Annotated in this window: 50 protein-coding genes, 1 tRNA gene and 3 pseudogenes (1 of these 54 cut by a window edge); 28 read left to right on the top strand and 26 right to left on the bottom strand. The window is 62.6% G+C overall.

The window, feature by feature from the left end; all coding sequences use genetic code 11:
• Positions 1-759 (top strand): annotated as a pseudogene (locus ABID19_RS25965) (hypothetical protein); the annotation flags it as partial.
• Positions 760-877: 118 nt separating this feature from the next.
• On the opposite strand, the pseudogene ABID19_RS25970 reads toward ABID19_RS25965, so the two are convergent.
• Positions 878-986 (bottom strand): annotated as a pseudogene (locus tag ABID19_RS25970) (enoyl-CoA hydratase/isomerase family protein); the annotation flags it as partial.
• Between the two features lie 64 nt (positions 987-1,050).
• Here ABID19_RS25970 and ABID19_RS25975 point away from each other — a divergent pair.
• From ABID19_RS25975 to ABID19_RS25995, 5 genes are all read left to right on the top strand, one after another.
• Complete coding sequence (locus ABID19_RS25975; protein ID WP_354493775.1) at positions 1,051-1,698, top strand: pyridoxamine 5'-phosphate oxidase family protein; 648 nt, start codon at positions 1,051-1,053, stop codon at positions 1,696-1,698.
• A gap of 92 nt (positions 1,699-1,790) precedes the next feature.
• Positions 1,791-2,822 (top strand): porphobilinogen synthase, encoded by a 1,032-nt coding sequence (hemB, locus tag ABID19_RS25980; protein WP_292674891.1) that lies wholly within the window; start codon positions 1,791-1,793, stop codon positions 2,820-2,822.
• 49 nt (positions 2,823-2,871) lie between these two features.
• A complete protein-coding gene (locus ABID19_RS25985) occupies positions 2,872-3,168 on the top strand; it encodes a nucleotidyltransferase family protein (RefSeq protein WP_126041134.1) in 297 nt (98 codons plus the stop codon).
• A 48-nt stretch (positions 3,169-3,216) separates the two neighbouring features.
• Positions 3,217-3,519, top strand: coding sequence for a HepT-like ribonuclease domain-containing protein (locus ABID19_RS25990; protein ID WP_354493776.1), 303 nt, complete (start codon positions 3,217-3,219; stop codon positions 3,517-3,519).
• Between the two features lie 160 nt (positions 3,520-3,679).
• Positions 3,680-4,324, top strand: coding sequence for a dihydrofolate reductase family protein (locus ABID19_RS25995; RefSeq protein ID WP_354493777.1), 645 nt, complete (start codon positions 3,680-3,682; stop codon positions 4,322-4,324).
• 254 nt (positions 4,325-4,578) lie between these two features.
• Here ABID19_RS25995 and ppk2 read toward each other — a convergent pair whose 3' ends face one another.
• Positions 4,579-5,499, bottom strand: coding sequence for a polyphosphate kinase 2 (gene ppk2, locus ABID19_RS26000; RefSeq protein ID WP_354493778.1), 921 nt, complete (start codon positions 5,497-5,499; stop codon positions 4,579-4,581).
• 277 nt (positions 5,500-5,776) lie between these two features.
• On the opposite strand from ppk2, the gene ABID19_RS26005 reads away from it, so the two are divergent.
• The 4 genes from ABID19_RS26005 (at position 5,777) to ABID19_RS26020 (ending at position 10,045) form a co-directional block, all read left to right on the top strand.
• A complete protein-coding gene (locus ABID19_RS26005; RefSeq protein ID WP_354493779.1) occupies positions 5,777-6,820 on the top strand; it encodes an aldo/keto reductase in 1,044 nt (347 codons plus the stop codon).
• A 139-nt stretch (positions 6,821-6,959) separates the two neighbouring features.
• Complete coding sequence (locus tag ABID19_RS26010; RefSeq protein ID WP_354493780.1) at positions 6,960-7,631, top strand: response regulator transcription factor; 672 nt, start codon at positions 6,960-6,962, stop codon at positions 7,629-7,631.
• The gene (locus ABID19_RS26015; RefSeq protein ID WP_354493781.1) at positions 7,631-8,968 is read left to right on the top strand and encodes a sensor histidine kinase; all 1,338 of its coding nucleotides are present in this window, start codon (positions 7,631-7,633) and stop codon (positions 8,966-8,968) included. Before ABID19_RS26010 ends, ABID19_RS26015 begins: the two co-directional genes overlap by 1 nt.
• A 111-nt stretch (positions 8,969-9,079) precedes the next feature.
• The gene (locus ABID19_RS26020) at positions 9,080-10,045 is read left to right on the top strand and encodes a DUF3313 domain-containing protein (RefSeq protein ID WP_435528774.1); all 966 of its coding nucleotides are present in this window, start codon (positions 9,080-9,082) and stop codon (positions 10,043-10,045) included.
• Positions 10,046-10,073: 28 nt separating this feature from the next.
• On the opposite strand, the gene ABID19_RS26025 is transcribed toward ABID19_RS26020, so the two are convergent.
• The gene (locus ABID19_RS26025) at positions 10,074-11,051 is read right to left on the bottom strand and encodes a glycosyl transferase family 90 (protein WP_354493782.1); all 978 of its coding nucleotides are present in this window, start codon (positions 11,049-11,051) and stop codon (positions 10,074-10,076) included.
• Positions 11,052-11,255: 204 nt separating this feature from the next.
• On the opposite strand from ABID19_RS26025, the gene ABID19_RS26030 reads away from it, so the two are divergent.
• Positions 11,256-11,414 (top strand): hypothetical protein, encoded by a 159-nt coding sequence (locus ABID19_RS26030; protein ID WP_023798419.1) that lies wholly within the window; start codon positions 11,256-11,258, stop codon positions 11,412-11,414.
• 53 nt (positions 11,415-11,467) lie between these two features.
• Here the strand turns inward: ABID19_RS26030 and ABID19_RS26035 are convergent, their stop codons facing one another.
• Positions 11,468-11,701: a DUF982 domain-containing protein gene (locus tag ABID19_RS26035; protein ID WP_435528775.1), complete on the bottom strand. Its 234-nt coding sequence runs from the start codon at positions 11,699-11,701 to the stop codon at positions 11,468-11,470.
• Between the two features lie 85 nt (positions 11,702-11,786).
• Positions 11,787-12,452, bottom strand: coding sequence for a GntR family transcriptional regulator (locus ABID19_RS26040; RefSeq protein ID WP_354493783.1), 666 nt, complete (start codon positions 12,450-12,452; stop codon positions 11,787-11,789).
• A gap of 175 nt (positions 12,453-12,627) precedes the next feature.
• Between ABID19_RS26040 and ABID19_RS26045 the strand changes: the two genes are divergently transcribed.
• Together ABID19_RS26045 and ABID19_RS26050 are read left to right on the top strand one after the other, a co-directional pair.
• The gene (locus ABID19_RS26045) at positions 12,628-13,884 is read left to right on the top strand and encodes a multidrug efflux MFS transporter (RefSeq protein ID WP_354493784.1); all 1,257 of its coding nucleotides are present in this window, start codon (positions 12,628-12,630) and stop codon (positions 13,882-13,884) included.
• A 41-nt stretch (positions 13,885-13,925) separates the two neighbouring features.
• Positions 13,926-14,300, top strand: a complete 375-nt coding sequence (locus tag ABID19_RS26050) for a DUF423 domain-containing protein (RefSeq protein WP_354493785.1) — start codon at positions 13,926-13,928, stop codon at positions 14,298-14,300.
• A gap of 24 nt (positions 14,301-14,324) precedes the next feature.
• Here ABID19_RS26050 and ABID19_RS26055 read toward each other — a convergent pair whose 3' ends face one another.
• Both ABID19_RS26055 and ABID19_RS26060 read right to left on the bottom strand, forming a co-directional pair.
• Complete coding sequence (locus ABID19_RS26055; RefSeq protein WP_354493786.1) at positions 14,325-14,489, bottom strand: hypothetical protein; 165 nt, start codon at positions 14,487-14,489, stop codon at positions 14,325-14,327.
• 58 nt (positions 14,490-14,547) lie between these two features.
• A complete protein-coding gene (locus ABID19_RS26060) occupies positions 14,548-14,691 on the bottom strand; it encodes a hypothetical protein (RefSeq protein ID WP_354493787.1) in 144 nt (47 codons plus the stop codon).
• 144 nt (positions 14,692-14,835) lie between these two features.
• Between ABID19_RS26060 and ABID19_RS26065 the strand changes: the two genes are divergently transcribed.
• On the top strand, positions 14,836-15,918 hold the full coding sequence (locus tag ABID19_RS26065) for a LacI family DNA-binding transcriptional regulator (RefSeq protein WP_354493788.1): 1,083 nt from the start codon (positions 14,836-14,838) through the stop codon (positions 15,916-15,918).
• A 10-nt stretch (positions 15,919-15,928) separates the two neighbouring features.
• Here ABID19_RS26065 and ABID19_RS26070 read toward each other — a convergent pair whose 3' ends face one another.
• Positions 15,929-17,095, bottom strand: coding sequence for an OpgC family protein (locus ABID19_RS26070; RefSeq protein WP_354493789.1), 1,167 nt, complete (start codon positions 17,093-17,095; stop codon positions 15,929-15,931).
• A gap of 276 nt (positions 17,096-17,371) precedes the next feature.
• Here ABID19_RS26070 and ABID19_RS26075 point away from each other — a divergent pair, with 276 nt between their 5' ends.
• Positions 17,372-18,043 carry an alpha/beta hydrolase gene (locus tag ABID19_RS26075; RefSeq protein WP_354493790.1) on the top strand — a complete coding sequence of 224 codons (672 nt, stop codon included), beginning with the start codon at positions 17,372-17,374 and terminating at the stop codon, positions 18,041-18,043.
• 12 nt (positions 18,044-18,055) lie between these two features.
• Here the strand turns inward: ABID19_RS26075 and sthA are convergent, their stop codons facing one another.
• A complete protein-coding gene (gene sthA / locus ABID19_RS26080) occupies positions 18,056-19,444 on the bottom strand; it encodes a Si-specific NAD(P)(+) transhydrogenase (protein ID WP_354493791.1) in 1,389 nt (462 codons plus the stop codon).
• Positions 19,445-19,707: 263 nt separating this feature from the next.
• Here sthA and ABID19_RS26085 point away from each other — a divergent pair, with 263 nt between their 5' ends.
• From ABID19_RS26085 to ABID19_RS26095, 3 genes are all read left to right on the top strand, one after another.
• Positions 19,708-20,178 (top strand): RDD family protein, encoded by a 471-nt coding sequence (locus tag ABID19_RS26085; protein ID WP_354493792.1) that lies wholly within the window; start codon positions 19,708-19,710, stop codon positions 20,176-20,178.
• 138 nt (positions 20,179-20,316) lie between these two features.
• Positions 20,317-21,081, top strand: coding sequence for an arginyltransferase (locus ABID19_RS26090; protein WP_354493793.1), 765 nt, complete (start codon positions 20,317-20,319; stop codon positions 21,079-21,081).
• Between the two features lie 126 nt (positions 21,082-21,207).
• Complete coding sequence (locus ABID19_RS26095) at positions 21,208-22,104, top strand: DMT family transporter (RefSeq protein WP_354493794.1); 897 nt, start codon at positions 21,208-21,210, stop codon at positions 22,102-22,104.
• Here ABID19_RS26095 and ABID19_RS26100 read toward each other — a convergent pair.
• A complete protein-coding gene (locus tag ABID19_RS26100; protein ID WP_354493795.1) occupies positions 22,092-23,312 on the bottom strand; it encodes an AI-2E family transporter in 1,221 nt (406 codons plus the stop codon). The two genes, ABID19_RS26095 and ABID19_RS26100, sit on opposite strands and share 13 nt — an antisense overlap.
• 253 nt (positions 23,313-23,565) lie before the next feature.
• A complete protein-coding gene (gene parC / locus ABID19_RS26105; protein WP_354493796.1) occupies positions 23,566-25,818 on the bottom strand; it encodes a DNA topoisomerase IV subunit A in 2,253 nt (750 codons plus the stop codon).
• A gap of 285 nt (positions 25,819-26,103) precedes the next feature.
• Between parC and ABID19_RS26110 the strand changes: the two genes are divergently transcribed.
• A complete protein-coding gene (locus tag ABID19_RS26110; RefSeq protein WP_354493797.1) occupies positions 26,104-27,294 on the top strand; it encodes a hypothetical protein in 1,191 nt (396 codons plus the stop codon).
• Positions 27,295-27,529: 235 nt separating this feature from the next.
• Here ABID19_RS26110 and aspS read toward each other — a convergent pair whose 3' ends face one another.
• Positions 27,530-29,317, bottom strand: a complete 1,788-nt coding sequence (gene aspS / locus ABID19_RS26115) for an aspartate--tRNA ligase (RefSeq protein ID WP_354493967.1) — start codon at positions 29,315-29,317, stop codon at positions 27,530-27,532.
• A gap of 262 nt (positions 29,318-29,579) precedes the next feature.
• On the opposite strand from aspS, the gene ABID19_RS26120 reads away from it, so the two are divergent.
• From ABID19_RS26120 to rnd, 3 genes are all read left to right on the top strand, one after another.
• Positions 29,580-30,086, top strand: coding sequence for a DUF3280 domain-containing protein (locus ABID19_RS26120; RefSeq protein ID WP_354493798.1), 507 nt, complete (start codon positions 29,580-29,582; stop codon positions 30,084-30,086).
• Positions 30,087-30,249: 163 nt separating this feature from the next.
• Positions 30,250-31,497 (top strand): MFS transporter, encoded by a 1,248-nt coding sequence (locus tag ABID19_RS26125; RefSeq protein WP_354493799.1) that lies wholly within the window; start codon positions 30,250-30,252, stop codon positions 31,495-31,497.
• A 94-nt stretch (positions 31,498-31,591) separates the two neighbouring features.
• A complete protein-coding gene (gene rnd / locus ABID19_RS26130) occupies positions 31,592-32,743 on the top strand; it encodes a ribonuclease D (RefSeq protein WP_354493800.1) in 1,152 nt (383 codons plus the stop codon).
• An 18-nt stretch (positions 32,744-32,761) separates the two neighbouring features.
• On the opposite strand, the gene ABID19_RS26135 is transcribed toward rnd, so the two are convergent.
• Both ABID19_RS26135 and guaB read right to left on the bottom strand, forming a co-directional pair.
• Positions 32,762-33,307, bottom strand: coding sequence for a hypothetical protein (locus ABID19_RS26135; protein ID WP_354493801.1), 546 nt, complete (start codon positions 33,305-33,307; stop codon positions 32,762-32,764).
• Positions 33,308-33,332: 25 nt separating this feature from the next.
• Positions 33,333-34,835: an IMP dehydrogenase gene (gene guaB, locus ABID19_RS26140; protein ID WP_354493802.1), complete on the bottom strand. Its 1,503-nt coding sequence runs from the start codon at positions 34,833-34,835 to the stop codon at positions 33,333-33,335.
• A gap of 483 nt (positions 34,836-35,318) precedes the next feature.
• On the opposite strand from guaB, the gene ABID19_RS26145 reads away from it, so the two are divergent.
• Positions 35,319-36,737: a DHA2 family efflux MFS transporter permease subunit gene (locus tag ABID19_RS26145; RefSeq protein ID WP_354493803.1), complete on the top strand. Its 1,419-nt coding sequence runs from the start codon at positions 35,319-35,321 to the stop codon at positions 36,735-36,737.
• Positions 36,738-36,958: 221 nt separating this feature from the next.
• Here the strand turns inward: ABID19_RS26145 and ABID19_RS26150 are convergent, their stop codons facing one another.
• Positions 36,959-37,669 carry an RlmE family RNA methyltransferase gene (locus ABID19_RS26150; RefSeq protein WP_354493804.1) on the bottom strand — a complete coding sequence of 237 codons (711 nt, stop codon included), beginning with the start codon at positions 37,667-37,669 and terminating at the stop codon, positions 36,959-36,961.
• Positions 37,670-37,727: 58 nt separating this feature from the next.
• Entirely contained in the window at positions 37,728-39,098 is a 1,371-nt protein-coding gene (locus tag ABID19_RS26155; protein ID WP_354493805.1) for a Ppx/GppA phosphatase family protein, read from the bottom strand.
• A 288-nt stretch (positions 39,099-39,386) separates the two neighbouring features.
• On the opposite strand from ABID19_RS26155, the gene ABID19_RS26160 reads away from it, so the two are divergent.
• The 3 genes from ABID19_RS26160 (at position 39,387) to ABID19_RS26170 (ending at position 41,503) form a co-directional block, all read left to right on the top strand.
• Entirely contained in the window at positions 39,387-40,319 is a 933-nt protein-coding gene (locus ABID19_RS26160; RefSeq protein WP_354493806.1) for a lysylphosphatidylglycerol synthase domain-containing protein, read from the top strand.
• Positions 40,320-40,866: 547 nt separating this feature from the next.
• Positions 40,867-40,940, top strand: a tRNA-Gln gene (locus ABID19_RS26165).
• Between the two features lie 206 nt (positions 40,941-41,146).
• A complete protein-coding gene (locus tag ABID19_RS26170) occupies positions 41,147-41,503 on the top strand; it encodes a hypothetical protein (protein ID WP_354493807.1) in 357 nt (118 codons plus the stop codon).
• Between the two features lie 92 nt (positions 41,504-41,595).
• Here the strand turns inward: ABID19_RS26170 and ABID19_RS26175 are convergent.
• The 10 genes and pseudogenes from ABID19_RS26175 to ABID19_RS26220 form a co-directional block, all read right to left on the bottom strand.
• A pseudogene (locus ABID19_RS26175) lies at positions 41,596-41,831 on the bottom strand (vitamin B12 dependent-methionine synthase activation domain-containing protein).
• Positions 41,832-42,370: 539 nt separating this feature from the next.
• Positions 42,371-42,628, bottom strand: a complete 258-nt coding sequence (locus ABID19_RS26180; RefSeq protein WP_354493808.1) for a hypothetical protein — start codon at positions 42,626-42,628, stop codon at positions 42,371-42,373.
• 444 nt (positions 42,629-43,072) lie between these two features.
• Positions 43,073-46,882 (bottom strand): methionine synthase, encoded by a 3,810-nt coding sequence (gene metH, locus ABID19_RS26185; protein ID WP_354493809.1) that lies wholly within the window; start codon positions 46,880-46,882, stop codon positions 43,073-43,075.
• Between the two features lie 113 nt (positions 46,883-46,995).
• Positions 46,996-48,063 (bottom strand): ornithine cyclodeaminase, encoded by a 1,068-nt coding sequence (locus tag ABID19_RS26190; protein ID WP_354493810.1) that lies wholly within the window; start codon positions 48,061-48,063, stop codon positions 46,996-46,998.
• A 29-nt stretch (positions 48,064-48,092) separates the two neighbouring features.
• Positions 48,093-48,722 carry an FMN-binding negative transcriptional regulator gene (locus tag ABID19_RS26195; protein ID WP_354493811.1) on the bottom strand — a complete coding sequence of 210 codons (630 nt, stop codon included), beginning with the start codon at positions 48,720-48,722 and terminating at the stop codon, positions 48,093-48,095.
• 4 nt (positions 48,723-48,726) lie between these two features.
• Positions 48,727-49,608, bottom strand: coding sequence for a branched-chain amino acid ABC transporter permease (locus ABID19_RS26200; RefSeq protein WP_354493812.1), 882 nt, complete (start codon positions 49,606-49,608; stop codon positions 48,727-48,729).
• A gap of 3 nt (positions 49,609-49,611) precedes the next feature.
• Positions 49,612-50,316 (bottom strand): ABC transporter ATP-binding protein, encoded by a 705-nt coding sequence (locus ABID19_RS26205; protein WP_354493813.1) that lies wholly within the window; start codon positions 50,314-50,316, stop codon positions 49,612-49,614.
• A 4-nt stretch (positions 50,317-50,320) separates the two neighbouring features.
• Positions 50,321-51,487 carry an ABC transporter substrate-binding protein gene (locus tag ABID19_RS26210; RefSeq protein WP_354493814.1) on the bottom strand — a complete coding sequence of 389 codons (1,167 nt, stop codon included), beginning with the start codon at positions 51,485-51,487 and terminating at the stop codon, positions 50,321-50,323.
• Positions 51,488-51,528: 41 nt separating this feature from the next.
• A complete protein-coding gene (locus ABID19_RS26215; RefSeq protein WP_354493815.1) occupies positions 51,529-53,406 on the bottom strand; it encodes a branched-chain amino acid ABC transporter ATP-binding protein/permease in 1,878 nt (625 codons plus the stop codon).
• Positions 53,406-54,572 carry an NAD(P)/FAD-dependent oxidoreductase gene (locus tag ABID19_RS26220; protein WP_354493816.1) on the bottom strand — a complete coding sequence of 389 codons (1,167 nt, stop codon included), beginning with the start codon at positions 54,570-54,572 and terminating at the stop codon, positions 53,406-53,408. The genes ABID19_RS26215 and ABID19_RS26220 overlap by 1 nt, the downstream gene beginning before the upstream one ends.
• Positions 54,573-54,717: 145 nt before the next feature.
• On the opposite strand from ABID19_RS26220, the gene ABID19_RS26225 reads away from it, so the two are divergent.
• Positions 54,718-55,686: a MurR/RpiR family transcriptional regulator gene (locus tag ABID19_RS26225; RefSeq protein ID WP_354493817.1), complete on the top strand. Its 969-nt coding sequence runs from the start codon at positions 54,718-54,720 to the stop codon at positions 55,684-55,686.
• Positions 55,683-56,068, top strand: the 5' portion of a protein-coding gene (locus ABID19_RS26230; RefSeq protein WP_354493818.1) for a cysteine hydrolase family protein. It continues 262 nt past the right edge of the window; 386 of the gene's 648 nt are visible here — the first part of the coding sequence; the start codon lies at positions 55,683-55,685; the stop codon falls past the right edge of the window. The genes ABID19_RS26225 and ABID19_RS26230 overlap by 4 nt, the downstream gene beginning before the upstream one ends.

The raw sequence follows: 56,068 nt of genomic DNA on the forward strand, positions 1-56,068 counted from the left end.
GGCGTCAATGAGGACACGATCAAGAACATCGAAAATGTCACTGGCGGCTCCGCCGCTGACGCCCTCAACGGCGACGGCCTGGCCAATACGCTGATCGGCAATGCCGGCAACGACATATTGAAAGGCTTCGCCGGCAACGACACCTTCGTCGGAGGAGCCGGCAACGACACAATGGACGGCGGAACCGGCCTCGACACTGTCGACTACAGTCTGGATGTCAGAGCTGGCGCTACCCATGGGATCACCGCAAACCTTCTCGCCGCCGCCCAGGGCGGTCTTGCGGCCGATACCGTGATCGGCTCTTTTGGCGATACCGACCACGTGCCGAACATACGCAACCTGATCGGCACCCAGTTTGCAGACACCATCCTCGGCGGCGGCAGGGCCAATGTTCTCCAAGGTGGCGCCGGCAACGACGTCATCGATGGCGAAGGCGGCTCGGACACGCTGACCGGCGGCACTGGCAACGATACCTTCGCTTTTCACCTGCAGAGCGGTGGCGGCGGCGGCGGTGGCATCGACACCATTACTGACTTCTCGGTCGCGGACGATACGTTCCGCCTGGAAAACAGCGTCTTCACCGCGTTCACCACGCCGGGGGTAATGTCGGACGCCGACTTCCATGCCCACATCCTCTACAACAGCGCCACCGGCGCGCTGAGCTACGATGCCAATGGCGTGCTTGCGGGCGGCATTAGCCAATTCGCGACGATCGGCCACGGTCTCATCCTGACCCACGACGATTTCCTGATCGCCTGAAACGGTCGGGCGCATGGCGGATGCATATCGTTCCCCGTCTTGAAAGGCGGGGCCCGGCGGAGTAGAACTCCATCCGCATGCACTCGTCCATCGACAGCGTCAGCCCGGCGCTGATCTCGCGCCATGCGATGGGTGACGGCATTGAGCGCCTGCGGCCGCGTCAGCGTGACGATGCCAGCCCGACCCAAATTTTCGAAGCGGATCTCGTCGCCGCCGCCAAAATCCATCGCCAGAGAATCCCTCCCCGCGCCGCCGGACTGAAGTGCTAAAGCGTGGCGCATGGGTGCGTCAATGCCAAGCTCAGTCGGTAGAGGGTCAGTTTGGATTCTGGAGTGGACAGAGCTCATCCTTTGCGTCCGGATCAAATGGGCGCAAATTGTCAGCGACAAATACAGCCGGCCGCTGTGCAGCAGTCAACTCAAAGGCGAACGCATGATCGTTGAACCCAGAGCGTCAGAACATGATTTGACGATGCCGCGAAATTTCGACCCGGACGATGTCCTCAGTCGCCCGCTGATGGCGAATTTGGCGACCGTTACCGCCGACGGCGCGCCGCGCAACGCGCCCGTATGGTTCATCTGGGAAAACGGTGCGATCTGGCTTCTCGGGTCGTCAGATGGGAGCGCGGTGAAGCATCTTGAAAGAGACCCGCGCTGCGCGGTCGAAATTGTCCACTTCGACAACGATGCCGGTATTCTGCTCCACCTCGGGCTGCGCGGCGCCGCCACCATCGAACCGATGTCGCCAGATCGCTTCAAACGGCTGCTTCGAAAATATCTTGGTCCAGAATCTGGCTGGAACCAGTGGTTCATCGACAACGTGGCCCAGATCGAACATCCGGATGGGCGCATGATCCGGCTTGCCCCGGCCAGCATTTTCACCAACAACGTCTCGTTCTTCAGAACGGGTCCCGAGCTTGCATGGCCGCCAAATCCGTAGCTGCCAGCGAGCCACGGACACGCTGGCACAATCGTCGCATTGGTCAGCGGCGGAAGCTCGTGGTAAAAGCCGCCCGATCCGGAGTTTTGGCGATGAACAAATTCACCCCAGCAAAGCCTGCCGGCGCGCGCAGCGTCGACGAGATCACCGGCAGCCGCCGTTTGCGTCGCATGCGCAAGGCCGACTGGTCGCGCCGCCTCGTCCAGGAAAACCGGCTCACGGTCGATGATCTGATCTGGCCGATCTTCGTCGTCGATGGGAAAAATATCCGCGAACCGATCGCCGCCATGCCCGGCGTCTTCCGCCTGTCGCTCGACCTTGCCGTCAAGGAGGCCGAGCGCGCCGCTAAGCTCGGCATTCCGGCGATCGCCACCTTCCCCAATGTCGAACTCGGCCTGCGCGACCAGACCGGCTCGCACATCCTCGATCCGGAAAACGTCATCAACCGCGCCACGCGCGCCATCAAGCACGCGGTGCCCGAGATCGGCATCATCACCGACGCAGCGCTTGATCCCTTCACCTCGCACGGCCACGACGGCATCTTGCGCGACGGCATCATCGTCAACGACCAGACCGTGGAGCAGGTCACGGCGGCTGCCGTCATCCAGGCCGCGGCCGGCGCCGATATCATTGCCCCCTCCGACATGATGGACGGCCGCATCGGCGCCATCCGCGATGCGCTCGACGCCAATGGTTTTCAGGATGTGGCGATCATGTCCTATGCGACGAAGTTCGCCTCCGCCTTCTACGGACCCTATCGCGAGGCGGTCGGCACCGCCGGCCTGCTCAAGGGCGACAAGAAGACCTACTATCTCGACCACGCCAATTCCGACGAGGCCGTGCGCGAGGCCGAGCAGGACCTCGCCGAGGGCGCCGACATGCTGATGGTCAAGCCCGGCCTGCCCTATCTCGACATCATCCGCAGGCTGAAGGACGAATTCCGGATGCCGACCTTCGCCTATCAGGTGTCGGGCGAATATTCGATGATCAAGGCGGCCGGCGCCAATGGCTGGATCGACGGCGACAAGGCGATGCTGGAATCGCTGTTGGCCTTCAAGCGCGCCGGCTGCGACGGCATCCTCACCTATTTCGCGCCCGAAGTGGCGGAAATGCTGAAGGGGTAGATACTCGCAATCATTTTGGGATTTTGATGCAATCCGCTAGAATGGACCCATGAGCAGGAATGAGGTCATCGAACGGTTGCAGAGAAACGCAGATGCCATCAAAGGCATGGGCGCGACTTCGCTTTATCTGTTCGGGTCGGCGGCGCGGGACGATGCACAGCCGGACAGCGATCTTGATCTGTTCATCGACTATGATCCGGCGCGGCGCTTCTCTCTGATCGATCTGGTCGGCATCAAGCAATTTCTGGAAGAGAAGATGTCAGCGGAAATCGACATCACCACACGCGACAGCCTTCACCCTATGTTGAAGGCCGAGATCGAACAATCGGCTGTGCGCGTGTTCTGATGGCAGTCCGCCGGATTTGAGCCGATCCTAGCCGAGATCATAGCGGCCTTGGATGGCATTGGCACTGCCACCGCCGGCAAGACTCTGGACGACTTTCGGGATGACTGGCTGCTTCGTCATGGCGTAGAGCGCGGCATCGAGATTATATCCGAAGCCACCCGGCACATCCCGGACGATTTGATCGCTCTTGCTCCAGAAATTCCCTGGAAGCAGGTTCGTGGAATAGGCGACATTTTGCGTCACGAATATCACAAGACTTCCGACGCTATCGTCTGGACCGTAGTGACAGACAGTCTGCCGTCGCTACGCCTAGCTGTCGAGCGCATCCTCGAAGCATCGCGGCGCAAGTAACCGCCGCTGCAACCGCCGTCTTGGCAGTGGTCCTGACGCGGCTGGCCCAAACCAGCCGCTCATCATTCGGCGGCGATTCAAAATACCACTTGCAAAATGCAATCGGTTTCGTTAGAGCGATACCGCTTGCATTTCACAACTGGTTATCGAGGAGGCTCTCATGTCCAGACTTCGTGTCAACGCTTTCACCCTGTCGATCGATGGCTTCGGCGCCGGTCCCGACCAGGACCTGAAAGAACCGCTGGGCGTCGGCGGGGAAGCCCTGCACAATTGGATGTTCGGCACCCGAACCTTCCGCAACATGTCTGGCGACGATCGCGGGACGACCGACACGGACGACCGGTTCGTGGCGCGCAGCTTCGAAAACGTCGGGGCGTGGATAATGGGCCGCAACATGTTCGGGCCGATCCGCGGCGAGTGGCCGGATGAAAGCTGGAAAGGCTGGTGGGGAGACAATCCGCCCTACCATGTGCCGGTCTTCGTGCTCACCCACCATCCGCGCGATCCTATCGTCATGGAGGGCGGCACGACCTTCCATTTCGTGACTGACGGTATCCACTCGGCGCTGGAAAAGGCGAAGGCAGCTGCCAATGGCAAGGATATCCGGCTCGGCGGTGGCGTCGCCACGGTCCGGCAATATCTCAGGGAAAAGCTCATCGACGACATGCATCTGGCGATCTCGCCGATGCTGCTCGGCTCCGGCGAGAACCTGTTTGCCGGCATCGACATGCTCAAGCTCGGCTACCGCTGCAGCGAGCAGGTCGCGACGCCGAATGCCACGCATTTCATTATTGAGCGCGCTTAGGAGGCGAAACCCTTGGTGCAGGTCCCTTTCTCCCCGTCACTATACGGGGAGAAATGCCCGGCAGGGCAATGAGGGGCGGCGCAAGCGATCGAAGGTTACGCTGCCGGACAATGCAACCGCGGGCAATATGATATCAGAATAAGTTTGATCCACGCAGTGATTTTGGCGGGTTCATTTGTTGAGGTTGGCGCCGCCCCTCATCCGCCTGCCGGCACCTTCTCCCCGTATAGTGACGGGGAGAAGGGATCCCTGCCTCAATACTTCTCCGGCACATACAGCTCGCGCGGCAGCACCTGGCGCTCGTATTCGGGATTGAACACGCGCTCCGGCAGTATGATCTCTTCGTGCGGCACCTCCTCATAAGGCATCTGCTTAAGGAGATGGTCGATGCAGTTCAACCGTGCACGCTTTTTATCGTTGCCCTCGACGATGAACCAAGGCGCTTCGGGAATGTTGGTGCGGGCGAAAGTCTCCTCCTTGGCCTTGGTGTACTGCTCCCAGCGCACGCGCGACTGCAGGTCCATCGGCGACAGCTTCCACTGCTTCATCGGATCATGGATGCGCATCTGGAAGCGCATCTGCTGCTCCTCGTCGGTGATGGAGAACCAATATTTGACCAGTGTGATGCCGGAACGGACAAGCATGCGCTCGAACTCCGGCACGTCGCGGAAGAACTCCTCGACCTGATCCGGCTCGGCAAATCCCATCACCCGCTCGACCCCGGAGCGGTTGTACCAGGAGCGGTCGAACAGCACGATCTCGCCGCCTGCCGGCAGATGCGGGACGTAGCGCTGGAAATACCATTGCGACTTCTCGCGTTCGGTCGGCGCCGGCAAGGCGACGACGCGGCAGATGCGCGGATTGAGCCGCTGGGTGATGCGCTTGATGACGCCGCCCTTGCCGGCCGAGTCGCGGCCCTCGAAAACCACCACCAGCTTCTTCTTGTGGTAAGCTACCCAGGACTGCAGCTTGATCAATTCGGACTGCAGCGTGATCAGGTCGCGAAAATACTGCTGGCGATCCATCGAGGGCGGATGCGCTTTCTTGTAGATCTTGGCGATTTCCAGCGACAGCGCCGGTTCCGACATTTCCAGCTCGTAGTCTTCGTCGAGCGTGTCGGCTAGCTCCGCCTCCAGCCAATCCCTGGCAGGAGAATTCTGTTTAGCTTCGGTCATTTGCGCTGCTCCGCGTGCGAGCCCATGTCGGCTTCTGGCCGGGCGCCTGCCTCCCGGTCAACCGAGCCGGAGACGGAACCCTGAGCCGACTTGATATAGACCCGCAATGACGGTTTTATTGCAGTCGGCCTGTGCGCCGGCCGGCCAAATCCGTGAGATGTGATCGACCCGCCCCCCACGGCATGGGCGACAAGCCTTGCAAGTTGTCCTACAAATACCAGCTCATTTCGGGCTATCTTCGAGCCAGCCCTTCTCAACGCAATTGCGAGGATCTGACATGGAATACCGCACTCTCGGCCATTCCGGGCTGAAGATTTCGACGCTGACCATGGGCACCATGACCTTTGGCGGCGCCGGCGCATTTTCGGCGGTCGGCAAGACCGATCTCGACGAGGCGCGCCGGATGATCGACCTCTGCATCGATTCGGGCATCAATCTCATCGACACCGCCAATGTCTACTCGAATGGGCTTTCGGAAGAGATCATCGGCGAAGCGCTCGGCGGCAAACGCAAGGGCGATGTGCTGATCGCCTCCAAGGCGCGCATGCGGATCGGCAACGGTCCTAACGACGAAGGACTGTCGCGCTACCATCTGATCCGCGAGTGCGAAAAAAGCCTGAAGCGCCTCAGGACCGATGTCATCGACATCTATTTCCTGCACGAATGGGACGGCACGACGCCGCTCGAGGAAACCATCGCCGCGCTCGACACGCTCGTTACTCAGGGCAAGATCCGCTATGTCGGCTGTTCCAACTATTCCGGCTGGCAAGTGATGAAGGCGCTGGGGATCAGCGATCGTCAGCACCAGCCGCGCTTCGTCACCCAGCAGATCCACTACACGCTGGAAGCGCGCGAAGCCGAATATGAACTGCTGCCGATCTCGGTCGACCAGGGGCTCGGCGTGCTGGTGTGGAGCCCGCTCGCCGGTGGATTGCTGTCGGGCAAATACCATCGCGACCAGGCCACCTCCCGCCAGCTCAGCGGCTGGAAGGAACCGCCGATCCGCGACGAGGACCGGCTGTGGCGGATCGTCGACGTGCTTGCCTATGTCGGCAAGAACCATGGCGTGTCGGCCGCGCAGGTGGCGCTTGCGTGGCTGCTCGGCCGGCCCGCGGTCAGCTCGCTGGTCATCGGCGGCCGGACCAAAGCCCAGTTCAAGGACAATATCGCCGCTGCAAGCCTGGCGCTTACCGACGACGACCGCAAACGGCTCGATGCGGTCAGCCGCCCGCCCGTTCTCTACCCCTACTGGCATCAGCAGTTCACCGCAAAAGACCGGTTCGGTCCGGCCGATCTGGTTCTCGACCGGGATGCCATCTGAAGGATCGGAACGATCTCGACACGCCCTAGTCCAGGTTTTCTGCATCTGCAGCAGCATTAGCTGACTGCCCTTCAAGCTCCGCAATGCTGCTGCAATCTTGGTGGTGAAAACACCGGGTGCGGATAAAGCGGTGAGGGTGATGAGAATCCTACTGATAGAGGACGAGAGGGAACTGGCGGACGCGCTGTCGGTGGCACTGAAAAAGCATGGCATCGTCACCGACCATACGATGCATCTCGCCGACGCAATCGAGTTGACGCGCCAGAACGATTACGATGCGATCCTCCTGGACCGGCGTTTGCCCGACGGCGAGGGATTAACCTTTATCCCGGCGTTGCGGCGGACAGGAACCGATACGCCGATCATCGTGCTGACGGCGCGCAACGAGCCATTGGAACGTGTCGAAGGTCTCGACGTCGGCGCCGACGATTATCTGGGCAAGCCGTTTCTCGTCGAAGAGCTGATGGCTCGTTTGCGGGCCGTTCTGCGGCGACCGGCAAGTCTGGCGGAACTTCATATCGCTGTGGGTCGAATGGTGATCGATCCCTTGCATTTGAGCGTGACCGTCGACGCTATCCCGCTCGATCTGCCTAGACGCGAACTTCTCGTTCTGGCCGCGCTGGCCAAGCGGAAGGAAAAAACTGTCCTGCGGTCGACGCTTGAGGCGGCAGTCTACAATTACGAAGAAGAGATCCAGTCGAACGCGCTCGATGCGCATATTTCCAGACTGCGCAAGCGACTGCTGGATGCCGGCGCCGGCGTCGCGGTCCACAACATCCGCGGCGTCGGATATCTCCTGAAGGAAGAATGATGCGCGTAGGCAACAGGCTGAATCCATCACTTTGGTGGAAGCTGAGCTGGCAGCTCAGTCTCGTCATTGTCGCCGTGGTTGCCGCAGTGATCGTCGGGCTTTGCATATGGGCCACTACCGTCATGTCGCCGAATGTTGCCATGGAGCGCAAAATCACCTCCCTGATGGCCGGAGCGGTTGCACGCGACCCGCAAGGAGCGTTTGAAATACGCGATACGCCGGAGCTGATCTCGCTTAGGCAGCAGAACAGCGAACTGTGGTATGTCGCGGCCACGTTAGACGGTGCTTCGGTATCCTACGGCGCCGTACCAGCTCCCTATGCCGAGCTCGCCCATCTGGCGTACCTGTTCCAGGACGCAGATATCAGGGGATCTGTCGGTACCAATGAGATCGCCTCGATCGATAATGTCGAGACCGTGGTGGGTGAGGTCCGGATTCTATTTGGCGGCTTCAATGACAAGGGCTGGCCCGTTCTCGCCCTTCTGGCCGACAGTTATCCGATCTATATCTCTTTGATCGCAATTGCCTTGCCTGCGATCTTCCTTGCCGTCCCCCGTATCGTCGGGCGGGGTTTAGCCGGTGTGAGCGATGTCGCTCGCAAAGCATCGGAAATCGAACCACGCCGGTACGGAGTACGCCTTCCAGTGGACGGAATCCCTGGGGAAGTTGCCCCATTGGTGACTGCGTTCAACGGAACACTCGACCGGCTCGAAAATGAGTTCCGAAAACGCCAGCGCTTCCTGATCGATGCAGCGCATGAGCTCAGAACACCTATCGCCATCATGCAGATACGGATCGACGGGATGCCCGAGGGTCAGGATCGTCTGCGATTGTTGGCTGACGTCGCGCGTTTGGCTGAGATGGCTGAACAGCTCCTCGATTTTGAGCGCAACGATCAGACGACCGATCTCGATGGAACGGTCGATCTCGTCGAAATCGCACGAACCGCCGTTGCCGATCTCGCGCCGCTGGCTATCGCTGCTGGCTACCAGATTTCTTTTGAAAGCGATGTGGAGAACCTGGAACGGCGCGGCAGCCCTTCCGCTTTGCCGAGAGCGATCAGCAATCTGGTTCGCAATGCGATCGACCACGGCGGCAATAGCGGAACGATCACGATCTCTGTCTCGGCCGACGGAGAGATCAATGTGGCCGATGAAGGACCAGGCATACCGGCAGAGCATCGGGAACTGGTGTTTGAGCCTTTTTACCGCGTCACCCCACGAAGCGCCGGCGCAGGTCTCGGTTTGAGCCTGGTGAAGCAGATCGTCGCCAACCATCGGGGCCAGGTCAGCATGACAAGCAGCACGACCGGCACGCAGGTGGCGATCCGGCTCTGATAGCTCCGCAGCAATCGTAGGTCTGCGCCTCGCTCGCTCAGTGACGAGCCCTCGATCTGCCAGCGGGCAGTACGCATCGGCAGTACCCGTCGCTGCTCGAAATGATCTGTAATGTTGCGGCAATCCTACCCCCGCACGGTCGCTTCCAGAACATCCGCGACGGAGAAAAGCGTGCGCAGCAATCCATCACTATCCATTGGATCCCTCTTCCAACTTGTCGGATCCCCACCAACGTCTCCACTGAAATCCTTGTGTCTGGCATTTCTGCTGATTCTGACGGTAGCCGGATGTGCCTCCGTGCCTCTGACAGAAGGCGGCACGCTCACCTCCTACAGCAATCTTGGCGCGCCCAAGGGAAAGTTGTCCAAGAAGCGTATCTTTGTGGATGGACAAGCTCTGGCGGTTGCAAAGACGGCGAGGATCGTTCCGACGACTTTCGTTTTCAGCGCCGCATCCCGGGTGAAATCGGCAGCCGACCGCTCATTGGTGTCGAACGCCCTGGACCGGGCGCTGTGCGTCGCGCTCAGCGACAAGTATCAAATGGTCTCGGCCGGCCAGCCGGCTGATGTGACGATCCGATCCGTCGTCACCGATATTGTTCCGACAAACAAGGCGATGGCGGGGGTCTCGACCGTCGTCACCGTAGGCAGCAGTTTTGTCTTGCCCTCCAGTGTGCCCGTCAGCGTGCCGCGCCTGCCCTTCGGCCTCGGAGGACTTGCCGTCGAGGCCGAGGCCGTCGATAGCGGCGGCGTCCAGCGCGCGGCAATGGTCTGGGCTCGCGGGGCAAACTCGATCCAGGACAACCCCCGCTTTTCGGAGGTCGGCGATGCCTATAGCCTCGCTTCGAAGTTCGGGAGTGACTTCTCGAAAATGCTCATCACCGGCAAGGAGCCGAAACTACTCGACCTCTCCATGCCTTCGAAACAGCGAATCCGATCCTGGTTTGGCGGAAAACCGAAATACGCGGCGTGCGATACATTCGGTCGAATGCCGGGATTGATGGGGGCTGTGGCGGCCAAATACGGTGCGCCGCCGGAATGGACCGACAAGACGCCCAAACCGCTTGCGGCGAATTGAAGAGCCTTTCGCAAGTGCGCGCGTAGAACTAGGCCGAGCCTGAGATAAATCGCCAGACCTCTGGATCAGGCTTGATCTGGCCGCTGAGCACGAAATATTTGTAGAGCACGAGCAAGCAGATCGCCTGCTCGGCCCGCTCGTCGGCGAACTTGCGGCAGTAGGCGTTAGCCGCGGCAACGATGCGTTCGGCTTCGGTCGGATGACGTTCGAGATACTGCACCCGCTCGGCAAGATCCGAAAAATCCGGCGCGAGCGGCACATAGTGCACGTCAGCTACGAGTTCGCTTTCGGCGAACCATGTCTCGTATGTCGGCGGCGGCATCAGGCACAGCGAATTCGAGCTCATGATCCATTTGAGGTTGGTCGCCACATCGTTGCCTTCGAGCGAAATGATGTAGCGGTAGCGTCGCTGCTGATCGATGCTCAGATAAGGCTTGCGGTATTCCGGCGCTGCCGTCGGCCTCGGTGTGCCGACATCGCAAAAGGGCAGATCGCGCGCGGCCTCCAGAAGCAAGGTCCGTATCGGATTGTTGAGCTCGCCGCGCCAGACGGCGACCGGAAGTTTGTCCGCGAAGGCAACATCGTCGGCGGGCATGTAGAAGTGGCGGAACTTGTTGAGCTTGAACAGGACCCCGTTCCTGTTGTCGCCGGCGATCGGCCGATCCTTGACGATCGACGGCATGGCAGGCACTTCGATGACGTCGCCAAATTCGAGGTCGATGCGCAAATCGGGATCGAAGTAGCGGGCAAATTCCTTCAGGTCGTAATAATACATGCTCCGGTCTGTCGGCAGTCGGCTGACCGGCACGGCATCGGCACTCGGCGCGAAGGCGTCCTCTAATTTGTTGTAATAGTTGAGACGCGCGCGAACCGATCCGTCCGAAAGCCTGGCCCGGTCGAGCAGCCCGGCGAGCCTGCGGCGGAACAGCGCCTGCGGCGCAATATCGCGCATGGCATTGCGCGCATAGTAGAAAAGCCTCTGTGCGTTTCTTCGAAGCGTGGCCATCAGTCACTTGGTAAAAAACAGGTGAGCTTGTATCTGTACCCCAGTCTCTCCTACACCATTGTGCCAGCCATCTTGCAAGCCCAGAACCGTGCGCAGTCGGCTTGTCGGCTATCTATGGAGCCGATCGGCCTTTGCGGTGTTGTATTTGCAGCCCAATGCTCCTAGGCAGGGCTAACAGCCTTCAGGATTGCGAAAGGAAGAGATATGGCGCGAGCACCCAATTACGGCCAGGAACGCAAGGAACGCGACCGGCAGAAGGCCGCGAAGAAGGCGGAAAAGCAGGCGGCCAAGGTTGCAGCCAAGGAACGTTCGAAGCCCGAAGACGAGACCACCTCCGAGACCGAAACGGAAACCGCAGAGTAAACGCATCCGGCCCGCGAGGCGGATCGGATTTGGCTAGGAATCCCGCTGCGTCTTCAGACCGGAGCCTTGTCGCTGACGAAAACATTCACTTCGCGGGCGGCGGCTATGAAGGCGCGCCTTGCGATCATGGCCGGCTTGTCGCCGGCCAGCGCATCATGGCAGGCCTGTAGCGCTTCGCGATGTTTTGGACTGCGCTTGCCGGGCCAGTTGTTGAGGAGGTAATCGGAAGCCTCCCGGACGGTCCGCAAGAGCTGAGTAGTTCCCGCCGCGCCCGACTTGACGGTCACGGGTGTTTCAAATCGATTGTTTTCCATCGCCGCTCTTACGCCATCGGCGCTCGCGAAGCGAGGGCGAAAGTGATTGCCTCCGCAGTCAGGCCGCGACGACGGCAAATCCCCTGGCCCGCAGGCCACGCCGGTCATTGTGCAGCGATGTCACCAGCCGGTCGCGGCTGCCGACGATATGGGCCGAAAGCCGCCGTGCCGCCTCACCGGCATCGCCGGCCCGCACCGCTGCCAGGATAGCGTGGTGCTCGGCCCAGGCACGGCCGAGCGCCGCCTCGTCGCGCACCTCCAGCCAGCGGGCGCGCGACAAGCGCGTCATCGCATCGCGGACCGCCCTGTACAGGAACTCGTTGCCGGGCAGCCGTGCCAGCTCGATGTGAAAATCCATGCCAACGCGGTGCCATTCCTCGCGCGGGGTGCCGGCGTCGCAGGAGTCCAGCATCGCCTCGAGGATTTCGACGGCGCTCCTGTCCTCCAAGGCACAAGTCAGCTTGACCGCCGCGACCTCGACCGCCTCGCGGTACACGGCGATCTGCTCGATCTCGGCAAGGTTGATGGGAGACACGGTCCAGCCGCGCCCGTCGCGGCAGACCAGGCCTTCCGTTTCGAGCCGCAGCAATGCTGCCCTTACCGGCGTGCGCGAGGCCCCGAAGCGGCTTTCGATCCAGCGTTCCGTCAGCCGCTCGCCCGGGCCAACTTCGAGGCCGAGGATCATTTCCCGAAGCCCAATTTCGACATTCCGCATCTGTGACATTGTGGCTTCCGATTTCTGGCCGTTCGCTGTCGATCGACTTGCACCACAATGGTTGGCCGATCACGTTTCGGAGCGCCGCATTGACAGTGGCCAAGCTTGCGTCCATCAGAGGTACCAATTTGGTATCCCAAAACGGTACCCTCAGCAAGCTGGTACGTGCCGGACAGGACAGGACATGCAAGACGCCTCTTCCGCCGCGCAAGCCACGCACAACATCCACTGGCGCCGCAATCTTGCCGTGTGCTTCGCAGGCTCGTTCAGCACGCTCGTCGCCATGACGCTGCTGCTGCCCTTCCTGCCGCTCTATGTCGAGCAGCTGGGCGCCGAGGGCCACGCGGCTATCGTACAGTGGTCCGGCATCGCCTACGGCGCCACTTTCTTCGCCGCCGCGCTGGTGGCGCCGCTGTGGGGACGGCTGGGCGACCGCTACGGCCGCAAACTGATGCTGGTGCGCGCCAGTTTCGGCATGGCCATCTGCATGTCGCTGACCGGCATGGTGGAGACTGTCTGGCAATTGGTGCTGCTGCGCCTGCTGATCGGTTTCGCCGGCGGCTATTCCTCAGGCTCGACCATTCTCGTCGCCATGCAGACGCCGAAGGACCGGTCCGGCTGGGCGCTCGGCGTGCTGTCGGCCGGCATCACCGCCGGCGCTCTCGTCGGTCCCCTGCTCGGCGGCGCGCTGCCGCCCCTGATCGGCATCCGCGCCACCTTCCTGCTCGCCGGCGGCGTCATTTTCCTGGCGTTCCTGGCAACGACCTTTCTCATCAAGGAGAACCCTCGCCCGGCAGCCGACAAGGCTGCTTCGACTGAGAAGCCGCAAGGCGGCTGGTCGCAAATCGAGGACAAGCGCCCCATAATCGCCATGCTGGCGACCGGCATGCTGCTGAGCTTCGCCACCATGTCGATCGAGCCGATCATCACGGTCTATGTCCAGCAGCTCATAGAGGATCAAAGCCTGTTAACCCTGACCTCCGGTGTCGTCATGTCCGCGACGGCACTCGGCGCCATCCTGTCGGCCTCGCGTCTCGGCAAGCTCGCCGACCGCGTCGGCCATTGGAACGTCGTCATCGGGGCGCTTGCCGTCTCGGCCCTGCTTTTGATCCCGCAAGCTTTCGTCACCGAGGGCTGGCAGCTCGTCGGCCTGCGTTTCCTGATGGGGCTGGCGCTTGGCGGTCTCTTGCCCTGCATCACCAGTGTCATCCGCCACAATGTACCGGACGGCGTCGGCGGCAATGTGCTCGGCCTATCGATCTCGGCGCAATATGTCGGACAGGTCGCCGGGCCGCTGCTCGGCGGCTTCGTCGGCGGTCATTTCGGCATGCGCGCGGTGTTTCTCGGCACGTCCGTGCTGCTGGCGGGCGGAGCTGCGTATAACTGGCTGGTCCAGTCGCGCCGCGCGCGCGACATGCTGGTGCAAGCCGGAAAGGCATGACACCGTTTGCGGGCCATCATTACTTCACGGAGACCAGAGACATGAGCACGGCCGAGCAATCAGCAAGCGGCAGCGGCCGCATCCTCGTTTTCGCCGGCGGCCTGTGCGGCGCGGCCGGCGTGGCGCTGTCCGCCGCGGCGGCGCATCTGGGCGGCGCTTTCGTCGGCACGGTCGCGTCCTTCCTGCTCATGCACGCAGCGGTGTTTCTTGCAATCGGCCTCGCCGGCGCAACCCGGATCCTGCGAATCGCCAGCGTTATTCTTCTTGTCGGGCTTGTGTTGTTCTGCGGTGATCTCCTCGCTCGCGACTTCCTCGGCGGGCGGCTTTTCCCGATGTCGGCGCCTATCGGCGGCACCTTGCTCATCGCCGGCTGGCTGGCGATTGCCGCCTCGGCGCTGGTGCGCCCGCGCCTATAAGACGGCCGGGTCGGCCAACGACGGTCAGTCAGACGATGGCCTATCCTGCCGGCGTTCGGGCCGGACCGGCAGGTCGCGATTGCGTGCGGCCGGCTTGGTCAGGCGGCGGCGCTCCGGCCTATCGGTGGCCGGCGAGATGCCCCAATAGTTGCGATAGATGTCTTCGAACAGATGATGGATCGGGTGCATGGCTAGGCTCCTTCAGCTTGAATCGATTCAATCGACAGGCCCAAAAATGCCGTGCCGATCAGCTCCTCTTGCGTTCCACGAGAAAACGCAGGTCGCGAATCCACGGACCGGTGTTGCCGCGACGTCTCCGAGTCGCCGCGTTCGAGGCGATGCTCCAGTCGTTGCGATAGATGTCTTCGAACAGATAGTTGACGGGGTGCATGGCTGTCTCCTTCCTGAATCGATCCAATCGGCAGTTGACGCCAAACTTGGATCGATTCAAAAATATACCCACCCCACCAAATGTCAAGCAAAAATTTGAATCGATCCAACAAAGGTGCTAGATAGCTGTCCGGAGGCAGAAAAAATGGCGTCATCCACCGAAGGCAATGCAAGACCCATCCGGCTGGCCGACATCGCTAGGGCGGCCGGGGTTTCGCACGGCACCGCTTCCAACGTGTTCAGCCGTCCCGAGATCGTGCGCGAGGAAGTCCGCGAACGGGTCAAGGCAGCGGCCGAGGCGATGGGCTATGCCGGTCCGGACCCGAAGGGCCGGCTGCTGCGCGCCGGCAAGGTCAACGCGATTGGCGTCGCCACGACCGAGCCGCTGTCCTATTTCTTCGACGATCCCTTTGCCCGCGCGATGATGGCCGGGATCTCCGAGGCATGCGACGCCACCGGGGCTGGCATCGCGCTGGTATCGGCCGGCAATGAGGAGAAGCTTGCCTGGAACATCCAGAGCGCGCTGGTCGACGGTTTTATCCTGTTCTGCATTGAGGGAGGTCCGCGCCTCGTCGAGCTGACGCGCGAACGAAAGCTCCCCTTCGTCGCGCTCGAACTCGGCTCGGAAGATGACACCGTCTCGGCGATCGGCGTCGACAATGTCGCCGGCGCCCGCCTGGCGGCGCAGCATCTTGCCGAGCTCGGGCACCGGCGCTTCGCCGTTCTGGCGCTGCCTTTCGCCGACGACAGCACCGGTCTTGTCACGCCGAGCCAGGTCCGGACGGCCGCCTATACTGGCACGCGCGATCGCGTCGTCGGCTATTTCGAGGCGCTCTCCCGGTTCGGCGTCGATACCGCCAGGATTCCGGTCTACGAGACCGAAAACGACGAAGCCAGCACAAGAGCCGGTCTCGAAACGATCTTCGCCTCGGCAGAACCGCCGACGGCTATCCTGGCGATGTCGGATCGGATGGCCATGGTCGCGATCGAGTGGTTGACGGCGCGGGGCATCGCGGTTCCCGGCGACGTTTCCATCGTCGGCTTCGACGGCGTGCCTGAAGCCGCACTTTGCGATCCTGCGCTCACCACGATCGCCCAGCCGATCGCCGAGATCGGCCGCCGGGCGGCACGAATGATCCTCGATTTCGACGGCACGGTGCGGCGCGAGACGCTCGGCGTCGAACTCGTCGTCAGGGCATCTTCCGGGCCGCCGCCCAAAACAGCTTGAGCCCGGACGCTTACCGGTTGATGCCTGCCGCCATGGCTCCGAAGGACGTATGGACAGGCGGCGCCTCGCTACGGGCTGGCTTGCTCCTTCCGGATTGTCCAATACCCGACAGCCATTCAAGGTAATAAGCGAGCGCGAATTGCATGGCGATGCCGGCGGCGATCAGCAAGCTGTCATAGGCAACCCCGCCCGGGTTGATCAGCTTCATCACCTGCGCCGCCATGGCGGTCACCGTGCCGGCGATGAAAACCGGCAGCGACCGTTTGCCCAATATGGCGAGCGGATGGTCGCGGCTGGTGCGGAACAGGTTCGAGAAAGAAGGAAACGCCACGATCAGGTAGCTTACCGCCAGGATGTGCAACAGCCTGGGCAGCGACAGGAATGTCTTGTCGAAGCCGGTCAGCACCACGGGCAGGTTCAGCCACGACACGTGCCCCCATAGCGGACTGTGCACCCAGACCAACGCCGCCGCGACATAGGCCGCCGCCGCGCCGACCAACCAGCGATTGACCGGAATGGTGCCGCCGCGCCTGACATGCAGCATGCCTGCCAGGCCGATGTTGAAGAGGAACTGCCACGACAGCGGATTGAGGAACCAGAAGCCGGGCTCCGGATAGTTCGGCGGGGCGATCTGGTAAATCCCGGCGACCAGCCACAGAGTACCCGACAGGGCGAGTGCCGCCACGGGCCTGTAGCTGATGAACAGCAGGAATGTCGGCGCCATCAGCAGCAGCACCGCGTAGACCGGCAAGATGTTGTTATAGCCGAGTTGATGGCCAAGCGTGGCGATGCCGATCAGCGCTTGCGGCGGGTTCCTGATCAATGGCTCGATGTTGATCAGCGTCAGCATGTCCGGCCGCTTCTCGAACACCGCCGCCGCGCAGAAGATGGCCACCACCGCCATCGTCGTGACGATGTGGGCGACATAGAGCACACCGGCGCGGCGCCACAATTTCAGTGTCGCCATGAGCCGGCTTCCCGGTTGGAATTTTGAGCCGTAGGCAAGCGCGACTGACATGCCGGAAATCAGCACGAAGGCCTCCGCCGCATCCGAAAAGCCGAAATTCTTGTAGGTCAGAGTCTCGAAAACCGTGCCCGGGACATGGTCGACGAATATGATCAGCAGTGCGAGCGCACGGAACACGTCGATACGCGTGTCGCGATTCGGGATACGCATATCGCGATCCGGGATACGCATATCGCGATCCGGGATACGCGTATCCCGATCCGATGAAATTGACAGGGTCATCGATAAAAGGCCTCAAAGCTGGTTGTTCATGCCGGCATTCGATGCGGCCGCCCGGCGCACCAACTCGATTCCTCCCGCAGGAGCATATCGGCGAAGAAACGGACTGAAATGCGCCCGGTTCAATCAACTTTGAAGCAGCCCGAAAATATTCCGTTTTGAAGCCGGCAAATGAACAAAAACGGTGCGAAATCAAAAGGATGCACTATGGTGAAAAAACCACCGGAAGATGGCTTTTTGCGGCGCGACCTGGCCTTTTGCTACCGTCTCTATCGACCTGTGGAGTCCAGCGGGGAATGCCTTTTTCTGCTGCATGGATCCGGTGTCGATGAGACGACGCTCGTGGCACTGGCGCGGCAAATCGCACCGCGCGCCGTGCTGGTGGCGGTCCGTGGCCGAATCGCCCAGGAGGACGGTTTCCGCTGGTTCGCGCGGATCACGCCAACGCGCTTCGAACAGCAGAGCATCCGCACGGAGGCGGACGCTTTCGCCGGCTTCATCAGCGAGGCCGCGAAGCGCCACGGTCTCGATCTCTCCCGAACGATTTTTCTCGGCTATTCGAACGGCGCCAACCTGGTTTCGAGCGTGATGCTGCTGCATCCGGGCCTCATCGAACGGGCAGCATTGCTGCGCCCGATGCCGGTGCTCGACGAGGTGCCCCCGGCCGACTTGTCCAAAGCGCACGTGCTGATCATCGCCGGCGCCGCCGACATCACCTATGCCCCCTTCGCGCCGGCGTTGATTGCAGCGCTCGAAGCACATGGCCCCGAGATCGAGGCCCGCACCATCGCCTCCGGCCATGAGATCGGCGATCAGGATGCTGAAATCGTCAGGCAATGGCTGGCCGACCCGGCGATCGCCATCGCGCAGGCGAATTGATGAGCCGAGGTTTTACGCTCGCCCCATCCGGTTCCAGGCATCCAACCCGGCGATCTTGTAGGCTTCGGCCAGCGTCGGATAGTTGAAGGTGTTGTTGACGAAGAAATCGACGGTGCCGCCGAGATTGATCACCGCCTGGCCGATGTGAATGAGTTCGGTCGCGCCCTCGCCGACGATATGCGCGCCGAGCAGCCGGCGCGTTTCGATCGAGAACAGAAGCTTCAGGAAACCCGTGTCGACGCCCATAATATGGCCGCGCGAGGTTTCGCGGAAACGTGCCACGCCGACCTCATACGCGCCGCCGTTCTCGCGCACCTGCTCCTCGGATTGGCCGACGGTCGAGATTTCCGGCACGGCGTAGATGCCGTAGGGAAAAGTTTCCGGCGGCGGCGGCAAGGGCACGCCGAAGGCATGGCAGGCGGCCACCCTGCCCTGCTCCATCGAGGTGGATGCGAGGCTCGGAAAGCCGATGACGTCGCCGGCGGCATAAATGTTCGGCGCACTGGTCCGGAAGGTCTGCGGATCGACCTTGATGCGGCCCCGGGAATCGGCCTCGATGCCGACCACGTCAAGCCCGAGCGCACCGACATTGCCGGTGCGCCCCGCGGCATAAAGCACCATCTCCGAGCGTATGGTGCGGCCGTCGGCAAGCGTCACCTCGGCATGATCGGGTTTCGAGGCGATCTCCTTGACCGCGCTGCCGAGCCGGATCGTCATGCCGCGGTCGCGCATCTGATGGATGAAATCATCGACGATCTCACGATCGACGAAATCGAGAATGGTGTTGCGCGGCTCGACCAGCGTCACCGGAACGTCGAGCGCCGAAAAGATCGTCGCGTACTCGACGCCGATGACGCCGCCGCCGATCACCGTCAATGTCCGCGGCAGACGCTCGAGCTCCAGCATCTCGTCGCTGTCGAAGACACGGGTCTTGTCGAAGGGCACGTCGCGCGGCCGATGCGGGCGGGTGCCGACCGCGATCAGCGCGTTGGCAAAACCCACCTCGCTATAGTCGCCATTGTCCGCCGTCAGGCTGACCTTGTTGAGACCGATAAATTTGACTGCGGCGCGCGCACTCTTGACCATGTTGCGCATGAACTGGTGTTGCAGCACCTCGACCTCGTGATCGAGGGTCTTATGCAGGCGCTGGATCAGATCGCCGACCGAAATGTCCTGCTTGACCCGGTAGCCGCGACCGTAGAAGCCGCGCTCGCGCCAGCCGGAGAGGTTGAGCACGGTTTCCCGCAACGTCTTCGACGGGATGGTGCCGGTATGCACGGAAACGCCGCCGAGACGCCGGCCCCGGTCGACCACCAGCACGGATTTTCCGAGCTTGGCCGACTGCACCGCGGCACGGCGCCCGGAAGGTCCGCTGCCGATGACCAGCATGTCGTAGTCCATGTCGCCCGCCCCGCCCCTCGTCGTTCAAAATGCCAGAGCGCCCCTTGCGTGTCCAAAGGGACATGCCGGCGCTCCAGGCACACTATGTTGCACCGCAGCAAGCTAACGCCATCCGCGTTGCAAATTCAACCGATCCCCGGCGGCGCCGGCGCTGCTTCCAGTCACCTGCCGAAAACGGTTCGATCTTGATTCTGTCGCAAGACTTCACCATTTCAACACCAGGCGGCCCGCACACTATTCCGGGCCTGATTACGAGGAATGACATGAACGCGCGCGTTCTCGACGGCGAAATCATCAGCTCCAGGCTCGACGACGTCAGGGCCTATGACGGCGTGCGCACGCGGCGTGTCCTCGCCTTCATCATCGACTATTGCATCGTTGCGCTGCTCACCATCCCGTTTGCGATCCTGGTGTTCTTCCTCGGGATTTTGACGCTCGGCCTCGGGTGGATGCTGTTTTCCGTCCTCGTGCCGGCCGTCGCCATCCTCTACATCTGGAATACGCTCGGCAGCGCCGACCAGGCAACGACAGGCATGAAGATGATGGGCATCCGGCTCGACCGCCTGGACGGCACTCGCATCGACGGGCTGACGGCCGTGGTGCATTCGGTGCTGTTCTGGGCCGGCAACGTCATCCTGACGCCGCTGGTCCTTCTGGTATCGCTGTTTGCCGACCGCAAGCGCACGCTGCACGACCTGCTGCTTGGCACCGTGGTCAGCCGCAGTGACCGCTGAGACGACGTTTCACGAGCTCCCGCGAGCATTTATCTGCGAAGTGAAGGCGTCCGATCGTCGGTGCCTTCACAATCCTGTTGAATTTTTCGCCGTGCGCGCCAAAGGTAGAGCGATTCGCAGGAGTGTTTCCAAGGTTCGATGACGCAGCATCCGACCCAGTCGCCGCAGTTCTTTCTGACCGCGCCGTCGCCGTGCCCGTATCTTGAGGGCCAGTTCGAGCGCAAGGTGTTCACGCATCTGGTCGGCGACAAGGCGCCGGAGATGAACGACCTCTTGACGCAAGGCGGTTTCCGACGGTCGCAGAACATCGCCTACAGGCCGGCCTGCGAGACCTGCCGCGCCTGCGTTTCGGTACGCATCCTGGCCCAGGAGTTCACCGCCAGCCGCAACATGAGGCGGGTGATACAGCACAATTCAGACCTCATCGGCGCCATGCACGACGCGCAACCGTCTACGGAACAGTATTCGCTGTTCCGCAGCTATCTCGATGCCCGCCACCGCCGCGGCGGCATGTCCGACATGACGGTGCTCGACTACGCCATGATGGTCGAGGACACCCATGTCGACACCAAGGTCATCGAATACCGGCGCCGCGGCCCCGACAGCTTCATCACCGGCAAGGGTCAGGGCGAGCTGATCGCCGTGGCGCTCACCGACAAGATGGCCGACGGCCTGTCGATGGTCTATTCCTACTTCAATCCGGACTTCGAAGACCGCTCGCTTGGCACCTTCATGATCCTCGACCACATCGCCCGCGCCAGGGCTATGGGGCTGCCCCATGTCTATTTGGGCTACTGGGTCAACGGGTCGCGCAAGATGAACTATAAGATGCGCTTCATGCCTCAGGAGCATCTCGGCCCGAAGGGTTGGGAACGCTACGACCACGAAGCGGTTTCGCGCTGATCCACTCTTTCGCCAATCACCCTTAAGACTTTCAGGGAGGATGCTGCTGGTTTTCGGCCGCTTGGCTGGAAGCACAGACGCTTGGCCAATTTTGCGCCGCCTCCACATCATTGCGAGAATTGCCGCATGTCGTCCCACAACGATCACCAGAAGGGCCTTCTTATCACCGCCATCGGCGGGCTGACCCTGACCATCGACATCCCACTGATCCGCCTCGCCGACGGCGGCGCATGGACGATCCTCCTGCTGCGCACCGGCACTACCTTGGTCGCGGCGCTGATCATCTGGGCAGTCTGGCGCTCGCTGAGCCGGAACGCGCCGCAGCTCATCCCCGGCTGGTCGGGGCTCATTGTCGCCATATGCTACGGACTGACTTCGGTCACCTTCGTCACCAGCATCTATTACACCACGACCGCCAATCTGGTCTTCATCCTGGCCTTCAACACCGTGTTCGCGGCACTGCTGTCCTGGGTGTTCCTGAAGGAACGGCCGCGACTGGTCACCGTGGCCGCGATGCTGGTCATGATCCTCGGCGTTGCGATCATCGTCGGCGATTCGATCGGCACCGGGCACCTGTTTGGCGATCTGATGGCGCTGTGCTCGGCTTTCTTCATCGCTCTGGCTATTACCATCTCGCGCGCCAGCGGCAAGGACATGGGGTTCACATCGCTGATCGGCGTCGTCCTGCCCCTGGCCGTCGCGGTGTTCATGGTCTCAGGCGAAGGCCTTCAGGTGAACGCGCCGTGGTGGATCATCTTCAACGGCGCCGTCATCATGCCGATCTCGTTCTTCTGTCTCGCCAATGGACCGAAATATATTTCGGGACCGGAAGTGGCGATGTTCTATCTGCTCGAAACCATACTGGCGCCGGTCTGGATGTGGATGATCTTTGCCGAAACGCCGTCACGCAACAGCCTGATCGGCGGCGCGATCCTCACCGTCACGCTGGTCGCCCATTCGCTATGGCAGCTGCATAAGGGGCGCAAGCGCCGCGCCACCCTTGCGGTCAGTCACCCGGCCTGACTCTTCCTCGCGGCAGGGTGCTCAGCGACGATGTCGATCTGCGCCGGAGCACCTTCCATGTCCGCCGGTGCTGCTGGAGCAAGCTCGTCGGCCAACTCCACCTCGCGCAGCCATTCGCGCCAGATCGCGACCAGCAATGCCATCAGCACCGGGCCGATGAACAGGCCGAGAAAGCCCATCGTCTTGACGCCGCCGATCAGGCCGAAGAAGGTCGGCAGGAACGGCAGCTTTATCGGACCGCCGACCAGTTTCGGGCGCAATGTCTTGTCAACGATGAAGAGCTCCACCGAGCCCCAGATGAACAGCGCCAGCCCCGCCATCAGCGAGCCACTGGCGGCGAGATAGATCGAGACGAGCGTGAACGACAGCGGGGCGCCGCCGGGGATCAGCGCCATGATGCCGGTCAGCGCGCCGAGCGTCACCGGCGACGGCACGCCGGCCAGCCAGTAGGCGACGCCCAGCACCACCCCCTCGCCGATGGCGATAATGGTCATGCCGGTCACCGTCGAGGAAATCGTTGCCGGCACGACGCGTGAAATCCGCTCCCACCTTGCCGGCAGGATGCGCTCGCCGAGACGGTCGACCTGTCCGGCGAAATGCTCGCCGTCGCGATAGGCAAAGAACAGCGCTATCATCATGAACAGCAGCGCCAGCAGAAGGCCGAAGGCGCTGCCGCCGGCGGCCAGCACGCCGCGATAAATGCTGCCGATGTTGGCGCCACTGATCAGCTGGATCAGTTCGCCGATGCCACCGGGATGGCCGAGGTTGCGCGTCCACTGCTCGTTCAGCCACTCGCCCACCACGGGCAGCGTGGCGATCCAGTGCGGCGTTACCGCGCCTTCGCGGTTGGTCTCGATCGCCCAGCCGACCCATTCGCGGACTTCGTTGGTGGCGTAGGCGCCGGCGAAAGCGATCGGCACCACCAGGAACGTAAGGATGAACAGGATCGCCAACGTCGCTGCGATGGTGCGGTTGCCGCCAACGGCAGCGAGCAACCGCCGATAGAGCGGCCAGCTGGCAAAGGCGATGACGAGCGCGGCCAGCACGGGAACCAGAAAACCATGAAAGAAATATACGCCTGCGGCGACGATCAGCACCAAAAGCCAGCGCGCCGCCGACAACGGCGGAATGACGGCGGATCTGAGCGGCGTCGACAAGCCAAACAGGCGTTGCTGCCTTTCCGGTTTGTGAATCCCAGCTTCCTTCAAATGCCCATTTCTCCCAAACGGCTTATGTAGCGATACTTATGCACTGATATAGTGCAGCAATCGTGACGATAGTCCAAATGTCTAGGTATCTCCCTCCTTGAGGGGGAGATGGCCGGCAGGCCAGAGGGGGTAGCCGCGCGTGAAGCGCCGGCGTCCTCAGTCCACAATAAAAGGTCGAAGAGGTCGCGTCAGGTCGTGCCGACCCCTCTGTCGCCTTCGGCGACATCTCCCCCTCGAGGGCGGAGATTAGCGGCTACCCGAATTTCCCGGTCCTCGGGAATCCCTTCGGCACCATGCGGCCGGCCGAGGCTCGGGCGCCGGTCCATTCGATCAGCTCTTCACGCGACTTGACGAAGGTGCGGTCGGCCGAATCCTGCCAGGAGAGACCGCTTTCGAGCGTGAAGGTCTTGAGGTCGAGGACGCCGCCATCCTTGTATTTCTGCAGGCGAACCCCTTTGCCGCGACCCATCTCAGGGATCTCGACAAGCGGGAAGACCAGCATCTTGCGATTCTCGCCGACGATGGCGAGATGATCGCCGGCGACCGGCACGCAGCGCTGAGCCTCGTCCGGTGCCTTGACGTTCATCACCTGCTTGCCCTTGCGGGTGTTGGCGACGACCTCTTCTTCCGGCACGATGAACCCATTGGCGTCATGCGACACCAAGAGCAGCTTGCGCTTGGGATCGTGGACAAAGGCGGTGACGATGTCCTGGTCGTTGTCCATGTCGACAATGATGCGGATCGGTTCGCCATGGCCTCGCCCGCCGGGCAGCCGGTCGGCGCCGATCGTGTAGAACTTGCCGCCGGTGGTGAAGACCAGGACCTTGTCGGTGGTCTGGGCGTGGAAGGCGAGCTTGAGGCTGTCACCCTCCTTGAAAGTCAGCAACGAATGATCGGTCAGGTGACCTTTCATCGCCCTGAGCCAGCCCTTTTCCGAAACGACCACGGTGACCGGCTCGCGCTCGATCATGGCATGGGCAATGTCGGTCAGGTCATGTTCGGGCGCGTCGGCGAACTGGGTCCGGCGCTTGCCTAGTTCGGTTTCCGGTCCGAATTTCTCGCGGATGCTGGAGACTTCCCACTTGATCGTCGACCATTGTTTGGCATCGGACGCAAGCAGCGCCTCGATCTGCTTTTTCTCGGTGGTGAGGCCGTCGAATTCCTTGCGGATCTCGAATTCCTCAAGCTTGCGCAGGGCCCTGAGCCGCATGTTGAGGATGGCTTCGGCCTGGTTGTCGGTGAGCGACCAGCGCGCCATCATCACTTGCTTGGGCTCGTCCTCCTCGCGGATGATCCTGATCACCTCGTCGATGTTGAGATAGGCGATCAGATAGCCGGCGAGGATCTCCAGCCGCCTTTCGATCTCGCCGAGCCGATGCTTCGAGCGGCGGATGAGCACCTCGCGGCGGTGCTCCAGCCATTCCTTGAGCACGCCTTTCAGCGACAGCACGTTGGGTATCTTGCCGCGCGACAGGACGTTCATGTTGAGCGGAAAGCGGCTTTCGAGCTCGGTCAGCTTGAACAGCGATTCCATCAGGATGCCGGGGTCGACCGAACGGCTCTTCGGCACCAGCACGACGCGAACGTCTTCGGCACTCTCGTCGCGGATGTCCTCAAGCAGCGGCAATTTGCGCGCCATCAGAAGCTCGGCGATCTTTTCGATCAACCGCGCCTTCTGGACGCCGTAGGGGATCTCGGTGACCACAATGCTCCAGGTGCCCCTGCCCTGGTCCTCCTGGCTCCATTTCGCCCTGACGCGGAAACCGCCGCGGCCTGTTTCGTAGGCTTCGAGGATCGAGGCGCGGCTGTCGACAATGATGCCGCCGGTCGGGAAGTCGGGACCCTGGACAAAGTCCATCAGCTTGGCCACCGGCGCGTCCGGATGCTCGATCAGGTGCAGCGCGGCGTCGCAAAGCTCGGCGGCATTGTGCGGTGGGATCGAAGTCGCCATGCCGACGGCAATGCCGGACGAGCCGTTGGCGAGCAGGTTCGGGAAGGCGCCGGGCAGCACCACCGGCTCCTCGTCCTCCTCATTGTAGGTCGGCCGGTAGTCGACCGCATCTTCGGTGATGCCGGACAGCAGTTCGGTCGCCACATCGGTCATGCGCGCTTCGGTGTAACGCATGGCGGCAGCGTTATCGCCGTCGATATTGCCGAAATTGCCCTGGCCGTCGACCAGGGGGTAGCGCATCGAAAAATCCTGCGCCAGCCGCACCAGCGCATCGTAGATCGACTGGTCGCCATGCGGATGGAACTTGCCCATCACCTCGCCGACGATGCGGGCGCATTTGGCGAAGCCCTGGTCGGGGTTCAGTCTCAGCAGCCGCATGGCATGCATGATGCGGCGATGGACCGGCTTCAGCCCGTCGCGCACGTCCGGCAGCGCCCGGTGCATGATGGTCGACAGCGCATAGGCGAGATAGCGCTCTTCCAGCGCTTTCTTCAGATCGACCGGCTCGATGTTGTCGCCGCCACCATCTCCAGGCGGCAAAAGCCTTTTTCCCATGGGCTGGAACTAGCCGAGCGGATGATTCGCGGCAAGAGGCGCTTGAATGCGAGGCGCCTCCTGCAACACGAACTGGACGTACTGCAGCATCGGCCAACATCAATCGGTTACATCCCGCTTCTATGGCAAGCGCGACAGATCGGGGCCGCAATGGATGGGATTTGCCTTTCGCTCTGGTTTTCGACCATTGTGCGGGAGAACGCCTTTTTCCCGTCCAGTTCGTCACGGAAGGGTGACGGCGCAAAGAATTGACAATAATCTTCAGGACACGCTCAGGGAACCGCGATGACGATCAGACGCTCGACACTCAACAAGCTCGCTTTTTCGACCTTCCTGCTGACGCTGCCGCTGAACGCGGCGTTCGCGCAGGATGCTGCGGTCGCCGACCGGCTGAAGGCGGCTCTCGCCGCCCAGGGCGTCGACATCTCATGGACCGGGGTGACGGGCGATGCCTCCAGCATGGTGCTGCAAGGCGTCGCGCTCAAACCGGCGGCCGAAAAGGAAGCGCTCAAGCTCGGCGACGTCACACTCGAAGGGGTGACCGAAGCCAATGGCGGTTATGAAATCGAAACGGTCTCGACTGCGGCGTTCCAGCACAGCGAGGACGGCGTCACGCTCAACCTCAGCCCCTTCATCATTCACGACATGACGGTTCCGGCCGACGGCGCCACAGGGCCGCTGGGTTCGCTGATGATGTACAAATCGGCAGAGCTCGACAAGATGACGGTCAAGGTTGCCGACAAGACCGCCTTCTCGATGGACGGGCTTGCCATCGAAATCACGCCGCCAGCCGACGGCAAGGCAATGGCGTTTTCCGGCACCACGGAAAAGTTCAATGCCGACCTGACACTGATCGAGGATCCCAAGTCCAAGGACGCGATCAACGCGCTCGGTTACCAAAACATATCAGGGAACCTTGAAATGGCGGGCACCTGGCAGCCTGCGGACGGCAAGATGGAGCTATCGAAATACGACATCTCCGTCGACAATGCCGGAACGCTCGGTATGACCTTCGGTCTCGGCGGCTACACGCTTGACGTCATGAAGTCGCTGCAGGAGATGCAGAAGAAGTTGGCGGCCCAGCCCGAAGGGGCCGACAATTCGGCGCAAGGCATGGCCATGCTCGGCGTCCTGCAGCAGCTTTCCTTCAACAGCGCTTCGATCCGCTTCGAAGACGATTCGCTGACCAACAAGGTGCTGGACTATGTCGGCAAGCAGCAAGGCATGTCCGGCAAGGATATCGCCAACCAGGCCAAGGCGATCGTGCCCTTCGGCATGGCGCAGCTCAACAATCCCGAATTGACGGCGCAGGTATCGGCTGCGGTCGGCAAATTTCTCGACGATCCAAAGAGCCTCGAGATCTTGGCCAAGCCGCCGGCAGCGGTGCCGTTCGCGCTGATCATGGCGGGCGCCATGTCCAACCCGGTGGACCTGACGAAGACGCTTGGCGTGACAGTCAAGGCGAACGAGGACTGAGCGGAGTTAGTTCCCTTCTCCCCGTCACTATACGGGGAGAAGGTGCCGGCAGGCGGATGAGGGGCAGCGCCGACGCCTGCAAATTGCATTTCAATGCCCGAACCGATTGCCTGTCAGAAGGCGTCAGTTGCTAGGGCCGTTCGCCAATCGCCTGCATCCGCGCTGCCCCTCATTGTCCTGCCGGACATTTCTCCCCGTATAGAGATGGGGAGAAAGGGCCGTTGCAACGCTGCCGTCAGTCTTTCTTGGTCACCACGACGCGCAGCGACAATTCGCGAAGCTGTTGCGGGCTGGCTTCCGACGGCGCGCTCATCAACAGATCATAGGCCTGCTGGTTCATCGGGAACATCGTCACCTCGCGCAGGTTTTTGGCGCCGACCAGCAGCATGACGACGCGGTCGATGCCGGCCGCCATGCCGCCATGCGGCGGCGCGCCATACTGGAAAGCCCGGTAGAGGCCACCGAAGCGCTCCTCGACCGTTTCGCGATCCAGCCCGACAGTCTCAAATGCCTTGACCATGGTCTCGGGCAAATGGTTGCGGATGCCGCCGGAAGCGATCTCGAAGCCGTTGCAGACCATGTCGTACTGGAATGCCTTGATGCCGAGCAGATCATCGCCCTTGAGCGCCTCGATGCCGCCTTGCGGCATCGAAAACGGGTTGTGGGCGAAATCGATCTTCTTCTCGTCCTCGTTCCATTCGAAGAAGGGGAAGTCGACGATCCAGCACAGTTCGAAGCGCTCGCGGTCGACAAGGTTCAGCTCCTCGCCGGCGCGGGTGCGTGCCGCACCCGCGAAGGACACGAATTTCTTCGGGTCGCCGGCGACGAAGAAGGCAGCATCGCCATCGACAAGACCGAGTTGCAGACGGATCGCTTCGGTGCGCTCCTCGCCAATGTTCTTGGCCAGCGGCCCCGCCCCTTCGAGCTTCTCGCCTTCCTTGCGCCAGAAGATGTAGCCGAGACCGGGCTGGCCCTCGCCTTGCGCCCAGGAATTCATACGGTCGCAGAAAGCACGGCTGCCGCCGGTTTTTGCCGGAATGGCCCAGACCTCAGCCTTCGGGTCGTTGGCAAGAATGTTGGCGAACACCTTGAAGCCCGAATCGCGGAAATGATCGGAGACGGCCTGCATCTCGATCGGGTTGCGCAGGTCCGGCTTGTCGGTGCCGTATTTGCGCATGGCGACGTCGTAGGCGATGCGCGGAAATTCCTGCGTCACCGGTTTGCCGTTGGCGAACGTCTCGAACACCCCGCGCATGACCGGTTCCATCGTCGACAGGACATCGTCCTGCTCGACGAAGCTCATTTCCAGGTCGAGCTGATAGAACTCGCCCGGCAGACGGTCGGCGCGCGGGTCCTCGTCGCGGAAGCAGGGCGCGATCTGGAAGTAACGATCGAAGCCCGACACCATGATCAGCTGCTTGTATTGCTGCGGCGCCTGCGGCAGCGCGTAGAAGGTGCCGGGATGGATACGCGACGGCACCAGGAAGTCGCGTGCGCCCTCAGGCGACGAGGCGGTCAGGATCGGCGTCGAGAATTCGGTGAAGCCGACCTCGCCCATGCGCTTGCGCATCTCGGCGATGATTTTCGTGCGTGCCACGATGTTCTTGTGCAGCGTGTCGCGGCGCAGATCGAGGAAGCGGTATTTGAGGCGGATATCCTCGGGATAATCCGGTTCGCCAAACACCGGCAGCGGCAGTTCCTTGGCCACCGACAGCACTTCGATCTCGCGTGCGAAAACCTCGATCTCGCCGGTCGGCAAATTGGCGTTGGCGGTCTCAGCCAAGCGCGCCTTGACCTCGCCGTCGACGCGGATGACCCATTCGCCGCGCACCGTCTCGGCAACCTTGAAGGCCGGCGAATCCGGATCGGCGACGATCTGTGTCAAGCCATAGTGGTCGCGCAAATCGATAAAGAGCAGGCCGCCATGGTCGCGAACGCGATGAACCCAGCCCGACAGGCGAACCGAAGAGCCGACGTCGCTCTTCCTCAATTGGGCACAGGTATGGCTGCGGTAACGATGCATTGTCATTGGTAAGTCCGGATGTTGATTGCGGCCAAGGCATGATGGCCTGGCCCGAAAATTTGCGCGAAAAGCACATGAGAGGCCGCCTTTGTCAAGGCGGACGGCGCTAGGGCAGGCATCTCTGGTTGGACTTCGGCTTTCGAGCGAGGCTGCATGAAAAGTCCACGTAACAGCCAAAGCGTAGCATTTCTTCTGCTTTGTTCGTGATTAGCGTGGTCAAGCCGTGTACAGTGACAGCCGTCACATTGATGGGAGGACTACCATGCGCATTCGCACATTGACTGTCCTGATGACGCTGCTTGTCGGCACCTGCACATTTGCCCACGCCCAGCAGACAAAGCCGGCATCAATCGAGGTATTTCCTTTCGAATTGGAGGACAAGAGCGCTGGGGCGGGGATAATTCCTCCTGACGAACACGATAAGCGCTATCTGTCCGAGTCGGCACAGATGGCGAAGGACATGCTCTCCAAGTCCGGGCGTTTCACAATCGTCGATGTGCCAGCGAAGGGCGAGCAGCCGGGTGCGCCGCACGGATTGCGCAACTGCGGAGGCTGTGAAGGCAAAATTGCCAAGGAGCACGGCGCGTCTCTTGCCTTGCTCGGCGTCGTAACGCGCGTCAATCGAACAGAGCACACCATGTTCATTCGCATTCTTGACGCCGAAACCGGGAAACCTGTTTTGCAAGGCTTTACCGATCTTCGCATGGGTCCGAACTACGCGTGGCCCCGCTCGGTGAAATGGCTGATGACAAACAGAATTCTGCGGTAGGGGACATCCACCCAGTGCGCCCTCGGGAGTGCGAAAGACCGCTCCCAAGCCAAAACTCAAGCTGAGAAACTGATTGCCGGTGCTGGCCCGCTAATCGCCGGGAATTGCCGCTGGCATTGGCGCGGACGATGGTTCAAGAAGGATCAACGACAGGCCTTCCTTCATGTCATCCATGCGCCCGCTGATCCCGCTTCTTATTGCCGCCGGCATCCTGCTCGGCGGCAATGGGTTACAAAGCACCTTGATCGCACTGCGCGGCGCCCAGGAAGGGTTTTCGGCCTCGACCATCGGCCTGATGGGCACGTTCTATTTCGCCGGCTTCCTGCTCGGCTGCCTCGCCGTCACCCGTATCATGAAGGCGGTCGGCCACGTGCGCGCCTTTTCCGCGCTGGCGGCGATCGCTTCGGCGGGAACATTGCTTCTGGTGCTGGTCGTCGATCCGGTCATGTGGTGCGCGGTGCGCTTTGCCGGCGGATTCTGCTTCGCCGGCCTGTTCACGATCATGGAAGCCTGGCTCAATTCCGGGGTCGCCAACAAGGACCGCGCACGGGTGCTGGCCATCTACCGGATGGTCGACATCGGTTCGGTCACAGGCGCACAGTTCCTGATCCCGATCTTCGGCGCCGGCGGTTTCGCGATCTTCGCCATCATGTCGATCATGATCACGCTCTCGCTGGTGCCGGTGTCGCTCGGCGACCGCTCCAACCCGACCCCACCGGAAGACGTCAAGCTCGACCTGGCCCGCGTCTGGCGGATTTCGCCGCTCGGCTGCTTCGGCTGCATCGCCGTCGGCGTCACCAACAGCGCCTTCCGCACATTGTCGCCGGTCTATGCCGAACAGATCGGCATGTCGGTCACCGACGTCGTCACCTTCGTCAGCGTCGGCATCTTCGGCGGCGCCATCATCCAGTATCCGCTCGGCTACCTATCCGACCGCTGGGACCGGCGTTACGTGCTGCTGATAACGACGTGCTGCGCGCTGCTTGCGTCGCTGGCACTGGTGTTCTGGGTGCGCAGCGACCCTACCCTTAACTTCGTGACGGTCTTCATTTTCGGCTGCTTTGCCATGCCGCTCTACTCGCTGTCGGCGGCGCACTCCAACGACCGTGCCGACAAGGGCGAGTTCGTGCTGATCAACGCGGCGCTGATGCTGTTCTATTCCTTCGGCGCTATTGGCGGGCCGTTCGCCGCCTCGACGGCGATGCAGTATTTCGGGCCAAGCGCGCTGTTCGTGTTCACCGCCATCGTCTACGCCATTTTTGTCGTCGTCATCGTGTACCGGATGCAGGCGCGATCCGGCGTTCCGGCGGGCAAACGCAGCCGTTTCATCGGCCTGTTGCGCACATCGACGGTTTTCGCCCGGCTGGCCAAACGCAACGACGATTCCGACGGGCCCGGAAAGCACCGATGACGGCCCCATATGCCTTGAACCCGGGGCTGCGGCTTGACGAAAGCCCGCGCGGCTGAAATTGAAGGAGACCTTACCCTTTGCCAAAAGCGATTTGATGCACGTCATCACCACCCAAGAAGAACTCGAGACCGCTGTTGCCGCGTTCGAAAAGTCGGATTTCGTCACCGTCGACACCGAGTTCATTCGCGAGACGACCTTTTGGCCGATCCTCTGCTTGATCCAGATGGCTTCGCCTGGCGTGACGGCGCTGATCGATCCGCTGTCACCCGATATCGACCTGAAGCCGTTCTTCAGGCTGATGGCCAACGAGGCCGTCGTCAAAGTCTTCCATGCGGCGCGCCAGGACATCGAAATCATCGTTCATCTCGGCGATCTGGTTCCGCATCCGGTGTTCGACACCCAGGTGGCGGCGATGGTTTGCGGCTTCGGCGACAGCGTCTCCTATGACCAGCTCGTCCAGAAGATCACCGGCGCTCGGCTCGACAAGTCCTCGCGTTTCACCGACTGGCGTCATCGGCCGCTTTCCGACAAGCAGCTCGACTACGCGCTTGCCGATGTCACCCACCTGATCGAGGTCTACCAGCACCTCAGCGCCGAGCTGGTGCGGGAAAACCGCGCCCACTGGCTGAACGAGGAGATGGAGGTGCTGACCGCGCGCGAAACCTACGATCCGCATCCGGAGGACGCCTGGAAGCGGCTGAAGATGCGGCTGCGCAAGCCGCAGGAGCTGGCGATCGTGCAAGCGGTTGCGGCATGGCGCGAGCGCGAGGCGCGCGAACGCGACGTGCCGCGCGGCCGGGTGCTCAAGGACGACGCCATCTACGAGATAGCCCAGCAGGCGCCGCGCGATGCGGCAGCACTCGGCAAGCTGCGCACCACGCCGAAAGGCTGGGAGCGTTCAGTGACGGCAACGGCGCTGCTCGGCGCCGTCAACACAGCGCTTGCCTTGCCGAGGGAGAGCATGCCGAAGCTGCCGAAAAGCTTTCAGCCGCCCGAAGGCTCCAATGCCGCCGCGGAACTGCTGAAAGTGCTGTTGCGGATCGTCGCTGAAAAGGAGGGCGTCGCTTCGAAAGTGCTGGCCTCGAGCGACGACATCGACCGCATCGCCGCCGAGGGCGAGGACGCCGACGTGCCGGCCCTGCAAGGCTGGCGACGCGCCGTGTTCGGCGAGGCCGCCCTCAAACTGGTGCGCGGCGAGATCGCGATCAAGTTCGACAAGCGCAAGATCGCAGTGTTCGATTTGTAGGCTTCAGCCTGTTTGGCTCTAAGCTCGGCGCTGTTTCTGCCCCGCCAGAAGAAAAACCGCGATGACGATCACCGGTATCGCCAGGAGCGCGAATTTGGTGACGATCAGCGCCGAGGCTAAGGACAGCGAATCCGGATTGGCCGACAGGAAATCCGAGAGCAGGCGGGCGACCGCGAAGTTCTGCGCATAATCAGCAAGCGTATAGGGCAGCACCAGGACAAGCGCGAACAGCGACTGGAGCTGCGCGGGCAGCGCCCGAAAATTCTTCAGCCGCCGTCCCGTGGCCAGGATCAGGCTGACCAATGTCAGCGACAGCAGCGCCGGGAACAAGAGGTCGAAGGTCAGATAGTGCCAGACCAGAATGATCTCGCTGCCGCGCCGGCCGAGCGCCGTCAGCCAAGCCATGCCCTCATCCGGGGTGAAACCGGTCCAGCGCATATCGAGCGACGGCAGGCCACCACTCAACTGGCGGAAATAGAGGAACTCCATCGCCGTCATGGCGATGAAAACCGCCACGCAGGCAAAACAAAGTGCTGCAGCGTGGCGCGACAGCCGAAGCATCATTGCCGCCAGGCTTCGCGCAAGCTGGTCAGGCTCCGCCGGGGTAATTCGGGCTTTCGCGGGTGATCGTGACGTCATGGGCGTGGCTTTCACGAAGTCCGGCGTTGGATATGCGTACAAAGGTGGCGCGGTCGCGGAAATCGGCAAGGTCGCGACCGCCGACATAACCCATAGCGGCTTTCAGGCCGCCCGCAAGCTGGTGCAGTACGCCGGATACGGGTCCTTTGTAGGGCACCTGCCCTTCAATGCCTTCCGGCACAAGTTTCAGCGTGTCACGCACCTCGGCCTGGAAGTATCGATCGGCTGAGCCGCGAGCCATGGCGCCGACCGAGCCCATGCCGCGATAGGCTTTGAACGAGCGGCCCTGGTGCAGGTAGACTTCGCCCGGGCTCTCGTCGGTGCCGGCCAGCAGCGAACCGATCATGGCGGCACTGGCGCCGGCGGCAAGCGCCTTGGCGAGATCGCCGGAATATTTGATGCCGCCATCGGCAATGACCGAGACGCCCGATTTCTGCGCCGTCTCGACCGCCGACATGATTGCCGAAAGCTGCGGCACGCCGACGCCGGCGACGATGCGGGTGGTGCAGATGGAACCCGGCCCGATGCCGACCTTGACCGCATCGGCACCGGCATCGATCAGCGCCAGCGTGCCTTCTGACGTGGCGACGTTGCCGGCCAGGATGCGGACCGAATTGGAGAGCTTCTTGGCCCGCGTCACCGCATCCAGAACACGTTGCGAGTGGCCGTGTGCGGTGTCGATCACCAGAAGGTCGACGCCGGCGTCGATGAGGCGCTCGGCGCGCTCGAAACCGTCATCGCCGACGCTGGTGGCCGCCGCCGCGCGCAAGCGCCCCTGCACGTCCTTGGTGGCGTGCGGGTTGAGCTGCGACTTCTCGATGTCCTTGACGGTGATCAGCCCGACGCAATTGCCGTCGCTATCGACCACGACCAGCTTTTCGATGCGGTGCTGGTGCAGGAGCCGCTTGGCTTCGTCCTGATCGACGTTCTCCTTGACCGTGATCAGGTTCTCACGGGTCATCAGCTCGTAGACCTTTTGCCCCGGATCGGAGGCGAAGCGCACGTCGCGATTGGTCAGGATGCCGACCAGCCGGCCGACCGTATGCCCGCCGGCGCCGCCATTCTCGACCACGGGAATCCCCGAGATGCTGTAGGTGCGCATCAGGCCCAAAGCGTCGGCGAGCGTCGCATCGGGGCCGATGGTGACGGGGTTGACCACCATGCCGGATTCGAATTTCTTCACTTGCCGCACCTGTTCGGCCTGTTCGGCCGGCGAGAAATTGCGGTGGATGACGCCGATGCCGCCGGCCTGGGCCATGGCGATGGCGAGGCGCGCCTCGGTGACGGTGTCCATGGCGGCGGAGAGGATCGGCACGTTGAGGTCGATGTCGCCGGCGATGCGGGTGCGGATATCGGTTTCGCCGGGCATGACCTCGGAATGACCCGGCTGCAGCAGCACGTCGTCAAAGGTCAGCGCCAACGCGCCCGTGGACGTTTCGATAATTTTTGCCATGGCCAGCCCTCGGAATGCATGAAAAGCGCTGGACCGGATGGACAGCGCCGACTCGTCTTCTTCCCTTTCAGGATTGGCGCTGGCTCGTAACACGTCCCGTCGCCGATGAAAAGCCGATTGGTTGTGCATGGCAGGATAGGCAGGGCGACGAGAGCGGTGCCGACGTTGAGAATTGCAGGGGCGCCAGCTTTTGCTGAAGTGATTAGCACATCTGGCCTTGCTTTGTGACGGCACTTATGCTAGGAATTTATTCATGGTGCTGATTTGCGCCATCGACCCGCCGCCGAGGCGGGTTTTTATTTGGTCGGCATTCTCCGCAGGGCTCCGAACCGGCACGTCTGCCAAGCGTCGCGCAAATGTGACGGCAAATTAAGGCGACATCCGACCTGACCCGTGGTAACCGCCCTGCGTGTCGGCTTGCCCCTTTGCCCCCGAGGGACTGGCAAGCAAACTGCGGCGAACATTCAAATCCGGACGGGCTCCATGAACCGCACCATTCCGCTTATCCTGGCGGTCGCCCTTTTTATGGAGAACATGGATTCGACCGTCATCGCGACCTCGCTGCCGGCGATCGCCATCGACCTGCAGACCAGCCCGGTCGCACTCAAGCTGGCGCTGACCGCATATCTGGTGTCGCTGGCGGTGTTCATTCCGATCAGCGGCTGGATGGCCGACCGCTTTGGCGCCAAGAACGTGTTTCGCGCGGCGATCGCCGTGTTCATCGTCGGCTCGGTTGCTTGCGCCGTGTCCAATTCGCTGACGGATTTCGTGATGTCGCGCTTCCTGCAAGGCATTGGCGGCGCCATGATGACGCCCGTGGGACGCCTTGTGCTGGTGCGCGCCACGCCGAAAAGCGAGCTCGTCGCGGCGATGTCCTGGCTGAGCATTCCGGCGCTGGTCGGGCCGCTCGTCGGCCCGCCGGTCGGCGGTTTCATCACCACCTATTTCACCTGGCACTGGATCTTCCTGATCAATGTGCCGATCGGGCTGATCGGCATCTGGCTGGCCACGCGTTTCCTGCCGGAAACCGAAGCGGCGCAAACGCCGCCGCTCGACTTCATCGGCTTCGTGCTGAGCGGGCTGGCGGCATCGGGCATCGTGTTCGGCCTGTCGGTGGTCAGCCTGCCCGCCTTGCCGCCGATTGCCGGCTTCCTTACCGTGGCGGTCGGGCTGGTGTCGGCCGTGCTTTACCTTCTGCATGCGCGCCGCGCCAGGAACCCGCTGCTAGCGCTCGAGCTGTTTCGCAACCAGGTGTTCCGCGCCTCGGTCCTCGGCGGCGGACTGTTTCGCATCGGCATCGGCGCCGTGCCGTTCCTTTTGCCGCTGATGTTCCAGATCGGCTTCGGGCTGACGCCGTTCCAATCGGGAATGATCACCTTCGTGGCGGCGATCGGCGCCATCGGCATGAAATTTGTCACGGCGCTGATCTTCAGGGTCGCCGGGTTCCGCCGCGTGCTGATCTTCGGCTCGCTGATCGCGGCGGCGACGATCGCCATCAACGGGCTGTTCACGCCGGAGACACCCTATCTGCTGATCCTCACCGCCCTGCTCGTCGGCGGCTTCATCCGCTCGATGTTCTTCACCGGCATCAACGCGCTCGCCTATGCCGAGATCTCGACCGCCGACACCAGCAGGGCAACACCGATCGCCGCGGTCTTCCAGCAATTGTCGATCGCGCTCGGCGTGGCGCTGGCCGGCGGCATCCTGGAAGTGTCGACGACAATCCATGGCGGGCCGCTGACGCTGAGCGACTTCCACATCGCGTTCTTCATCGTCGCGGCCGTATCGGCGGCCGCATCGCTGTCGTTCATGCGGCTGGCGCCGGACGCCGGCAACGCCGTGTCGGGATATGGCGGGCTGACCGCGCCCAAGGCGCTGGAGGTAGGCCCACCGGGGAGTTGAGGAGGTGGCGGGACAGAACCTTTTGGTCAAGGCGGGACAGCGCCCCCCTCTGTCCTGCCGGACATCTCCCCCACATGGGGGAGATCGGCCGTCACCCCGGCTTTCGCCAATCGCCAAAGTTGAAGAAGAAGGTGCGACCGATGAGCCTGCCAATCTCCCCCCTCGTGGGGGAGATGTCCGGCGGGACAGAGGGGGGCGCGAAGGATCGCTACGGGGCGGTTTTACGCTGCGCCGCTTCCGCCCTTAAAATCCTTCGCCAGCAAATAAAGCTCCACTGACTCATCGCGCGAGGCCGGCGGCTTGACGTGATGGACTGAGCGGAAATTCTGCTTGAGCCTCGAGAGCAGCTCGTTTTCGGCGCCGCCCTGAAAAGTCTTGGCGAGGAAATGGCCGCCCGGCTTGAGCACCGACAGGGCGAAGTCGGCCGCCACCTCGCACAGATGCATGGTGCGGATGTGGTCGGTCCGCTTGTGACCGGTGGTCGGCGCCGCCATGTCGGATAAAACGATGTCCGGTTGGCCACCCAGCGTTTCGGCGAGCTTTTCCGGCGCCTGCGGATCGAGAAAATCCATCAACAGCACCGGCGCGCCCGGGACCGCATCCATTTCGAGATAGTCGATGCCGACGACATGCGGATGTTCGGCCGTCGACTTCGTGCGCGCGGCGGCGACCTGGCACCAGCCGCCGGGCGCCGCGCCAAGGTCGATGACCTTCATGCCGGGCTTGAGCAGATGGTGCTTGTCGTCGATCTCGATCAGCTTGTAGGCCGCGCGCGAGCGGTAGCCATCGGCCTTGGAGCGCTGGACGTAAGGATCGTTGATGTGGCGCTGCAGCCAGCGGCGCGACGATTCCTTCAGGCCGCTTTTCTTCTTGATCCGCGTCTTCAGCACGCGAATGCCGGCAGAGCCTGGTTTTTGCGGTTTCTTGGTCATTGCTTAATTACTTGTTTGAGCATGATCTTTTCCGAAAACCGGTTGCCACTTTTCGGGATCATGCTCTGCCACGCCCACTGTTGCGCCAGACCCCGTCGTCGGCCATCAATTCGCTCAATATGCCCTCGCGCAGGCCGCGGTCGGCGACGCGCAGCCGCTCCGACGGCCACACCGCACGGATCGCTTCCAGGATGGCGCAGCCGGCCAGCACCAGATCGGCGCGATCGGCGCCTATGCAAGGGTTGGCGACGCGCTGCTGAAAGTCCCAGCCGACCAGCTTTTCGACCATGCGGTCGACGCTGTCGCGGTCCATCCACAGCCCGTCGACCCGGCGGCGGTCGTAGCGTTCCAGATCAAGGTGAACGCCGGCCAGCGTCGTCACCGTGCCCGAGGTGCCGAGCAGGTGGAATTTCGGGCTGGCGAGCACATGGCTCAGCCGGTCGCGCCCGTCAAAGGCGTGCAGGCGCACGGCCACATCCTCGACCATGGCGGCAAAGGTCTCGCGGGTGACGGTGCGGCCGCCGAAGCGCTCGGCCAGCGAAACCACGCCGACCGGCAGCGACGTCCAGGAGACGATATGGTTGGCGAGCCTCGGCGAGCGGTGGCCGGTGAGATCGATCAGCGCGATTTCCGAGGAGCCGCCGCCGATATCGAACAGCACGACGCCTTGCGTGTCGCGGTCGACCAGCGAGCCGCAGCCCGAAACCGCCAGCCGCGCCTCGGTCTGGCGGTCGATGATCTCGAGCTTCAGCCCCGCCTCGCGCTCGACACGGTCGAGGAACTCGGCGCCGTTCGCGGCCGTGCGGCAGGCTTCGGTGGCGATCAGCCGGGCCTTCCTGATCTTGCGGCTGCGCAACTTGTCGCCGCAGATCTTCAGTGCCTCGACCGCACGGTCCATCGCCGGCTGCCCGAGCCGGCCATTGGCGGTAAGGCCCTCGCCCAGCCTGACGATGCGCGAGAAAGCGTCGATGACGCGAAACTGGCCGTGGCGCGTCGGCACTGCCACCAGCAGCCGGCAATTGTTGGTTCCGAGGTCAAGTGCGGCAAACACCGGCAGTTCCTGCGCCGGCGGGCGGCGAATGCCCTGCTCCGGCCTTGCCTGCGGGGTTGAAGGCAACACGACGATCGCTTCGGGCGGATGACTGGCTGGAGCGCCGGTGGCAACAGGCGCCGACAGTCCGGCCGCTGCGAGCTGGGCGTCATCGCGCACAAAAACCTTGCGGCCGCGCCGGCGTTTGCGCCGCTTCCTGGTCTTGGCCTTCTGCTGGCCATTCTGGTGCTGGGACGTGTCGCCTGCCTGGCCGGACCAAGCCTGCACCGGACGGCCATTCTGCCGGCTGGCGGGTGGGCTTGCCTGACCGGATGGCGGCGGCGAGGCCCTGGACACGCCCACTTCCGGCGCGCCGGCGCCGGTGTCGTGGTCTTCCACTTCAGTTCCTTCCGGCGCCGCGCGAACCGGAAACCGGACGCAGCAGGCGCTGTCAAATGTTCTAAGTTGCCGCCAGATTAGCAGCGCCGGGCCGGATCACCAAGAGCACCGGAGCCGAATTTTCCCGTCGGCATGAAGTGGCGGCAGAAGAGCCGCGCCTTCGCGGTTGAATAGCCGGCTTCAATAAGGCATTTCTGAAATGGCGTGGATGGAACGTCCGGAATTGCGGACAGTTTTCCTGACGCGAACCGGAAAGGGCAACGGGCTGCAACGCATGATCGTCGCACGATGAATTGGAGGCGCTATTTCTGGCCAGTCGTCGGCATTGCGGCGGTCGTCTTCTCGCTGTGGCTGCTGCTACATGAGCTGCGCGGCATTTCACTCGACGACGTCTGGGACGGCATCGTCGCCATCCCGGCCCGCGGCTGGGTGCTCGCGGCGCTGAGCTCGGCCATCGCCTATGCGTCGCTGGCCGGCTACGACCACATCGCGCTCCTGCATATTGGCAAACGAGTTTCTTGGCTGTTCGTCACCCTATGCTCCTTCACCACCTACGCGCTGTCGCACAATATCGGCGGCTCGGTATTTTCAGGCGCCGTGATCCGCTACCGCGCCTATGGCACTAGGGGGCTCAGCGGGCAGGATGTCGGCGTCCTGGTGGCGATCTGCTGGATCACCTTCGTGCTGTCGACGATCCTCGTCTCCGGCCTCGTGCTGGTTTTCGAGCCGGAGATCATCGACCGGTTTTCCGGCGCACCGCACCATGGTCTGGCGGTTGCCGCGGGCGTTGCCATGCTGCTGCTGGTGGCGGCCTATGTCTTCGGCAGCTGGCTGCATCTCAGGCCGCTTAAGATCGGTAGTTTTCAGGTCCATTATCCGGCACTGCCGATCGTCGCGCGGCAATTGCTGATCGGCCCGATCGAGCTCCTGGCAGCGGCGGCGATCATCTTCTTCGCCCTGCCCGCAGCTGGCAATCCCGGCTATTTCGTCGTGCTCGGCGTCTTCCTGGTGTCGTTCTCGGTCGCGCAGATCTCGCATGCGCCGGGCGGGCTCGGCGTGTTCGAGGTCGTGTTCCTCGCCGGCCTCTCGCACATGGACCCTGTCGGCGTGCTGGCCGCACTCCTGGTGTTCCGGCTGTTCTACCTGATCATCCCGCTGCTGATAGCGCTCGGCGTCGTGCTGTATTTTGAGCACTCGCAGCTTGGGCGGGGCGGGAAGTGAGATGCCGGGGCAATCGCTTCAGGCGGTGATGCGCGAAGAATGGGGAAGAGGGCCGCAACGCTGAGTGAGGCGCGGCCCCCTGCTGTTCAACGCTGCGACGCTCAGAGGTAACGGCATGGACCCTAGGGTCTCCGCGACGTCGCTTCGCTCCTGCTCCGCCCTAGGATGACGAAGACGTGTTGGCTTTTGGCTAGTCGCAAATGTTGGAAATTGGCACTGGTCGCAAACCTTGGAGATTGGCGGTTGCCGGCAATCGCAAGAGATTGGCCGAAACTACACTCCGTTCGTCATCCTAGGGCGGAGCAGGAGCGAAGCGACGTCGCGGAGACCCTAGGATCCATGCCGTTACGGTGGCCGAAGAGCGCAGTGATCCAATGCTTTCACTGTCTCGCCCCGGGATGTGTAAGGTGAGGGACGCATCAAAAAACCTGACCCGATTGCCCCAAATGAAGCATGGCACAGGCTTGACTATTTTCCGGCGGCGGCTACAAGGCACGCGCGGCGACATCGCCGCCCTGCCCGCGCGGTGTTCTTCAACCGCGCCTGCTGGGGAATAGGTTAACGGTAGACCCACGGACTCTGACTCCGTTAGTCCTGGTTCGAATCCAGGTTCCCCAGCCAAACTTCTTTTCACAATAAAAACAATCGCTTAGTCGAAACTGAAAAATCGCAACCGGAACACTTTTCCGGGGCATAAAACCGGAACTTTTGTCCTTGTGAAACGCTCCCGGCGACGCTTGGCGGGGGATTCCAGCTATCGTGGGTTGCGGCCGGGCGACATTTATAAGATCGTCCAAAAAAGTCAAAATTGACGAAGGAAGAACGGAATGCGCGCTTTGCCCTTCATGGCATTTCTGATGCTCGTCGGGTCCTTGATGGGCTGCACAACGGACAATGGGAATGCCGGTCAAACCCAAACTGCGGCAAACAAGGCGCAGTGTGCCGGCTTTGGCTTCGAAGAAGGCACGGATGCTTTTGCCAATTGCATGATGAAGCTTTCATTGCAGCAACAAGGCCAACAGCCCCCAGACCACGATACACTCGTTCGCCGGTATAAGTCCCTAAGTATGACCCGGCGCGGTGATGATCGCTATCCTGTATGCAGCGCGTCTGACATGGACAATGAACTCGATACTTCGGCAAACAAATGGGTTGGCCCCAATTGCCAGATGGCACCGGATTAAGCGAAGTAGAGCGCCTACAAGGTGCCAGCAGGCGGTGCGCAGATGCCGGACACGGCGCGCGGCCCCATCGGCACGTAGAGCACGCGCCGGTTTCAGCCCTTACGCAGCCGCATCCAGCCCCAGCGCCGGCCCATAGTTGAGGATAGGCCCGAGCCCAGCGCTCGACCTCGGTGAGCGCCATGCCTCTTGCGCCGCGCATAATCCTCGACCTGGTCGCGTTCGACCTTGGCCACGCTCTCGGGATGCGACAGGTAGATGCCAGGTACCGAGGAGCCCGGCCAAAACTCTCGGTCAGGCTGACGCCGGCGTTGCGCTCACCGTCGAGCAGGCGGAAAAGCGTCGCTTTCTCGGTGTGGTCGGGCTGCGCCGGTAGGCCACGGCTCGCGGCGAGGAGTTTAGGTTACCTCAATGCATGCGGTGTACGTGTGGAGCGTGTCACCGATAAGAATGTCGACTGTGATGCAATGGGGCTGGTCGACAGGCCCACTGATCGGGCGGACAGAAAAGCGCGCGTCAACCACACGCTCGTTAAGCGGCCCCTCTGCCTTCCCGATAGATCTCAGCACTTGAGAAACCATTGCGCGCCCCAAGGAATCGTATGTGTGGCAGGACGCTGCGATGTCCTGAAGTATTTCCGGAGCAAATTTTGCCATGTTTTATCCTCCATTTACTCTGCATCAGATATCTAAGATTTTAGCTGATTCAATTAGCTCGGACCGTTCTTCATCATTGACGTTCCGAAACCCGGTAAAATAGACAAGCCCCTGAAGTAGAGGGCTGTCGGTGCGTTCGCGCTGCCCAAGATCGCCGGCTTCAAACCTCGGCCGCCGAGCCAGAAACACCGCCGCATTTAGGGAACAGCGTCGCTCAGGTCAGTTCCACGCATGCAGCAAAAACGTAAGTGTTGTCACCCACGGTCACCGTGACTTCGACGCAATGTGCCAGATCGACCGGTCCACCGATCGGACGAACAGAAAAGCGCGCGTCAACCACACGCTCGTTAAGTGGACCGTCTGCCTTCCCGATAGATCTCAGAACTTGAGAAATTATGGCGCGTCCAAAAGAATCGTATGTGTGACTTGAAGCTGCTATGTCCTGAAGTATTTCCGGAGAAAATTTCGCCATTGTTTCACCCTCCATTCTACTTTTCATCAGATGTCAGTCGATGGCTCACCGATCGACCTGTTGCTGCCGCTCTCAGGCTCGTGCCTTAAGCTTCCCAGCTACCAGGGAGCATTGAGCCGACGTCGCTTACGGATCGCTTACGCCTTGGCGTTCAGGCTCAGCGAAGGCGTAAAAAGGGTGGACAAGGCGCAGACAACGGTGCCGCATCTCGACGTTTCGACCGGAAGAAACGGCTAGACTGACCTTGGGAACCTCGCGAGGATGGATAGCTTGTGAAAGACATCGGCAGCGTTGCCGAAGCGATGGCATTCTTGCGAAAACGGCCGGCCAGCGAAGCTGCCGCCGCCATCAGACGCAGTGCCACGATATGCTCATCGCACTGGCCGACGTGCCAATCAGCTTGTCCTGTCTATGCATGTCGAGCGTGCAATCAGGCAAAGCTGCTCACGCAGCCGCGTCCAGCCCCTGCGCCGGCACATAGTTGAGTATAGGCCCGAGCCAGCGCTCGACCTCGACAAGCGGCATGCCCTTGCGCCGCGCATAGTCCTCGACCTGGTCGCGTTCGACCTTGGCGACGCCGAAATAATAGCTTTCGGGATGCGACAGGTAGATGCCGGAGACGGAAGAGCCCGGCCACATCGCAAAACTCTCGGTCAGGCTGACGCCCGCATTGCGCTCGCCGTCGAGCAGACGGAAGAGCGTCGCTTTCTCGGTGTGATCGGGCTGCGCCGGATAGCCGGGCGCCGGGCGGATACCGCGGTAGGGTTCGCCGATCAGCTCGTCCGGTGCCAGATTCTCGTCGGGCGCATAGGCCCAAAAATCCTTGCGCACCTTCTCGTGCATGCGCTCGGCGAAGGCTTCGGCGAAACGGTCGGCCAGTGCCTTGACCATGATCGACGAGTAATCATCGTTCGCCCGCTCGAAGCGCTCGGCGATCGCCACTTCCTCGATGCCAGCGGTGACGATGAAGCCACCGAGATAGTCGGCCTTGCCGCTGTCGGCGGGAGCTACGAAATCCGACAGCGCGACGTTCGCCTTGCCGTCGCGCTTGGTCAGCTGCTGGCGCAGCGTGAAGAAGGTCGCCAGCTCCTGCGAACGCGCGTCGTCGGTGAACAGCCTGATGTCGTCGCCGACGGTATTCGCCGGCCAGAAGCCGATCACGCCCTTCGGCGCGAACCATTTTTCCGCGATGATTTTTTTCAGCATGGCCTGGGCGTCCTCGAAGAGCTGGCGTGCCGCCGGCCCTTGCGCCTCGTCGTCGAGGATTTTGGGGTAGCGCCCCTTCAGCTCCCAGGTCTGGAAGAACGGCGTCCAGTCGATATAGCGGGCGAGCTCGGCCAGATCCCAGTCCTCGAAGGTTTTCAGGCCGAGGAAGGACGGTTTTGGCGGCTCGTAGGCCGACCAGTCGATCCTGTGGGCATTGGCCCGCGCCTTGGCGAGCGGCAGGCGCTGCTTATCGGCTTCGCTGCGCGCATGCGCATCGGCAACCTTCTTGTATTCGGCACGAACATTGTCGACATAGCCGCCCTTGGTCTCGTTCGACAAAAGCGCCGACACCACGCCGACGGCGCGGCTGGCATCGGTGACGTAGACCGTCTGGCCTTTCGAATAGCGCGGATGGATTTTGACCGCCGTATGCACACGGCTGGTCGTCGCGCCGCCGATCAGAAGCGGAATGTCAAAGCCTTCGCGCTCCATCTCGGCGGCCATATGCGCCATCTCGTCGAGCGAGGGCGTGATCAAGCCGGACAGGCCGATAATGTCGACCTGCTGCTCGCGCGCCGTCTGCAGGATCTTCGCCGCCGGCACCATGACGCCAAGGTCGATGATCTCGTAATTGTTGCAGGCCAGAACCACGCCGACGATGTTCTTGCCGATGTCGTGGACATCGCCCTTGACCGTCGCCATCAGGATCTTTCCGGCGGTCTGGCGCTCGCCGGTGTCGACGCCGTTGGCGGCGTTCGCAAGCTTCTCCGCCTCCATGTGCGGCAGCAGGCCGGCCACGGCCTGCTTCATGACGCGGGCGGATTTCACCACTTGCGGCAGGAACATTTTTCCCGCGCCGAACAGGTCGCCGACTATGTTCATGCCGGCCATAAGCGGGCCTTCGATGACATGCAACGGACGCTCGGCGGCAAGTCGCGCTTCGTCCGTGTCCTGGTCGATGAATTCGGTGATGCCGTTGACCAGTGCGTGCGAAATGCGCTGCTCGACCGGCCAGTCGCGCCAGGCCAGATCGCGTTCCTGCGCCTCCTTGCCGGCCGTGCCCTTGAAGCGTTCGGCGAGTTCCAGCATGCGTTCGGTCGCCGTGCCGCCGCCCTTCGGCTGGCGGTTGTTGACGACATCTTCGCAGGCTTCGCGCAGTTCCGGGTCGATGGTGTCGTAGACGGCAAGCTGCCCGGCATTGACGATGCCCATGTCCATGCCGGCCTGGATGGCGTGGTAGAGGAACACGGCATGCATGGCCTCGCGCACCGGCTCGTTGCCGCGGAACGAGAAGGAGAGGTTCGACACACCGCCCGATATGTGGACATGGGGCAGCGTCGCGGTGATCTGCCTGGCTGCCTCGATGAAATCGACACCGTAATTGTTGTGCTCGTCGATACCGGTGGCGATGGCGAAGATATTCGGATCGAAAACGATGTCCTCGGGCGGGAATCCGGCCTGCTCGGTCAAAAGCTTGTAGGCGCGGGTGCAGATTTCGACCTTGCGCGCCTTGGTGTCGGCCTGCCCGTCCTCGTCGAAGGCCATGACGACCACCGCCGCGCCATACGCGCGGACGAGCTTCGCATGGTGCAGAAAGGCGTCCTCGCCCTCCTTCATCGAGATGGAGTTGACCAGCGGCTTGCCCTGTACGCATTTCAGGCCGGCTTCGATAATCTCCCATTTGGAGCTGTCGATCATCACGGGCACGCGGGCGATGTCAGGCTCGGCGGCGATCAGGTTGAGATATTCGACCATCGCCTGCTTCGAATCGATCAGGCCTTCGTCCATGTTGATGTCGATGATCTGGGCGCCATTGGCGACCTGGTCGCGCGCGACATCGAGCGCGGCGGCATAGTCGCCCGCCGTGATCAGCTTCCTGAACTTGGCCGAGCCGGTGACATTGGTGCGCTCGCCGACATTGACGAACGGAATCTCGTCGGTCAGCGTGAACGGCTCGAGCCCCGACAGGCGCATCTTCGGCTCGATGTGGGGGATGGCGCGCGGCGGATATTTCTTCACCGCCTGTGCGATGGCGCGGATGTGGTCCGGCGTCGAGCCGCAACAGCCGCCGACGATGTTGACCAGGCCGTCGCGCGCGAAATCCTCGATCTGCGCGGCCATGAATTCCGGGCTCTCGTCATACTGGCCGAATTCATTGGGCAGGCCGGCATTCGGATACGCACAGACAAAGGTGTTGGCGACGCCCGAAATCTCGTCCAGATGCGCGCGCATGGCTTTGGCGCCAAGCGCGCAATTGAGGCCTATCGTGAACGGGTTGGCGTGACGAACCGAATGCCAGAAGGCCGTCGGCGTCTGGCCGGACAGCGTGCGGCCGGACAGGTCGGTGATCGTGCCTGATATCATCACCGGCAGGTGCACGTCCTTTTCGATGAAGATCTTGTTGCAAGCGAAAATCGCCGCCTTGGCGTTCAGCGTATCAAAAATGGTCTCGATCAGGATGATGTCGGCGCCGCCGTCGATGAGACCGCGCAGCTGCTCGCCATAGGCAAGGCGCAATTCGTCGAAGGTCACGGCGCGGTAGCCCGGGTTGTTGACATCCGGCGACATCGAGGCGGTGCGGTTGGTCGGCCCCAGCGCACCGGCGACGAACCGACGCTTGCCGTCCTCCTGCTCGGCCCGCAGCGCTGCCCGGCGCACCAGCCGCGCACCGTCGCGGTTCAACGCATAGACCGCGTCCTCCATGCCGTAATCCGCCTGGGCGATGGCGGTTGAGGAGAAGGTGTTGGTTTCAAGAATGTCAGCGCCTGATATGGCGTACTGATAGTGGATCTCTTCGATCGCCTTGGGCTGCGTCAGGATCAAAAGGTCGTTGTTGCCCTGCTGATGGCAGGCGCACTCGGCGAATTTATCGCCACGGAAGTGGTTCTCATCAAAACCCAGGCCCTGGATCTGCGTGCCCATGGCGCCGTCGAGTATGAGGATGCGTTCGCGCGCCGCCGCCGTCAGCGCCGCAAGGACTTCCGACCCGTCGGGCTTGGCCGCGACGGGGCCGAACAGGTCGTCCAACGATGATGGTTTTTGCGACATATTTCGTCCTCGGCGCGACAGTCGCGCCTAAGTCACATAAAGACATCTTTATGTCAATATACGCTATTCGGCTGCTGCTGTCACCCCTGTCGCTGGGGCAGTGCCTGCTGGCACTACACCGCCACCCGCCCTGTGTTCGCCACCACCGCAGCCCGCAGCAGCATGCCGAATAGGTCGCGCGGTTCGTCGGGATCGGCCAGCATGTCGAGTTCCTGATAGAGGCCGGTCGATCGCAACTGATCCCTGACATAGCGCAGCGCCGAGAAATCCTCGATGGCGAAGCCGACAGAATCGAACAGCGTGATCTGGGCCGGGTCGCGCCGGCCTTCAGTCACGCCGGTGATGACCTGCCACAGCTCGGTCACTGGATGATCCGGCGCAAGCTGCTGGATCTCGCCCTCGATGCGCGTCTGCGGCGGGTATTCGACGAAGATATCGGAGCGCAGCAGGATGTCGCGATGCAGTTCCGTCTTCCCAGGGCAGTCGCCGCCAACCGCGTTGATGTGGACGCCCGAGCCAACCATGTTGTCGGTGAGGATGGTGGCATACTGCTTGTCGGCGGTGACGGTGGTGATGATCTCGGCCCCCTCGACGGCTTCCTCGGTAGAGCGACAGGCGACCATATCAAAGCCAAAGCCAGCCAGATTGCGGATGCATTTTTCCGTCGCCGAACGGTCGATGTCAAAGAACCGCAACTTGCGCACACCGAGCAAGGCCTTGAAGGCCAGCGCCTGGAATTCGGCCTGAGCGCCGTTGCCGATCAGCGCCATGCAGTCGGCGCCGGGCGGCGCCAGGTGCTTCGCTGCCAGCGCCGACATCGCCGCGGTGCGCAGCGCGGTCAGGATGGTCATTTCCGACAGCAGCACGGGATAACCGTTGTGGACATCAGCGAGCATGCCGAAGGCGGTCACGGTCTGGCGGCCTTCGCGCATGTTCTTCGGGTGGCCGTTGACATATTTGAAGCCATAGACCTCGCCGTCGCTGGTCGGCATCAGCTCGATCACGCCCTCGGCGCTGTGTGAGGCGACGCGCGGCGACTTGTCGAAGGCCTGCCAGCGGCGGAAGTCATCCTCGATATAGAAGGCGAGCTCGGTGAGGAACCGCTCGACGCCGATATTCAGCACCAGCTTCATCATGTGGTCGACGCTGACGAAGGGAACGATGTTGAGATTGGGAATCATTTTTGTCCTTGCCCGCATTGCTGCGACGGTCAGTCCTTGCGATGCGCGTTGTGCGCCTTCATCATCGTCGCCAGTGCCGGATCGCTCTGCTCCAGCATGCCAATCGCCGCATTGGTGTCGTAGAGCCGTTCGTCCTGCCCCATCTTGAACTTGGCCTCGAGCCGCTCGATCGGCAGGTCGAAGCCGAGTATGTGTGGTATGCGCCGCTCCATGCCGCCCGGCCCGAGCTCGCGCATGCGCCAGCGGTCGTCGCGGTCCTTTTCCAGCACGTCGACGAGCTGCAAGAGATGACGGGCGGTGGCGTGATCGTCGAGCTGAACCGGCCGGCCGTGGCAGTGGACGACGGCGAAATTCCAGGTCGGCGCGCTGTCGCGCACCGGGTTGCGCGGATACCAGGACGGCGAGATATAGCCATGCGGGCCGTGGAAGATGGCGATCGTCTCCCTGCCCCCTGCTATCAGCGCGCTGTGCTGGTTCTGCCTGGCAAGATGCGACACCAGCGTGCCGTTCGCTCCCCGGTCGCGGTCGAGCACGATAGGCAGATGCGATGCGACCAGCCCTTGCGGCCCTGATGTCACCACCGTGGCGAAGGCTGCCGCCTCGATCAGGCCGAACACCTCGTCTAGGGACAACGGTGCGAACTCGGGCTTGCTATACATGGGCTCAACTTCTCTGCACGCGAACCGCCGGGATCAGACCTTGCGGCCGCACCAGCAGCACGGCGATGACGCCCGACAGCACGATGGCGTCGCGATAGGGTGCGACGGCCGCCGGCAGCGTCGCCTGCAGTAGCACTTCGATAATGCCGAGCAGGAAGCCGCCAGCCACCGCGCCCGGCAGGCTGCCCAGCCCGCCGACGACGGCGGCGATGAAGGCCTTGAGCACGGGCGTGAAACCCATCAGCGGATCGACAGAGGCGCGCTGCGCCACCCACAGCATCGCCGCCAGCCCGGCCAGCAGGCCGGACAGCAGGAAGGCGGTGGCGATGATGCGGCTGGCCGGGATGCCCATGAGCCGCACGACATTGAAATCCTCGGCCGCGGCGCGCATCGCCGTACCGGTCACCGAGCGGCGCAGGAAAAGTTCCAGCGCAATCAACGCCAATGCCGAGACGACGATGGAGATGCTCGGGCCGACGCCGATGGTGAAGTCGCCGAACGAGAAGGCGCCGGTCATCCAGCTTGGCATGGCGACGGCCTGCGGCCGGGCCGAGATGCCGTTCTGGAAGACGACCTTCAGCAGGCTGGACACAGCGAAGCTGGTCAGAAGCAGGCTGGTGACGCTGGCGCCGCGCATCGGGCGAAAGGCAACGCGCTCCATGGCAACTGCTGCCAGCGCACCGCAAGACACGGCGACGAGCACCGCCGCCGGAAACGGCAGGCCGAAAACCAGCGCGGCAAGCAAGGCATAGCCCGACAGCGTCATCAGCTCGCCATGAGCGAAGTTGATCAGGCCGACAATGGAAAAAACGATCGCCAGCCCCAGCGCCAGCAGCGCATAGACGCCGCCGAGGCTCACCGCATTGATGATCTGCTGCGCGATCATGGTTCAGGCTCCGAGATAGGCTTGGCGGACGAGGTCCGAACTGGCGAGTTCCCTAGCGGTGCCCGACAGCACCACCTCGCCATTGGCGAGCACGATGGCGCGGTCGGCGATCTCCAGCGCAAGCGCCACGTTCTGTTCGACCAGAAGGATGGTCAGGCCGGTGCGACGCAGTTCGGCGATCAGGTCGAAGACCGTGTCGATCAGTTGCGGGGCAAGGCCGAGCGACGGCTCGTCGAGCAGCACCATGCGCGGCTTGCCCATCAGCGCTCGGGCAATCGCCAGCATCTGCTGCTCGCCGCCGGAGAGATTGCCGCCCTTGACGCGGTGATAGCGCCGCAGGATCGGGAACAGCTCCAGCATCTCCTCTTCGCGCGCCCTCGCCTCCACCGCCGGCAGGTGCATCGCGCCGCCGAGACGCAGATTGTCGGCCACGGTCAGGCCGGCGAAGATGCGCCGGCCCTCCGGTACCAGCGAGACGCCCTTGCGGGCGATCGCCTCTGGCGCCATGCCAGTGATGTCGACGCCGTCGAAGACCACTTTGCCTGATACTGCAGGAACCAGCCCGGCGATGGCACCGAGCGTCGAGCTCTTGCCGGCGCCATTAGCGCCGACCAGCGCGATGATCTCGCCGCTGTCGACGGCGAGGTCGACACGGCGCACCGCCTCGACTTCGCCATAGCGTATCTTCAGGGCCTCGACGCTCAGCATGATGTCACGGCGCCGGCACGTCGGCTGCGTCGGGAATCATGGTCTTGATATGCTTGCCCTCGCCGCCCTCATAGCGCATCAGCGCCACGGGCCTCAGCGGCATGCGATCGGTGCCGGCATAGGTGATCTTGCCGGTGATGCCTTCAAAATCCTTGAGGCCGGCAATCGCGTCGCGGATCGCCTTCGGGTCGTCGGAACCGGCCGTCTTGACCGCCTGGTCGAGGATCAGGCCGATCTCGTAGCCATTCACCTCATAGGTCGATTCCGGCGCGTGGCCGGCAAACTTGGTGAAGGCGGCGTTGAAAGCCTCCAGCTTGCTGCCCGGTTCGGCGTAACCGGCCGCCGTGTAGACGACGCCGTCGACCAGCTTGCCCAATCCCTTGATGGTCGGCGTGTCGATAGCATCGGCGCCATAGACCGGGATGGTGACGCCGGCGCCACGCAATTGCTGGATAAAAGCCGGGAAATCAGGCTCATAAGCGGCCGTCATGATCAGGTCCGGCTGGTCGGCGAGGCCCTTGATGTTGGTGATCTCGGCAGAAAAGTCCGGCTGGCCCATGGTGAAAGTACCGCGGCCGACGACAGCGCCGCCCTTCTTTTCAAACACCTTGCCGAAATATTCGGGCAGGTTGGCGGTGTAGGTGGCATCCGGTGAGGTCAAGAGAAACACCTTCTTCTTGCCCTCGGCGATGGCGAAGTCGGCAACCGCGGTCGCCTGTACATTGTCGGCCGGATAGGTACCGAACATGACGTCGCCGACCGCGGCGGTAAGCACCGGGGCGGAGCCGCACAGCGTCAATGTCGGAATGCCGAGCGGCTGGGTGAGCTGGCCGGCCGAGATCGAGGGATCGGCGTCGCACGGCGTGATCATGATCTTGGCACCGGCGTCGATCAGCTCCTGGGCGACGGTAGCGGTCTGCGCCGTGTCGGAGCGGGTATCCTTGATCATCAGCTTGACGGTGTATTTGCCGCCAAGTCCGCCCTTGGCGTTGAGTTCGTCCAGCGCCATGCGCAGGCCGGCAAGTGCCGGCTGGTCATAGGGAGCAAGGCCGCCGGTCTGCGCGGTTGCGGCACCAATGATGATCTCCTCGGCGCTGGCGGTCGAAATGGCGGCGATGCCGAACACGGCCGCATAGAGGGCGGCGCGGTGAAGGCGATAAAGCTTTGGCATGTCGGTTCTCCTTCTGGATTTGTTATCGTTGGCTATGCGGTTCATGCGGTTTCACTTGCAGGCGTTTCGTTGGCAGGCGTTTCTTGTCCCGTCTTGGCGCGAGCGGTGCGGCTGCCGAGATAGGCGGCGATGACGGCAGGGTTCTTCTGCACTTCGGCCGGCGTGCCATCGGCGATGACGCGGCCATGGTCGATGACCACGATGCGTTCGCACAGGTTCATCACCAGCCGCATGTCGTGTTCGATCAGGACGACGCCGATGCGCCGCTCAGTGCGGACAGCAGAGAGGATCGAAACCAGCTCGGCGGTCTCGACCGCGTTCATGCCGGCGGCAGGCTCGTCGAGCAGCAGGAAGCGCGGCTTCAATGCCAGCGCCCGCGCCACCTCCAGCCGGCGGCGCTGGCCATAGGCGAGCCTGGCGGCGGGCTGGTCGGCAAATTTTTCCAGGCCCATGCGCGAAAGCTCGCGCATTGCGGCTGCCTCGGCACTGGCAAGGTCGGGCTCGACCGAGCGGGCGGCGACAACGACATTTTCCAGCACGGTCATCTGCGGGAAGACGCGGATGTTCTGGAAGGTGCGAGCAACGCCCGAGCGGGCGAAGCGGAAGGCCGAGGCCCGTTTCACCGAGCCGCCGATCGACACGCTGCCGGCGCTCGGCTCGACATCGCCAGCCAGCATGTTGAGCAGGGTCGTCTTGCCGGCCCCATTTGGGCCGATGATGCCGGTGATGCTGTCGGTGTCGAAGGCGAGCGTGACGTCGTCGACAGCGACAACGCCGGCATAGCGCCGCGACAGATGGTCGGCAGACAGCCGGTCGTGCTCGGCGTGTATCAGCGGCGCAGCCGGGACCGTGGCGGCTTGGCGGCCGGGCCGGCGCAAAAGGTTCAGCTCGCGCTCGCCGAAAAGGCCGGTCGGCCGCCGCCAGATGACCAGGATCATGGCGATGGCAAGCACGCCCTGGGTCAGACCGAACAGCACCGGCAGATGCAGGCCGAACACCTCGCCGCCACCCTCGAAGCGACGCACCACCTCGATCACAGCGATGGTGACGACAACACCGGCAAAAGCGCCGAGCGAAGAGCTCATGCCGCCGACGATGAGCATGGCCAGCAAGGTGAAGCCAAGGTCGAAATAAAAGTCGCGTGGCGAAAAGGCGCCGAGGAACTGCGCCATCATGGCGCCAGCGGCCATGGCGGCGACCGCGCCCACCACCCAGGCGGCCAGACGCGAGGTGCGCTGGTCGACGCCGACAGCGGCGGCACCCCGCTCGTCATTGGCGGCGGCGCGGGTGGCAAGGCCAAAGCCGGTTTCCCGGAAAAGCCTTGCCGCCACAAGCGTCACCGAAGCGACGCCGATAGCGGTCCACAGCCCGACCTCGCGCGGTACGCCGTAGAAGGGCTGGCTGCCGCGAGTGATCTCGCGCCCGGCAACCAGCAGCGTGTAGACGATGATCAGCATGGCGAGCGTTGCGATAGAGGCGCTCGACCCGGACAGCCTGAGCAGAGGCGTGCCGGTCAGCAGGCCGATGACGATCGCAAGGACAATGACTACGGCGAGTGCAGCGAAGAAGGAGAGCTCATAACCGGCGAGAAACTGCGGCAGATCGCGCAGCGCGGTGCGCTGAAGTGCGGCCGGCATGGTCAGGATGCCGGTGGCATAGGCGCCTAGACCGACAAAGGCGGCGTGGCCGAAGGAGACGATGCCGCTGTTGCCGGAAAATATTTGCAGGCCGAGCACCGCCGTCAGCATGATCGCGGCATAAGTGACGACGCGCTGCATGGCGACGCCACTGAAGAAGAAGACAATGAGCGCTCCCAGCAGCAGCACCGCCACCATGCAGAGGGCATCGGCTGAGGCGTTGCGAAACGCGGCCGGCATCAACGACCGCGCCCTGCCCTCGCCCCTCGCCGCCGTCGCCATCAGGCGGCCTTGAAGCGGCTGGGCGAAAACGGCGCCAGGATCGGCTGGGCGCCTTCGGTGACTAGTCTTGCCACCGCCTCGCCGACCGCCGGGCCGGTCTTGAAGCCGTGGCCCGAGGAGCCGGCCGAAACGAAAAGTCCGTCGATGCCAGGCATGGCGCCGATCACCGGCAGGTCGTCGGGGCTCATGTCGTAAAGCCCGGCATAGCCAGGGCGGATGCCGAGATCGGCCATCGCCGGCACGCGCGTCGCAAAGGTCTCGAGGATCTCGACCGATTCCGATTCCTCGACGCCTTCCATGTAGTCGTCGGGATTTTCGACGAAACGCGGGCGGCCTGCGTGCTCATGACGCAAGCCGGTGCCGCCGCCGGCCCAGGTGCCGGCAAGGATGACGCCGTCATTGTCGGGCCGTGCATAGTTGCAGGAGATGTCGTCGCACCAGGCGAAAGGCATGACCTGGCGCGCCTTGCCGGCAGCATCGAGCACGGCCATCGGGTGGCGCTCGACATGCAGAGGCAAATCGAGGCCGACTGTCGCCAGCAGGCGGCGCGTCCATGGCCCGGCGGCGAGCACCACGGCATCGGCCTTCAGCACGGTTCCATCGGCGAGCGCGACGCCGCTGATGCGGTCGCCCTCTTTCACCAGTCGTTCGACGAGGCTGTTCTGCATGATCCTTGCACCGCGTGCCTTGGCGGCCCGGGCAATTGCATTGGTTGCGCCGAAGGCGTCGGCATAGCCGTATTCTGGCTCCCATAGCGCCAGCGCGACATTGTCCAGCGCAAAGCCGGGCGCGGCGTCGGCGAAGGCTTGTGGCGACAGCGTCTCGATCAATGCGCCCACGCCGCGAATGCGTTCGGCGGCGGCTTTCCAGCTCGCTTCATTGTCGTTGCCGCAGACCCACATCATGCCGACTTCGGTGACGAAAGAACCTTCGCCCGCGATCTCCGGCAGTGACACCAATATCTCGCGGCCACGGATGGCAAGCTGCGACAGCTCCGGCATCAGATAGAAGGCGTGCAGCAGCGCAGAAGACTTGCCGGAGGGGCCGCCGGCGGGATGCGCCTGCTCGACAAGCGTCACCGCCACGCCGGCCGCGGCCAGATGATAGGCAGCGCTCGATCCAACGATACCCGCACCGACGACAATGACGTCGCTTCCATTCCGCATGGCAGTTCCCCACAGTTCTTGGCTGCTTTCCGGCAAAGCTAAGACCAGTCGTCTGGCTATGTCAACATCTCTTCATTGTTGACCGAAATTAAAATCTCTGTAATAAACTCGACACAACGAGAGAACACGGATTTCGGGGAGGCCAATGGCGATACGCGACGTTCTGATGCGCGGGGATCTTGCGTTGACGCCGTCGGAGGAAAAGATCGTCCGGCTGCTTCTGACCGACTATCCGACCTCCGGCCTCGGCACCGCTTCATCACTCGCCCGGCGCGCCGGCGTCAGCGACCCGACCGTGGTCAGGCTGGTGGTGAAGCTCGGCTATGATGGCTTTCCGGACTTCCAGGCCAAGCTTCTGGCCGAGGTCGAAGCCAGGCTGCATTCGCCGCTGCTTATGATGGAGGCCAAGCGGCCGACAGACGCGGAAGACAGCGCCATCCTCGCCTATCTCGGCTCGGTCGGTGCGGCGCTCGAGAAGTCTATCAGCCTGACGCCGTTGCAGAGCTATGAGCGCGCCGCCCGTTTGCTGATGGAGACCAAGGGCGAGGTGGTCATGCTCGGCGGCCGTTTCAGCCGCCACATCGCCAGCATGTTCGCCGGCTACATGCTGCAGTTCAGGCCTGAGGTGCGCGACCTCGGCACGTTGTCGGCCCAGGCATTCGACACGCTGGCCGATCTCGGCCGCCGCGACGTGCTCGTCGTCTTCGATTATCGCCGCTACCAGTTCGATGTCATCGACTACACCAGGCAGGCGGCGGCGCGCGACGTGCGCATCGTTCTGTTCACCGACCAATGGCTGTCGCCGATCGCCGATCTCGCCGAGGTCACCATCGTCAGCCCGCTGGAAGTCGCCTCCCCCTACGACACGCTGGCGCCGGCGATCGCACAGATGGAGGCGCTGGTCGCCCATATCGTTTCCACGCTGAGCGATGGCGCCCGCGAACGCATCGAAAGGCTGGAGGAGGTGCGGCATGCGAATGCCGTGACCCTCGACAGTGCCGGCCCCGAAGAAACCGGAGCGCGCAGAATGCCCGGCCCCAAATCAGCCCAGTCCAAATCAGTCCAATCCAAGTCAGTCCAATCCAAGTCAGCGAAGCAGGACCAGAAAGCATGACGCAGATATTGCCAAAACGAAACGAGCCGTTCCGGACCGGCGAAACCGCGCTGCTTGTGGTCGACATGCAACGTGTCTGGCTGGAGCCCGGCGCCGACCCGGGGCACCCCGAACGCGGCCCTGAGCATTATTTCTACAGGCAGACATCGTCGCAGACGATCCCCAATCAGGAGCGCCTTTTGGCGGCAGCCCGCGTCAACGGCGTCGAGGTCATCCACACCATCATCCAGAGCCTGACGGAAGACGGCCGCGACCGCTCGCTCGACCACAAGCTGACGCCGATCCATATCGCTCCCAGCCTGCCGGAAGGTCTGCCGGTGCCTTCGCTGGCGCCGGTCGGCGACGAGATCATGCTGCCGAAGACGTCGTCCGGCATCTTCAA

Origin of the sequence: Mesorhizobium robiniae (assembly GCF_040545535.1) — a bacterium.
GTDB lineage: Bacteria > Pseudomonadota > Alphaproteobacteria > Rhizobiales > Rhizobiaceae > Mesorhizobium > Mesorhizobium robiniae.

What these genes read in the sequence shown, in the direction of transcription:
- ABID19_RS25975 (WP_354493775.1), top strand. Translation starts at nt 1,051, where the DNA reads ATGCCAAGCTCAGTCGGTAGAGGGTCAGTTTGGATTCTGGAGTGGACA.
- hemB (WP_292674891.1), top strand. Translation starts at nt 1,791, where the DNA reads ATGAACAAATTCACCCCAGCAAAGCCTGCCGGCGCGCGCAGCGTCGAC.
- ABID19_RS25985 (WP_126041134.1), top strand. Translation starts at nt 2,872, where the DNA reads ATGAGCAGGAATGAGGTCATCGAACGGTTGCAGAGAAACGCAGATGCC.
- ABID19_RS25995 (WP_354493777.1), top strand. Translation starts at nt 3,680, where the DNA reads ATGTCCAGACTTCGTGTCAACGCTTTCACCCTGTCGATCGATGGCTTC.
- ppk2 (WP_354493778.1), bottom strand. Translation starts at nt 5,499, where the DNA reads ATGACCGAAGCTAAACAGAATTCTCCTGCCAGGGATTGGCTGGAGGCG.
- ABID19_RS26005 (WP_354493779.1), top strand. Translation starts at nt 5,777, where the DNA reads ATGGAATACCGCACTCTCGGCCATTCCGGGCTGAAGATTTCGACGCTG.
- ABID19_RS26010 (WP_354493780.1), top strand. Translation starts at nt 6,960, where the DNA reads ATGAGAATCCTACTGATAGAGGACGAGAGGGAACTGGCGGACGCGCTG.
- ABID19_RS26015 (WP_354493781.1), top strand. Translation starts at nt 7,631, where the DNA reads ATGCGCGTAGGCAACAGGCTGAATCCATCACTTTGGTGGAAGCTGAGC.
- ABID19_RS26020 (WP_435528774.1), top strand. Translation starts at nt 9,080, where the DNA reads ATGTTGCGGCAATCCTACCCCCGCACGGTCGCTTCCAGAACATCCGCG.
- ABID19_RS26025 (WP_354493782.1), bottom strand. Translation starts at nt 11,051, where the DNA reads ATGGCCACGCTTCGAAGAAACGCACAGAGGCTTTTCTACTATGCGCGC.
- ABID19_RS26030 (WP_023798419.1), top strand. Translation starts at nt 11,256, where the DNA reads ATGGCGCGAGCACCCAATTACGGCCAGGAACGCAAGGAACGCGACCGG.
- ABID19_RS26040 (WP_354493783.1), bottom strand. Translation starts at nt 12,452, where the DNA reads ATGTCACAGATGCGGAATGTCGAAATTGGGCTTCGGGAAATGATCCTC.
- ABID19_RS26045 (WP_354493784.1), top strand. Translation starts at nt 12,628, where the DNA reads ATGCAAGACGCCTCTTCCGCCGCGCAAGCCACGCACAACATCCACTGG.
- ABID19_RS26050 (WP_354493785.1), top strand. Translation starts at nt 13,926, where the DNA reads ATGAGCACGGCCGAGCAATCAGCAAGCGGCAGCGGCCGCATCCTCGTT.
- ABID19_RS26055 (WP_354493786.1), bottom strand. Translation starts at nt 14,489, where the DNA reads ATGCACCCGATCCATCATCTGTTCGAAGACATCTATCGCAACTATTGG.
- ABID19_RS26060 (WP_354493787.1), bottom strand. Translation starts at nt 14,691, where the DNA reads ATGCACCCCGTCAACTATCTGTTCGAAGACATCTATCGCAACGACTGG.
- ABID19_RS26065 (WP_354493788.1), top strand. Translation starts at nt 14,836, where the DNA reads ATGGCGTCATCCACCGAAGGCAATGCAAGACCCATCCGGCTGGCCGAC.
- ABID19_RS26070 (WP_354493789.1), bottom strand. Translation starts at nt 17,095, where the DNA reads ATGCGTATCCCGAATCGCGACACGCGTATCGACGTGTTCCGTGCGCTC.
- ABID19_RS26075 (WP_354493790.1), top strand. Translation starts at nt 17,372, where the DNA reads ATGGTGAAAAAACCACCGGAAGATGGCTTTTTGCGGCGCGACCTGGCC.
- sthA (WP_354493791.1), bottom strand. Translation starts at nt 19,444, where the DNA reads ATGGACTACGACATGCTGGTCATCGGCAGCGGACCTTCCGGGCGCCGT.
- ABID19_RS26085 (WP_354493792.1), top strand. Translation starts at nt 19,708, where the DNA reads ATGAACGCGCGCGTTCTCGACGGCGAAATCATCAGCTCCAGGCTCGAC.
- ABID19_RS26090 (WP_354493793.1), top strand. Translation starts at nt 20,317, where the DNA reads ATGACGCAGCATCCGACCCAGTCGCCGCAGTTCTTTCTGACCGCGCCG.
- ABID19_RS26095 (WP_354493794.1), top strand. Translation starts at nt 21,208, where the DNA reads ATGTCGTCCCACAACGATCACCAGAAGGGCCTTCTTATCACCGCCATC.
- parC (WP_354493796.1), bottom strand. Translation starts at nt 25,818, where the DNA reads ATGGGAAAAAGGCTTTTGCCGCCTGGAGATGGTGGCGGCGACAACATC.
- ABID19_RS26110 (WP_354493797.1), top strand. Translation starts at nt 26,104, where the DNA reads ATGACGATCAGACGCTCGACACTCAACAAGCTCGCTTTTTCGACCTTC.
- aspS (WP_354493967.1), bottom strand. Translation starts at nt 29,317, where the DNA reads ATGCATCGTTACCGCAGCCATACCTGTGCCCAATTGAGGAAGAGCGAC.
- ABID19_RS26120 (WP_354493798.1), top strand. Translation starts at nt 29,580, where the DNA reads ATGCGCATTCGCACATTGACTGTCCTGATGACGCTGCTTGTCGGCACC.
- ABID19_RS26125 (WP_354493799.1), top strand. Translation starts at nt 30,250, where the DNA reads ATGTCATCCATGCGCCCGCTGATCCCGCTTCTTATTGCCGCCGGCATC.
- rnd (WP_354493800.1), top strand. Translation starts at nt 31,592, where the DNA reads ATGCACGTCATCACCACCCAAGAAGAACTCGAGACCGCTGTTGCCGCG.
- ABID19_RS26135 (WP_354493801.1), bottom strand. Translation starts at nt 33,307, where the DNA reads ATGATGCTTCGGCTGTCGCGCCACGCTGCAGCACTTTGTTTTGCCTGC.
- guaB (WP_354493802.1), bottom strand. Translation starts at nt 34,835, where the DNA reads ATGGCAAAAATTATCGAAACGTCCACGGGCGCGTTGGCGCTGACCTTT.
- ABID19_RS26145 (WP_354493803.1), top strand. Translation starts at nt 35,319, where the DNA reads ATGAACCGCACCATTCCGCTTATCCTGGCGGTCGCCCTTTTTATGGAG.
- ABID19_RS26150 (WP_354493804.1), bottom strand. Translation starts at nt 37,669, where the DNA reads ATGACCAAGAAACCGCAAAAACCAGGCTCTGCCGGCATTCGCGTGCTG.
- ABID19_RS26160 (WP_354493806.1), top strand. Translation starts at nt 39,387, where the DNA reads ATGAATTGGAGGCGCTATTTCTGGCCAGTCGTCGGCATTGCGGCGGTC.
- ABID19_RS26170 (WP_354493807.1), top strand. Translation starts at nt 41,147, where the DNA reads ATGCGCGCTTTGCCCTTCATGGCATTTCTGATGCTCGTCGGGTCCTTG.
- ABID19_RS26180 (WP_354493808.1), bottom strand. Translation starts at nt 42,628, where the DNA reads ATGGCGAAATTTTCTCCGGAAATACTTCAGGACATAGCAGCTTCAAGT.
- metH (WP_354493809.1), bottom strand. Translation starts at nt 46,882, where the DNA reads ATGTCGCAAAAACCATCATCGTTGGACGACCTGTTCGGCCCCGTCGCG.
- ABID19_RS26190 (WP_354493810.1), bottom strand. Translation starts at nt 48,063, where the DNA reads ATGATTCCCAATCTCAACATCGTTCCCTTCGTCAGCGTCGACCACATG.
- ABID19_RS26195 (WP_354493811.1), bottom strand. Translation starts at nt 48,722, where the DNA reads ATGTATAGCAAGCCCGAGTTCGCACCGTTGTCCCTAGACGAGGTGTTC.
- ABID19_RS26200 (WP_354493812.1), bottom strand. Translation starts at nt 49,608, where the DNA reads ATGATCGCGCAGCAGATCATCAATGCGGTGAGCCTCGGCGGCGTCTAT.
- ABID19_RS26205 (WP_354493813.1), bottom strand. Translation starts at nt 50,316, where the DNA reads ATGCTGAGCGTCGAGGCCCTGAAGATACGCTATGGCGAAGTCGAGGCG.
- ABID19_RS26210 (WP_354493814.1), bottom strand. Translation starts at nt 51,487, where the DNA reads ATGCCAAAGCTTTATCGCCTTCACCGCGCCGCCCTCTATGCGGCCGTG.
- ABID19_RS26215 (WP_354493815.1), bottom strand. Translation starts at nt 53,406, where the DNA reads ATGGCGACGGCGGCGAGGGGCGAGGGCAGGGCGCGGTCGTTGATGCCG.
- ABID19_RS26220 (WP_354493816.1), bottom strand. Translation starts at nt 54,572, where the DNA reads ATGCGGAATGGAAGCGACGTCATTGTCGTCGGTGCGGGTATCGTTGGA.
- ABID19_RS26225 (WP_354493817.1), top strand. Translation starts at nt 54,718, where the DNA reads ATGGCGATACGCGACGTTCTGATGCGCGGGGATCTTGCGTTGACGCCG.